The organism is Pseudomonas sp. FG13, from assembly GCF_057809755.1.
In genome coordinates, this window is the sequence record NZ_JBMDKO010000007.1 from 55640 (window position 1) to 111352 (window position 55713).

Genomic DNA, 55713 nt, shown 5'->3' on the forward strand with positions numbered 1-55713 from the left:
ACGGCAGGGCGCCGAACGCCAGGCGGGCCGGGGCCAGGTAATCCACCAGTTGTTCGGCGCTGGCCAGGTTCAATTGCAGGGTGCCGGTCAGCCAGTCGAGGGCCGGCTGCAGATTGCCGGGGGTGGCGCCGAGCAGTTGATCGAGCTGTGCTTGCAGTCGGGCCACGGCCAGGGACAGTTCGGCGCTGCGCCCCGGGGCCTCGCCGAGCCAGAACGGAATGGTTGGCGGCTGGCCCTGGGCGTCCTCGACCCGCACGCGGCCGGTCTCGACGCGAATGATGCGGTAGGAGGTATTGCCGAGCTGGAACACGTCGCCGGCGATGCTTTCCACCGCGAAGTCTTCGTTGACGCTGCCGATGTTCAGGCCCTGAGGTTCGAGCAGCACGCTGTAGTCGGCGTTGTCCGGAATGGTGCCGCCGCTGGTCACGGCGGTCAGTTTGCTGCCCCGGCGCCCGCGCAGGGTACGGGTGACTGCGTCACGGTGCAGGTAGGCGCTGCGCACGCCCTGGCGACCGTTGAGGCCTTCGGCGAGCATCTGCAACAGCGACTGATAATGCCCTTCGTCCAATTCGGCGTAGGGCGCAGCACGGCGAAAGGTGTCCAGCAGCGCCTGTTCCTGCCATTCCTGGCAGCTGACCTCGGCGACGATCTGCTGAGCCAGCACGTCCAGCGGTGCTTTGGGGATGTGCAGGATGTCAAGTTCACCCCGGCGTACGCAATCGAGCAGGGCGGCGCACTCGATCAGGTCGTCGCGGGTGGTGGCGAACAGCCGTCCCTTGGGCGTGCCGCCGACCTGGTGGCCGGAGCGGCCAACCCGTTGCAGGAACGCCGAAATCGAGCGGGGCGAGGCGATCTGGCAGACCAGGTCGACGTCGCCGATGTCGATGCCCAACTCCAGGGACGCGGTGGCGATCAGCACCTGCAATTCGCCGCGTTTGAGCCGCTGCTCGGCGTCGAGGCGAAATTCTTTCGCCAGGCTGCCATGGTGGGCGGCTACGGCGTCCTTGCCCAGGCGCTCGCTCAAATGGCGGCTCAGGCGTTCGGCCAGGCGCCGGGTATTGACGAACACCAGGGTGGTGCGGTGTGCCCGGGCGAGCTCGGCGAGGCGGTTGTAGACCAGTTCCCACACATCATTGGCCATCACCGCCGAGAGCGGCACTGGCGGCACCTCGATGTCCAGGTCGCGGGGACGGGCATGGCCGATGTCGACGATTTCGCACGAGCGACCTTCGCCCACCAGAAAGCGTGACATTGCTTCGATGGGTTTTTGCGTTGCGGACAGGCCGATGCGCACCAGCGGCTCGCTGCACAGCGCTTGCAGGCGTTCCAGGCTCAGGGCCAGGTGGCTGCCGCGCTTGCTGGCGGCGATGGCATGGATTTCATCGACGATCACCGTGCGGGTACTGGCGAGCATCTGCCGGCCGGAATCGGAGCCGAGCAGCACGTAGAGCGATTCGGGCGTGGTCACCAGAATGTGCGGCGCGGTCTTGCGCATCGCCGTGCGTTCTTTCTGCGGTGTGTCGCCAGTGCGTACGGCGGTGGTGATTTGCAGGGCTGGCAGGCCCATCTGCCGCAATTGTTCGGTGATGCCGGCCAGCGGGGTTTGCAGGTTGATCCGGATATCGTTGCTCAGGGCCTTGAGCGGCGAGACGTAGACCACCAGGGTCTGGTCCGGCAGGCCGCCCTGTTCCAGGCCCCGGTGCACCAGCTCGTCAAGCACGGCGAGAAACGCCGTGAGGGTCTTGCCCGAACCGGTGGGCGCGGCCACGAGGGTCGAACGACGCTGGCCGATCAACGGCCACGCCCGGGCCTGGGCGGCCGTGACCGCCGGGAAGGTCTGGCCGAACCAGGCACGGACGGCGGGGTGAAAGCCTGCCATGGCGTGGTCGGCTGCAAGGGGCAGATTCATAGGGGCAGTTATGCGGGTGGGATGGGGAAGATGCAAGTACTGGCTGATATCTCCGTTGCCTGCAGGCCCCATCGCGAGCAGGCTCGCTCCCACAGGATGGAGCACCACAGAGCCATTGTGGGAGCGAGCCTGCTCGCGATGGGGCCCTGAAGCGCGGCGCAAAATCCCTGATCTGCACTTTACGGATGACGGTTGCGCACTAAACCCGCAAAATGCAACGATTCCGGCAACGCCTGCGGGCGTTGTCGATCAAATTCTTGTGCCAACAGACTGGGCCTGCGAACTTTATGCGAATGCGCCTTATGTTACTGGGCGGCGGAAATGCCCTTGGGCAGGCGCTGATTCGCCTCGGTGCGGAAGAAGACATCGGTTTTCTCGCCCCCCGCCCCCCCGAAGATGGCTGGGATGCCGCGAGCCTGACGCAGCTGCTCGACGACACCCGTCCGGACGCCTTGATCAACCTGGCGTACTACTTCGACTGGTTTCAGGCCGAGGTCGTCAGCGAGCAGCGCCTGGCCAGCCAGGAGCGCGCGGTCGAGCGCCTGGCCGAATTGTGCCAGCACCACAATATCGTCTTGCTGCAACCGTCGAGCTATCGCGTGTTCGACGGCTCCCGTGCCACCGCCTACAGCGAAAAAGACGAGCCCGTGCCCCTGGGCCTGCGGGGTCAGGCCTTGTGGCGGATCGAGCAGAGTGTGCGCGCCACGTGCCCGCAACATGTCCTGCTGCGCTTCGGCTGGCTGCTGGACGACAGCGCCGACGGCATCCTCGGGCGTTTTCTCGCCCGGGCCGAACAGCCCGAGGAGCTGTTGCTGGCCGATGACCGTCGAGGCAACCCGACGCCGGTGGACGACGCTGCCCGGGTGATCATCTCCGTGCTCAAACAACTCGACTGCGCCGCGCCGCTGTGGGGCACTTACCATTACGCCGGACATGAGGCGACCACGCCGCTGGCGCTGGGTCAGGCGATCCTCACCGAAGCCCGCGCCCTGCATCCGCTGGCAATCGAGTCGCCCACGCCCCAGGCCCACGCCGCACGACCGGATGCCGCGGAAGAACCGCAGCATGCGGTACTGGCCTGCAAGAAAATTCTGCACACTTTCGGGATCAAGCCCCGCGCCTGGCGCGCCGCACTCCCGGGCTTACTGGATAGGTTTTATCGCCATGGCTGACGGCCCTGTTTTAATCACCGGCGGTGCGGGTTTCATTGGTTCACACCTGACCGACGCCTTGCTCGCCAAGGGGCATTCGGTGCGCATCCTGGATGACCTGTCCACTGGCAAGCGCAGCAACCTGCCGCTGGACAATCCCGCTGTCGAACTGATCGAAGGCGACGTCGCCGACGCCGCCCTGGTGGCGCGGGCCATGGTCGGCTGCAGCGCCGTGGCGCACCTGGCCGCAGTGGCTTCGGTGCAAGCCTCGGTAGACGACCCGGTGCGTACTCACCAGAGCAATTTCATCGGCACCCTGAATGTCTGCGAAGCCATGCGCCAGGCCGGCGTGAAACGGGTGCTGTTCGCCTCAAGCGCAGCGGTCTATGGCAACAACGGCGAAGGCCAGTCCATCGACGAAGAGACCCCCAAGGCCCCGCTAACGCCCTATGCCTCGGACAAACTGGCCAGCGAGTTCTACTTCGACTTCTACCGCCGCCAGCACGCGCTGGAGCCGGTGGTGTTCCGCTTCTTCAACATCTACGGCCCGCGCCAGGATCCGTCATCGCCGTATTCCGGGGTCATCAGCATCTTCAGCGAGCGGGCACAGAAAGGCTTGCCGATCACCGTGTTCGGCGATGGCGAGCAGACCCGGGATTTCGTCTACGTCGAAGACCTGGTGGATTTGCTGGTGCAGGCCATCGAGAAGCCTGAGGTGGAAGTCGGGGCGGTGAACGTCGGCTGGAACCAGGCCACGACCCTCAAGCAAATGCTTCAGGCCCTGGCCACGGTTGTCGGTGACCTGCCTCCGGTCAGCTACGGCCCGGCGCGTTCGGGGGACATCCGCCATTCCCGGGCCGATAACCATCGGCTGTTGCAACGCTTCAGCTTCCCGCAACAGACGCCGATGAGTGTGGGGCTGGCGCGGCTGTTGGGTCGCTGAGTTTCCAATCGGCACAAAAAACTGTGGGAGCGAGCCTGCTCGCGATAGCGGCATGACAGTCACTGAAGAGGTGAATGTCAGGCCGCCATCGCGAGCAGGCTCGCTCCCACAGGGGCATCTTATGTTCTGGTTCGGTTAGAACTTGTAACCCAACCCCACCATGTAGATCCACGGATCCACATCGACATTCACCTTGGCCCGGGTGCCACCGGCCACGGCGTTGTTGTCGACATACGCCGTGGTGTCGATGTCGATGTAACGGATCTGGCCGTTGATCATGATGTTGTCGGTCAGCATGTAGTCAGCGCCCACTTGCCACGCCATGCCCCAACTGTTGCTCGCCCGGAAGTTGCTGAAGCCGTTGGCGCTGGCTTCGCTGCCGACATGTTCGTCGTAGATCCAGGTGTAGTTGATGCCGGCGCCGACATACGGTTGGAATGCCGATTTGGCCTCGAGTGGGTAGTAGACCAGGCTCAGGGTCGGTGGCAGGTGCTTGAGGGTGCCGAGCTTGCCGTTGGCCGCGCCCAGGGCGGTGCCCTTGATCTTTACGTCGTGCTCGAACGGCGAGGCTGCCAACAGCTCGATGCCCAGGTGGTCGGTCATCATGTAGGCAAAGTTCAAGCCCAGTTGCGTGTCGCTGCTCATGGTCGCTTTGCCACCTAGATCGGCACCGGCTAGGGGGCCACGGTCGACCTTGACGCTGGAACTGTCGGCTTCCGGATTGACGGTGATGGCGCCGGCGCGAACGATGATATCGCCGGCCGTATGGGCCTGGGCGAGAGGGGCTGTGAGCGCGAGGGCGACGAGGGAAGCGCTGAGCAAGGACTTGTGCATGGGGGCTCCAGAGGACATTTCAAAAGGATGTCCCATGGTACGGAGGCGTCTGGTTCCGTCTTTTGACTCAGCTCAATGAAAGTGTGATGAGCCCTTTGAGGGCCTCATCGCGAGCAGGCCCGCTCTTACACTGATCGTGAGAACACCAACGATCCCATGTGGGAGCGAGCCTGCTCGCGATAGCTATTTCACAGACAATGCATGACCACCGGATTCACTCCGGCAGCTCATACACATAAATCTTCTCAGCCTCCATCTGATACCCGGCATCGGCCAGTTCGCTGGTGGACGGCTTGACCTGCATCGGCCCTTCGACCCAGTACGGTTGATACAGCTCATCGAGCTTCACCCCGACTTCGCTCTTCACATGCACGATCTGGTTCGAAGGCGGTGGCGGCACATGGATACAGGCACCGAAATACGGCACCAGCAAGAAGTCCGTGGTGCGGCCTTCCTCGCTCACTTCCAACGGCACGATGTAGCCCGGCAAACGAATCTGCTGGCCATCGAGCGCCTTGACCACCGGTGCGTTGGGCAGGTCCTGTTTGGCGGCTGGGGCGGATTCGGCGGACAGTGCGGTGCCCATCTGTGACAGGTCATGCAGCGGGGTCATGTTCGGCACTTCCGGCGGCGCGTCGGGCGGGATCATTTCCGACCAGGCCAGGTCCCTCGGCTCGGCCGCCCACAGTGGCAGGGCGACCATCATCAACAGCGCAAACAGGGCGCGGGGCATCTTCAATGTCCTCATAAACGGATCGACAAGCCGTCGGCCAACGATTGGCGATAGGCGCGCCAGGCCGGCACGCTGCCCATCAGCAGGGCGGCGACCAGGATGCCAGCCATGAGCGTCCATTCATATTCGCTTGGCCAGCTCAACGGCAGGTACAAGCCATAGGCCGACTGTACGTAACCCTGGGCGCCGCCGATGCCGATGTACAGCAAGGCCAGCCCGGCGGCGACCCCGGTCAATGCCAGGGCAAAGGCTTCCAGCACCAGCAGGCTCGCGATGTGCCACGGCCGCGCGCCCACCGAGCGCAAGATCGCCATCTCCCGACGACGCTCGTTGAGACTGGTTAGGATCGCCGTGAGCATGCCGATCAACCCGGTCAGGACGACGAACAGCGAAATCACGAACAAGGCTTTTTCCGCCGTGCCCATCAGGCTCCACAACTCTTGCAGGGCCACGCCGGGCAGGATCGCCAGCAATGGCTCGCCCCGGAACTCATTGATTTCGCGCTGCAAGGCAAAGGTGGAGATCTTGCTGTTGAGGCCGAGCATGAACGCGGTGATGGCCTGGGGCGTGAGGTCCATATTGCGGGCCTGGTCGGCGCTTATGCGACCGTTGCCCTGGGCCGGCACGCCGTTCTTCCAATCGATGTGGATCGCTTCCATGCCGCCGAGGCTGATGTGCAGTGTGCGGTCCACCGGGGTGCCGGTGCGCTTGAGAATGCCGACCACGGTGAAGGGCTTGTCGTCATGCTTGACCAGGCTGATGGCCGCTACGCCGTGGGCCAGCACCAGTTTGTCGCCGAGCTTGTAATGCAGCGCCTCGGCCACTTCGGCACCGAGCACCACTTCAAACGGGTCGCTGGCGAAAGCCCGGCCGTCGGCCAGTTCCAGGTGTTGCTGGCGGCCGTACTGGTAATGCTCGAAATAGGCCTCGGTGGTGCCCATTACTCGGTAGCCGCGATGGGAATCACCGAGCGACATGGGGATTGCCCACTTCACTTTCGGGTTGCTGGCGAAATGTTCGAAGCTGTCCCAGCGAATGTTGTTGGTGGCGTTGCCGATGCGAAACACCGAGTACAGCAACAGGTTCACCGAGCCGGAACGGGCGCCGACGATCAGGTCGGTGCCGCTGATGGTGCTGGCAAAACTGGCTTTTGCCTCGGTGCGCACCCGCTCCACCGCCAGCAGCAGGCAGACCGACAGGGCGATGGCGAAGGCAGTGAGGATCGCAGTGAAACGGCGGTTTGCCAGGCTGGCCATGGCTAGACGGAACAAATACATCTCAGACCTCGAGTGGCTTGGCGGCACGATTGAGATTGGCCAGCGAGAGGTTGCGGTCGAACAGCGGCGCCAAGCTCTGGTCATGGCTGACGAACAGCAGGCTTGAGCCGGCCTCGCGGCATTCGGCGAACAGCAGCCGCAGGAAGTTTTCCCGGGCGTCGTAGTCCAGGGCCGAGGTCGGTTCGTCTGCGATCACCAGTTCCGGCTGGCCGATCAACGCCCGGGCGGCGGCGACCCGTTGCTGCTGGCCGATGGACAGCGAGTCGGCGCGGCGCCCCAGCAGGTTCGGGTCGGTCAGCCCCAGGTGGGTCAGCAGCGTGGCGGCGGCCTGATCGATGCTGCCGTGGCGCTGGATGGCTCGCTGGGCCCGCAGCCTGGAAAAATGGCAGGGCAGCTCGACGTTCTCGCGCACCGAGAGAAACGGCAGCAGGTTGAATTGCTGGAAGATGTAGCCGGTGTGGTCCACGCGAAAGCGGTCGCGGCTGCCGGCACCCAGTTCGGTGAGCGGCTGGCCGAGCAGGTGGATGCTGCCGCGATCCGGCGTCTGCACCCCGCCCAGCAGCCCTAGCAAGGTGGTTTTACCACTGCCACTGGGCCCTTTGAGGAACAGGGTTTCGCCGGCTTCGAGGCGAAAGGCCGGGATGTCCAGCAGTGGCGGATGCCCGGGCCAGCTGAAGACCAGGTCGGACAGTTCGATGAGTGCTTGGGTCATGGTGGCTGATATCAGGATGATGGAAGCCCCTGTGGAGTACCTGTGGGAGCAAAGCTTGTCCACGATGGGCTTGTCACATTCAACGTCGATGTCGACGGTCGGACCGCTATCGCGGGCAAGCTTTGCTCCCACAGGCTTCCACCGCAGGGCGTGCAGTGTATTCAGAACTTCAGCGATGGCGCCTTGGCCGTCACTTCCACGCCTTGCTGGCCGCTCGGGCTGATCAGTTGTACCTGAATTTTCTGGGTGGCCGGGAAGGTTTTGAACAGCGTCGCCAGGTCGAGGTTCTTCAAGGCACCGGGTGTGGCGCAGGTGAACTGGTAGTGGGCGTGGATTTCGCTGTGCTCGTGGTGGTGCTCGTCACCGTCGGTGTCTTCGTCTTCGTCATGCTGTTCATGATCCGGTTCATCACCGAACAACGGGCTTTCCAGTTCCTGCTGGGCCAGGGTGCATTGGGCGGCGGCCGGCAGGTTGAACAGTGCCAGGGGCTTCTCAAGACGCGCCCGGGCCGCTTCGACCTTGGCCTTGTCGGCATCGCTGGTGGCTTCGTGTTCAAAGCCGACCAGGTTCATGGCCGGGCTCTCCAGCTCGAGCTCCAGGGTCTGGCCGTCGAGCGCAGCGTTCAGGCGGCCAACGCCGTGTTCATGGGCACCCAGGCTGCCGTGCTCATGATCATGGTCGTGCTCGACCGCCGCGTGAGCAACGGCCAATGGCAGCAGGGCGAACGGCAAAGCAAGAAGCAGACGACGCATGACGAGTCTCCAGACAAAGTGAATATTTTGTTATGTAATCTTATAACGAATCTGCGCAGAGTTTGACCGTCTGCTTGGCGTCGCGCAAGGCCCGTGGGAGCATGGGAACATTAAATCTTCAGGAGCACGGTGATGTTGCGCATACGCGGAACCGTCGGCGATTGGCCGGTGGACTTGTCGATCGAAATGGACGAGGGCGATTGGGCGCAGCTCGGCGCGCAGTTGCAGGTGGTCAAGCCGGAGGGCGCGGCGATGGCGGCGGCCAAACCGGCGAATCAGGACGATGCGCTGTGGCAGATCGCCAGGGAGTTGCTGCGCAAGGCCGGGCAGTTGAGTGGCCCGGACCTGCTGGAACAACTGGAAGGCCTTACGGGCAGTGCTCCGGCGGGCAAGCGCCTGTTGGTGCGCTTGCGCCACAGCGCCGAGGTCAAGGTGCTGAGCGGCGGTGATACGCCGCTCTACAGTTGGGTGGGGGCTGAGGCTTAGTACAACGCGGCAAACAGCTTGCGGCGATAGGTCGTCACCAACGGATGATCGTTGCCCAACAGTTCGAACACTTGCAGCAGCGTCTTGTGCGGCAGACCCTCGCTGTAGCCCCGGTTACGGCTGAACAGCTTGAGCAGTGCGTCGAGAGCCGGCTCATATTGCTGGCGCGCCAGTTGCTGGATCGCCAGTTGATACACCGCTTCATCGTCCTGTGGGTCTTTTGCCAGGCGGGCCTTGAGGTCGGCGGCGTCTGGCAGATGCTTGGCCAGGCCGAGGAACTGGATCTGCGCCTTGGCCCCGGCCAGTGCGGCCTTGTGCTCGTCGCTTTTCACCGAGTCCAGCACGGTCTGCGCTTCGCCCAGCTCGCCGCGTTCAGCCAGGCAACGGGCAAACAGGATCAGCGCCTTGGCGTTGGTGTTGTCTTCACCCAGCAGCACGGTGAGTAGGGCTTCGACATCGGCGAAACGCCCGTCGTCGAACAACGCCTGGGCCTGCTCGAGCGGATCGGCCGCGGCGGGAGGCGGCATCTGCACATGGGGTTCGAGCATCGCCCGCACCGCCGATTCCGGCTGGGCCCCGGCGAAACCGTCGACGGGCTGGCCGTCCTTGAACAGCACCACCGTCGGCAGGCTGCGGATGCCGAAGCGGGCGACGATGTCCTGCTCGATGTCGCAGTTGACCTTGGCCAGCAGCAACTCGCCCTGATAGCTCTCGGCAATACCTTGCAACATCGGCATCAGCGCCTTGCACGGCGCACACCACTCGGCCCAGAAATCCACCAGCACCGGTTTGTGGAAAGAGTTCGCGATCACCGACTGGTCGAAATCGGCGGTGGTGGCGTCGAAGATGTAGGGAGTGTCCTGGGTCATGGGAATCTCTTAGAACGCTTGAATGAGGCAACTATACGCGGGGTCTTGGGGTGCCTGGTAGGTCGCTATCGCGAGCGGGCTCGCTCCCACGGTTTGATCGCGTGCTATCTGAAAAAAACTCGATCACCTGTGGGAGCGAGCCTGCTCGCGATGCCTTTCAGGGCGAACGCCGCGCGTGATACAGGCTCACATGCCGAAACTCCTCGGGCTCGGCCAGGTCCGGCAGGGTCATGGCTTCGAGCAGTTCGATACGTCGGTACAGTGGATGCTGGAAATCCCGTACCCGGGAGTCGGCCACCAGGGCCTCGCGGCCGCGGCTGAGGAACTGGTCCAGCAGTGGCAGGTTGGCCCGGTCGTAGAGCACATCGGCGACCAGGATCAGGTCGAAGCGATCCGCTTCGGCGAAGAAATCCGTCGAATAAGTCAGCGCCACGTCATTGAGCAGGGCATTGGCCCGGCATGCCGCGATGGCCAATGGATCCAGGTCGCACGCCACCACTTCCAGCGCCCCGGCCTTGATCGCCGCGATGCCCGCCACGCCGGAGCCGGCACCGAAGTCCAGCACCCGCTTGCCCTCGACCCACTGCGGTCGCTCGGCCAGGTAGCGCGCCATCGCCAGGCCGCTGGCCCAACAGAAGCTCCAGTAAGGCGGTTCATGGAGGATGCGCCGGGTTTCCTCCGGGCTGAAGGCGCGGTCCATGTTATCGCCGTCGATCAACCACAGCTTCAAATCAGTGCCGGGTAACGGGCAGTCCACCAGGTGCGCGTCCCCCAGCAACTCGCTCAGCGCGTGTTGCAGGTCCTGCGGTGCATTCATGGCGCTTTGACTAACTGCAAGGCGCCCAACGCCTGGGTGGTTGGTTGCGCGATGCGCTGCTCCGGCAGGTGCAGGATCAATTGGCCCGACTGGCTGGCACGGCCACGCAGTTCCACGCGGGCGCCGACCGGGAAGGCATCGGGATTGAAACGCAGGCGGAAGGGCAGGGCGCGGTTGGTACCAATCAGGCTGGAGCTGGCGAGCAATTGCTGTGGACGGCCCTTGTCGTCGATCACCAGCAGCGCCAGTTCGACCTCGGCCCCGGTCGGTACGCCTTCGAGGGTGCCGCTCAGTTCCCGCTGGTACGCTGGCAATGGTCCCAACTCGGCGGCTTGCCGGGCTTTATCCTGGGCCTGTTTCGGTGCGGGCGCCGGTGCGGGCGCGGCGGGCTTGGGAGCGTCACTGCTGCACGCCATCAACAGGCTGAAAAGACTGAGCAAAACGAGCGATCGTAGCGGCATGTGCGGCTCCAACAGGGGTGAATTCCATGGATCTGACGGTAAGCCCGTCTGTATACCGTAAACCCTATGGCTTGTCTTGCCAGTGGGATGCGCTACCATGGCCCTCCCATTTTTTGTTGCCTGCCACCATGCACTGTCCCTTCTGCGGTGCCAACGACACCAAAGTCATCGACTCGCGACTGGTCGCCGAGGGCGAACAGGTCCGCCGTCGGCGCGAATGCCTGGCCTGCGGCGAACGTTTCACCACGTTCGAGACCGCTGAACTGGTGTTGCCGCGCCTGATCAAAACCGACGGCAGCCGCCAGCCGTTCGACGAAGAAAAACTGCGTGCCGGCATGCAGCGAGCCCTGGAAAAACGCCCGGTGAGCGTCGAGCGCCTGGAAGCGGCGCTGGTGCACATCAAGCACAAGCTGCGGGCGACCGGCGAGCGGGAGGTCAAATCCCTGGTGGTTGGCGAGCTGGTGATGGCCGAGCTGCAGAAGCTCGACGAAGTCGCCTACATCCGTTTTGCCTCGGTGTACCGGCGCTTCCAGGACCTGAACGAGTTCCGCGAGGAAATCGACCGCCTGGCCCGCGAACCGGTGAAAGAATGACCGTCCCGGCGCAACAGGCCGTCCTCGACGCCCATTACATGGCCCGCGCCCTGGAACTGGCGCGGCGCGGTCACTACACCACCCATCCCAATCCGCGAGTGGGTTGCGTGATCGTGCGTGACGGGCAGATCGTTGGCGAAGGCTGGCACATCCGCGCCGGTGAACCCCATGCCGAAGTCCATGCCTTGCGCGCCGCCGGTGAACTGGCCCGGGGCGCCACCGCCTACGTGACCCTCGAACCCTGCAGTCACCACGGCCGTACGCCGCCTTGTGCCGATGCGCTGGTCAACGCCGGTGTTGCCCGGGTCGTGGCGGCGATGCAGGACCCGAACCCGGAAGTCGCCGGTCGCGGTTTGCAACGGCTGGCCCAGGCCGGTATCGCCACCGAAAGCGGCGTACTGGAAGGCGAGGCCCGTCAGCTCAACCAGGGTTTTCTCAAGCGCATGGAGCACGGCTTGCCATTCGTGCGGGTCAAGCTCGCGATGAGCCTCGATGGCCGCACCGCCATGGAAAGCGGCGAAAGCCAGTGGATCACCGGCCCGGCGGCACGTTCAGCGGTGCAACGGCTGCGAGCCCAGGCCAGCGTGGTACTGACCGGCGCCGACACGGTGCTGGCGGACAATGCCCGGCTGACCGTACGCGCCGATGAGCTCGGGCTGGATGCCGATCAGACAGCATTGGTCATGAGTCGTCCGCCGCTGCGGGTACTGGTGGACGGTCGCTTGCGGGTGCCGCTGGATGCCCCCTTCTTCAAGGCTGGCCCGGCGCTGGTCGCCACGTGCATGGCGGTGGAAGAACAGTACGCCAACGGTCCCGAATGCATGATCGTGGCAGGCGATGATGGCCAGGTCGACCTGCGGCGCCTGCTGGTGGAGCTGGCGGCTCGTGGCGTCAATGAGGTGCTGGTGGAAGCCGGCCCACGCCTGGCGGGGGCATTCGCCCGGCAAGGCTTGGTGGACGAATTCCAGATTTTTATCGCCGGCAAGTTCCTGGGATCTTCGGCGCGACCCTTGCTGGATTGGCCGCTGGCGCACATGAAAGATGCCCCGGCGCTGAAAATCACCGAAATCCGCGCCGTGGGCGATGACTGGCGAGTCATCGCCGTTCCCGTTCCGCCGGCCAGCGTATAATTCCCGGCCTTCGCTCAAGCGGCGGCCTGTTCTCGAGGAGGACTCCATGTTTACCGGCATTATCGAATCCATCGGCAGTATCCGTGCACTCACCCCCAAGGGCGGCGACGTGCGGGTTCACGTCGAAACCGGCAAGCTCGACCTGAGCGACGTCAAACTGGGCGACAGCATCGCCGTGAACGGTGTCTGCCTGACTGCCGTCGAACTGCCCGGCAATGGTTTCCTGGCGGACGTCAGCCGCGAAACCCTCGACTGCACCGCCATGAACGACCTCAAGAGCGGCAGTCCGGTCAATCTGGAGAAAGCCCTCACGCCCACCACCCGGTTGGGCGGGCATCTGGTCAGCGGCCATGTCGACGGCGTCGGCGAAGTGGTTTCGCGCACCGATAACGCCCGGGCCGTGGAGTTTCGCATCCGTGCGCCGAAGGCGCTGGCCAAGTACATCGCGCACAAGGGCTCGATCACCGTCGACGGCACCAGCCTGACGGTCAACGCGGTGGATGGCGCCGAATTCCTGTTGACGATCATCCCGCACACCTTGAGCGAAACCATCATGGCTTCGTACCGGCCTGGGCGCCGGGTCAACCTGGAAGTCGACCTGCTGGCCCGTTACCTGGAGCGCTTGCTGCTCGGTGACAAGGCCGCAGAGCCGACGTCCGGCAGTAACATCACCGAAAGCTTTCTGGCCGCCAACGGCTACCTCAAATCCTGACCCAAGGGGGTGCCGCGTGGCGCTCAATAGCATCGAAGAGCTGGTTGAAGACATCCGCCAAGGCAAGATGGTCATCCTCATGGATGACGAAGACCGCGAGAACGAAGGCGACCTGATCATGGCCGCCGAATGCTGCAAGGCCGAACACATCAACTTCATGGCCAAGCACGCCCGTGGCCTGATCTGCATGCCGATGAGCCGCGAGCGTTGCGAGCTGCTGAAGCTGCCGCTGATGGCTCCGCGCAACGGTTCCGGCTTCGGCACCAAGTTCACCGTGTCCATCGAGGCCGCCGAGGGCGTGACCACCGGCATTTCCGCCGCTGACCGCGCACGCACCGTGCAAGCCGCCGCCGCGAAGGACGCCAAGGCCGAAGACATCGTCAGCCCTGGCCATATCTTCCCGCTGATGGCCCAGGCCGGCGGTACCTTGGCCCGCGCCGGCCACACCGAGGCAGCGTGCGACCTGGCGCGCATGGCCGGTTTCGAGCCCAGCGGCGTGATCTGCGAAGTGATGAACGACGACGGCACCATGTCCCGTCGCGCGGAACTGGAGGCCTTCGCCGCCGAACACGACATCAAGATCGGCACCATCGCCGACCTCATCCATTACCGGATGATCCACGAACGTACCGTTCAGCGGATTGCCGAGCAGCCGCTGGACAGCGAGCTGGGCCATTTCAACCTGGTGACCTACCGCGATTCGGTGGAAGGCGACGTGCACATGGCACTGACCCTGGGCACCGTCTGCGCCGAAGAGCCGACCCTGGTCCGCGTGCATAACATGGACCCGCTGCGGGACCTGCTGATGGTCAAGCAACCCGGCCGCTGGAGCCTGCGGGCCGCGATGGCCGCGGTGGCGGAGGCCGGCAGCGGCGTGGTGCTGCTGCTCGGACACCCCCTCGATGGCGATGTGCTGCTGGCGCATATCCGCGAAACCGGCGAGCAATTGCCGGTGAAGAAGACCACCACTTACAGTACGGTCGGCGCCGGTTCGCAGATCCTGCGTGACCTGGGCGTACGTAAAATGCGCCTGATGAGCGCACCGATGAAATTTAATGCGATATCCGGTTTCGATCTGGAAGTTGTAGAATACGTGCCCTCCGAATAATGACCTCGTTCAGTTAAGGAGGTCTTCCCCCTGTGGGAGTGAGCCTGCTCGCGAAAGCGGTGCATCAGGCGACATTAATGTCTCTGAGCTGACGTCATCGCGAGCAGGACCGCTCCCACAAGGGGTGCAGTTTCCTGAAATGAACGGCTGGCCCTGTAATTCGTGGCTAAATATCACCGAGGAGCGCGCACCGAGCGCGTTCCGGCTCTTTAAGAGAATTGACGAATGACCCTGAAGACCATCGAAGGTACCTTCATCGCCCCCAAAGGCCGCTACGCTCTGGTAGTGGGCCGTTTCAACAGCTTCGTGGTCGAGAGCCTGGTTGGCGGTGCGGTCGATGCCCTGGTTCGCCATGGCGTGAGCGAAAGCGACATCACCATCATCCGTGCCCCTGGCGCCTTCGAAATTCCGCTGGTTGCGCAGAAAGTCGCTCAAAAAGGCGAATATGCAGCAATCATCGCCCTGGGCGCGGTCATTCGTGGCGGTACTCCGCATTTCGAGTACGTGGCTGGCGAGTGCACCAAGGGCCTGGCCCAGGTGTCCATGGAGTTCGGCGTGCCGGTGGCTTTCGGCGTGCTGACCGTTGATTCCATCGAACAAGCCATCGAACGTTCCGGCACCAAGGCCGGTAACAAAGGCGCCGAAGCCGCCCTGTCCGCCCTGGAAATGGTCAGTCTGCTGGCGCAGTTGGAGGCCAAGTGATTAGCGACGAAAGCGATCGTTTCAACCCGCGCGATCCCAAGCCTGCCGATGCCGGCAAGCCTTCGAAAAGCGTCAAGCGTCGCGAAGCCCGTCAGCTTGCGACCCAGGCGCTGTATCAATGGCACATGGCCAAGCAGTCGCTGAACGAGATCGAAGCGCAGTTTCGGGTCGATAACGATTTCAGCGATGTTGACGGCGCGTATTTCCGCGAGATCCTCCACGGAGTTCCGGCGCACAAGACCGAAATCGACAAGGCCCTGGCACCTTGCCTGGACCTGACCATCGAAGAGCTGGACCCGGTTGAACTGGCGGTGTTGCGCCTGTCCACCTGGGAACTGATGCAGCGCGTCGACGTACCGTACCGCGTAGTGATCAACGAAGGGATCGAGCTGGCGAAGGTCTTCGGTTCCACCGACGGACACAAATTCGTCAACGGTGTGCTCGACAAGCTCGCCCCGCGTTTGCGGGAAGCTGAAGTGAAGGCGTTCAAGCGCTGAATGGGTGAGTTTGAGCTGATCCGCAGCTATTTCGCCGCGGCGCCTTGTGCGCAGGGCGGCGACGGCGTTGCGCTGGGGATCGGCGACGATTGTGCCTTGCTGGCGGTTCTTCCCGGGGAGCAGTTGGCAGTGTCCACCGACACGCTCGTGGCCGGTGTGCATTTTCCAGATCCTTGCGATCCATTCCTGCTCGGCCAGCGCTCGCTGGCCGTGGCGGTCAGCGATCTCGCCGCCATGGGCGCCAGGCCCCTTGCCTTTACCCTCGCCCTGACCTTGCCGACGGTGACCGCCGATTGGTTGCAGGCCTATGCCCGTGGTTTGAACCAGATGGCCCAGGCTTGTGGCGTTGCGCTGGTGGGTGGTGACACCACTCGCGGGCCGCTGAGCCTGACCATGACCGTGTTCGGTCGCGTGCCGTCCGGCCAGGCGTTGACCCGGAGCGGCGCGCAGCCTGGCGATCTGCTGTGTGTCGGTGGCGAACTGGGCAATGCTGCCGGTGCATTGCCGCTCGTGCTTGGCCAGCGTCACACTGAGCCGGCCGTCGCCGAGCCGTTGCTGGCGCATTATTGGTCACCGCGTCCGCAGACCCGCCTGGGGCTGGCGCTACGGGGCAGGGCCAGTGCGGCCATGGATATTTCCGATGGTCTGCTGGCCGATTGCGGGCATATCGCATTGGCGTCCGGCGTGGCCATCCAGGTTGAACGGGACCGGCTACCGTTGTCCAACGCTTTGCTGGCCTTCCTCGGCCGAACGGACGCGGAGCAGGCCGCGCTGAGCGGGGGTGACGATTATGTGCTGCTGTTCAGCTTGCCACCGGTCCGATTATCGGCGTTGCAGGCCGAAGGCTGGCCAATCCACGTGATCGGCAGTGTCATGGCAGGGCAGGGTGTCATGCTGGTGGACGCCGATGGAAGCGACATCACCCCGCAAATCCGGGGTTATCAACATTTTCGGGAGACACCGTGACAGATCATCCCAACCAGGTTCCAGCCGAATTCGTCCCCCCCTCGGTCTGGCGTAATCCCTGGCATTTCCTGGCATTTGGCTTCGGTTCGGGTACTTTGCCCAAGGCGCCAGGTACATGGGGCTCGCTGGTTGCGCTACCCTTCATACCGTTGTGGCAGATGTTGCCGGACTGGGGCTACTGGCTGATGCTCGGCATCACCATGCTGTTCGGCTTCTGGTTGTGTGGCAAGGTGGCGGACGACCTGCGTGTGCACGATCATGAAGGGATCGTCTGGGATGAAATGGTCGGGATGTGGATTACCCTGTGGCTGGTGCCGGAAGGCTGGTACTGGCTCTTGGCGGGTTTCCTGATGTTCCGCTTCTTCGATATTCTCAAGCCATGGCCGATCCGGTGGATCGACCGGCATGTCCACGGAGGCGTCGGTATCATGCTCGACGACATCCTGGCCGGGGTGTTTGCCTGGCTGGCAATGCAAGGACTGGTGTGGTGTCTTTCCTGAGGGATCCAGGCATGGGCGTAAGCCGAGCGCTGTTGCTGTTGCTGTGTCTAGGGACTTGCCTCGGCGTTCTGGCGGCCGAGCCAACACCGTTACCTGGCAAGATCCGCGCAGCCAGTGAAGAGTGGAGCGACTATACCGGCGCTGATGGCCGGGGCATGGCTTGGGACATCTTGCGCGAGGTGTTCGAACCTGAAGGTGTGAAGCTGGAGATCCGCAGCGTCCCCTACACCCGTTCGATCGGCTTGGTGCAGCGCGGCGAGGCCGATGCACAGGTCGGTGCCTATCGCGATGAAACCGAAGGGCTGCTCTATCCCCAATGGCACTACGACGTCGATCATATCTATGCCTTGGGACTGGCCTCCAAGCCGTCACCCACACTGGAGACGGTCGGCAATTATCGGCTGGTGTGGATGCGCGGGTACGAATACAACGCCTATCTGCCCAACATCCGCCGTTTCAACGAAATCCACCGGGCGGTGGGTATCCTGCCGATGCTGCTGCATGATCGGGCCGATTATTACATCGACGCCTTGATGGAGATCCAGGGCGTGCTCGCCAAGGCCGACAATCCCCAGCAGTTCAAGCTCTCGCCGTTGATCAACCTGCCGCTGTACCTGGGCTTCGCCAACACCGAAAACGGACGGGCGCTGCGTGCGCTGTTCGACCGGCGTATGGAGGTTTTGGTGAAAAGTGGTCGGTTGAAACCGATTTTCGAGCGCTGGAAACAACCTTATCCTTTCGACGAGCACGGTAAGCCACCGAAGCCGTAATCAATCTCTTCGATAGTAATAGTCGACAATTCAGCCTAAGCGTCTGCCGGGACCTGCTGTTACAATGCCCTCCTCTGCGAATCTCCAGTACTAGATCAGGAGCACACCGGTGCCTGTCGTTTTTGTTGCCGCTTCCAAGCTGCCAACGCCCTTTGCGCAATTCACCATGCATGGTTTTCTGGATGAGGCCACCGGCCGCGAGCACGTTGTGCTGAGCCTGGGTGATATTGCCGACGGCGTTCCGGTACTGGGCCGCTTGCACTCCGAATGCCTGACGGGGGATGCCCTGTTCAGCCAGCGCTGCGACTGCGGCTCGCAACTCGAAGCCGCCTTGCAGGCCATTGCCCGCGAAGGTCGAGGCGTGTTGCTGTACTTGCGCCAGGAAGGGCGTGGCATTGGCCTGTTGAACAAGATCCGTGCCTATGAATTGCAGGATGGCGGTGCCGATACCGTGGAAGCCAACGAGCGCCTCGGTTTTGCCGCCGACCTGCGTGACTACAGCATCTGCCTGCCCATGCTCGAACACCTGGGCGTCAAGTCCCTGCGGTTGATGACCAATAACCCGCGCAAGGTCAAGGCGTTGACCGACATGGGCATCGTCGTGGCGGAGCGGGTGCCGCTGCACACCGGCCATAATCCTCACAACAAGCTCTACCTGGCGACCAAGGCCAGCAAGCTCGACCACATGATGGGCAACGAGCACCAGGGCGAGGTCGACCGGGCGTGACGCGGGGTCAGGTCCGGCGGCGATTGTCCATCAGTTGGTGGAAATACCTGGCGTTGGCGTTGCTGCCGCTGTTCGTGATCAATCTGGTCTTCGGCCAGGGCGAAGCGATCCTGCCGGTGTTGGCGATGCCGCTGTTCATCGCCGGCGTGGCCTCGATGTTCGTCAGCCTGCGATTCTTTGGCGCATACAAACACGCTTTGATCGCCACCCAGAATGCCCTCGATACCCCCGAAGAGCCCCAGGCCTGGATCACGTTGGCTGCCAGTCGGCGTGCTGCGTTCCTGGTCGCCGGGCTGCCGGCCTGGATCGGTGCCCTGGCGGTGTTCGTGGGCCTGGAAGCCGTGCCGCTGATGTTGCTGGCCTTGTCTTCCACGGTGCTGTTCTACCTGTATCGCCTTCCGCGTCAGCTCGGCTGATAGACCGCGGCGTCCCTATCGCGAGCAGGCTCGCTCCCACAATTGAATGATGGTGTCTGTTCGGGCGCGGTCCCTTGTGGGAGCGAGCCTGCTCGCGATGGCGGTGTATCAGTCCAAACAGTCGTCGACTGACAGATCGCATCGCGAGCAAGCTCGCTCCCACAGGGTAGGTAGGTTACAGGCCCAGCAACTGCAGCCGCCGGCGCACGGATGCTTCGATCCCAGCCTCGTCCAGCCCGCACTCGGCCAGCATTTGCGCAGGCTTGGCGTGTTCGACGTAGATGTCCGGCAGGCCCAGGTGCAGCACGGGCTTGAGGATGTTCTCCCGGGCCAGGAACTCACTGACCGCCGCGCCGGCGCCGCCCATGATGGCGTTTTCCTCGATGGTCACCAGCAGCTCATGGCTGGCGGCCATTTCGCGGAGCAGGGCTTCGTCCAGCGGTTTGACGAAGCGCATGTCCACGACAGTGGCGTCCAGGGTCTGTGCGACTTTCAAGGCCTCGGCCAGTTGCACGCCGAACACCAACAGGGCGGTCTGCTTGCCCTGGCGGCGGATCACACCCTTGCCGATCTCAATCGGCTCGAGGGTGGTCTCGATGGTCGCGTTCGGTCCGCTGCCACGGGGATAGCGCACCGCCGCTGGGCCATTGAACAAGTGGCCCGTGGTGAGCATCTTGCGCAGCTCGTTCTCGTCGCTCGGGGTCATCACCAGCATGCCGGGGATGCAGCGCAGGTACGAAAGGTCGAAGCTGCCGGCGTGAGTCGGGCCGTCTTCGCCCACCAGGCCGGCGCGGTCGATGGCGAACAGCACATCGAGATTCTGCACCGCGACGTCATGGACCAGCTGGTCGTAACCGCGTTGCAGGAAGGTCGAATAGATCGCCACCACTGGTTTTGCCCCTTCGCACGCCATGCCGGCGGCAAAGGTCACGGCGTGCTGCTCGGCAATCGCTACGTCGAAATAGCGTTGCGGGTAGCGTTCGCTGAAGGCCACCAGGTCCGAGCCTTCCTTCATGGCGGGGGTGATGCCCACCAGTCGCGAGTCCTTGGCGGCCATGTCGCACAGCCATTGGCCGAATACGGCGGAGTACTTGGGGCCACCGGCCTTTTTCGGGGCGGAGGCCGGGGCATCCAGCGGTTCGAGCTTGGTGATGGCGTGGTAACCGATAGGGTCGACTTCCGCCGGGGCGAAGCCCTTGCCCTTCTTGGTCACCACATGCAGGAACTGTGGTCCCTTGAGGTCGCGCATGTTGCGCAGCGTGGCGATCAGCGTCGGCAGGTCATGACCGTCGATCGGGCCGATGTAGTTCCAGCCCAGTTCTTCGAACAGCGTGCCGGGGACCAGCATGCCCTTGGCATATTCCTCGGTGCGGCGAGCGATTTCCCAGGCGCCGGGCAGGCGCGACAGGACCTTCTTGCTGCCTTCGCGCATGCTGGCGTAGGTGCGGCTGGAAAGGATCTTCGCCAGGTAGTTGGACAAGCCGCCGACATTGCGCGAGATCGACATGTCGTTGTCGTTGAGGATCACCAGCATGTTGGCGTTGACTTCCGGCGCGTGGTTCAGCGCCTCGAAAGCCATGCCCGCCGTCAGGGCGCCATCGCCGATCACGGCAATGGCCTTGCGGTCGCTGTTCTGCAGCCGGGAGGCAATGGCCATGCCCAGGGCAGCGCTGATGGAGGTGCTGGAGTGACCGACGCCAAAGGTGTCGTATTCGCTTTCGGAGCGCCGTGGGAATGCCGCGATGCCGTCCTTCTGGCGCAGCGTGCCCATGCGCTCGCGGCGACCGGTGAGGATCTTGTGCGGGTAGGCCTGATGGCCGACGTCCCACACCAGCCGGTCGTCCGGAGTGTCGAATACGTAATGCAGCGCGATGGTCAGCTCGATGACGCCCAGGCCGGCACCGAAGTGCCCACCGGTCTGGCCGACCGTATAGAGCAGTTCCAGGCGCAACTCATCGGCCAGGGTTTCCAGCTCGGCTTCACCCAGCCGACGCAAGCCGTCCGGCGTGTTGGCGCGGTCCAGCAGGGGCGTGGTCGGGCGTTTGCGGGGAATCTCTTGAAACGTCGTGGGCATCAGGCGAATCGTTATAGGTATAGAAAGAGGCGGCAGTTTACCTTATGCATCGCAAGCTGCCCACGCGTTGGCCGGAACTTGGCCGATACGCAGTCTGAAAGGTTGACCCCGTATCAGCTGCGTCGTTCGACGATATAGCGCGCCAAGTCGCGCAGCGGTTCGGCCGCCGCGTCAAACAGCCGCAACGCTTCCAGGGCCTGGTCGCGCAATTCCAGGGCGTAGGCCTTGGCGGCGTCAAGGCCTAGCAGGGCCGGGTAGGTCGGCTTGTCGCGGGCGATGTCCGCACCCTGGCGCTTGCCCAGGGTCTGGGTATCGCTTTCGACATCGAGGATATCGTCCTGTACCTGGAACGCCAGGCCGATGGCCCGGGCGTATGCCTGCAAGGCGTGCAACTGTTCTGGGGTGGCCCGGCCGCTGGCGAGGGCGCCGAGCTTGACGCTGGCTTCGATCAGGGCACCGGTCTTGTGCCGGTGCATGTATTCCAGCGCACCCTGATCCAGCTTCAGGCCGACCGAACCCAGGTCGATGGCCTGGCCGCCGACCATGCCGGCGGGGCCTGCCGCCAGTGCCAGGGTGCTGACCATATCCAGGCGGACCTGTGCCGGGCAATCGCTCAGGGACGGATCGAGCAGGGCGCTGAAGGCCAGGCTCTGCAAGCCGTCACCGGCCAGGATCGCGCAGGCTTCGTCGAATTGCTTGTGGGTGGTCGGCTGGCCGCGACGCAGGTCGTCGTCATCCATGGCCGGCAGGTCGTCGTGCACCAGGGAATAAGCGTGGATCAGTTCCACCGCACATGCCGCGCCGTTGGCCTGTTCGGCCACACCGCCCAAGGCTTCGCATGCGGCATAAGCCAGCAGGGGCCGCACACGCTTGCCGCCGTTCATCACGCTATAGCGCATGGCTTCGTACAGGCGCGCCAGCTCGGGGCTCGGCGCGGTAAACAAAGTGCTCAACGCAGCATTGACCCGGGCCTGGCTGCTGGCCTGATAGGCGCCGATCATTCAGGCTGTTCCGCGTCGAAAGGTTCTTCGGTCAGCTCGCCATCGCGCTCGAGCAGCAACTGCACCTTCTGCTCGGCCTGGGCCAGCGCCGCCTGGCAGTCGCGAGTCAGGCCGATACCTTGTTCGAAGGCAGTCAGCGAGTCTTCCAGCGACAATTCGCCGTTCTCCAGCCGTTCGACCAGCGTTTGCAGGTCGGCCAGGGATTGTTCGAAGTCCAATGCAGCTTTTTTGCGGGCCATGGCGGCTATTCCGGTTGACTGTTAAACCGGCGCGACACTAGCAGACATGGGGTTTTGGGGCAAATCAGGGCGGGTTACAGGTGGCGTGTTCGTTTGTGGCGCCCCTTTGCAGCATCTGCTCGCTATAAACGCAATCTCATGCCGCTGGATAATTGATCCGGTACCGAGTGCTGCGTCCACCTCCCGGTAAGCGCTCCAGACAGCCTTTTTCCAGCAACTCCGTCAGATGTCGGGTTGCCGTTGCCTTGGAAACCTTGGCTACGGCCTGGTACTGCGCGGCGCTGATACCCTGCTCAAAACCTTTTTCACCACCATCGAGCAACCGGTTAAGCACTTTGGTCTGTTCTGGCGTGAGTCCTGAGGCGCGATGAACCTGCCAGAACCGCGCCTTGCCCAGCACGCTTTCGATCTGCGCCATGGCTTTGTGCAAGCTGCGCGACAGGGTCTGCAGAAACCAGCTAAGCCAATCGGTGATATCCAGCGTGGCTTTCTGACTGCTTTCGAGTGCTCGGTAATAGCCTGCGCGGTCGTCAAGAATGCTCACGGACATGGCGTAAAAACGGATCGCCTGGGCTTCGCCCTGGGCCAGTGCGAGATCGGTGAGGGTGCGGGTCAGGCGACCTTTGCCGTCGTCGAACGGATGCAGGGTAACAAACCAGAAGTGGGCGATACCGGCCCGCAACAAAGGATCGAGTCCGGGTTGATGGCGGCTGGCCTCAAACCAGTCGAGGAACGTTTGCAATTGCCGTTCGAGACCTTGGCGAGGCGGTGCCTCGAAATGAACGGTAGGGCGGTCCAACCTGCCCGAGACCACTTGCATCGGCTCGTCCCCCCGCAGCGAACCTACGCGGATGTGCTGGTGGAAAAGTTCCTCCGCCTGCTCAGGGCACAGCCACTCATGCCATTCAAGTAGCCGCTCGACCGTCAGGGGCTGGCTGAAATGCCGGGTCGCATCCAGCAGAAGGTTTGCCAGACCCTCGCTGCGTGGGCTGACGGGGTTATCGCCGGCCCGCTCCAGGCCCAGGCGTCGGGCCAGGGACGACCGCACCGAGCCCACATTCAATTGCTCCCCTTCAATGGCCGAAGAGGTCACGATGTTCTGCAACAACGCGTCAAGTTCGTTCTGGGCGTTGAGCGCCTTAGTGACAGCGCCGGTCATTCCGAGCAATTGACCTTGGGTTTGTACGCATTCCCGTAGCAGAGGCGTTAACGCTTCAGGCTGCCAGTGAAAGTTGGGCCAGTCGGGCTGTTGCCAGATCCAATAGGGTTCCATGAGTCTCTCCATTCCTGGGATGAGCCGAATAATAATGCTATTCGGCTCATTTTGTGAGCCGAATAAATTCACTAATCGGCTCACGCTCTCCTCAAGACGTGATTTCCCACACAGAATCACGCGTTCCCCGATTGTGAATAACGCGCCGAATCGCTAACCTTCGCGCCATCTACAGCCCCCGTATGGCGGGCCCCTGACGAAACCTGAAAAAAGATAATCAATGCGCCGAGGAAGGGCGCCGGGTTGCGTTGTGCATGGCAGGAGGCATACATGCGTTTTCTTTCATTGCTGATCGCGCTGACGGTCGCACCGCTGGTGTGGGCCGAGCCTACGGCCGAGATGTCGGAGCCGGTGGGCGGCTGGCGTTACAGCGGCTTGCTCGATCGCACTGAAAACCCGCAGGTGGCCTATCCCACGCCGCCCATCGACCGGGGCGTGCAGCGCAATCGCACGATGATCGAGGGCCGGCTCAAGGCCATGGGCACCGCCCGTCCGCCCCACAGCCTGGCGGTCAATGGCAATCCACTGAATCTCTATACCGACGACGAAGGCCGTTTCGCCCGGCCGTATGCGTTCGGCGCCGGCTCCAACAGCGTCGAGGTCCGCAGCTCCGAAGGCAAGTCCCTCAAGCGTGTGCAGTTCTACGAGGCCAACAACCTGCGGACCCCGGCGCAGATCCGCGTGGTGTTGGGCTGGGACGATCCCAAGGCCGAACTCGACCTGCACATCATCACCCCCGACGGCCAGCACGCCTTCTTCGGCCAGCCGGCGCTGAGCAATGGCGGCGGCCTCGACCCGGACGGTGTCGATGGCCCCGGCCCCGAAATGTTCACCATGACGGCGCCGATGCACGGCACCTACCTGGTCTACGTGAACTATTGGGGCAACTACGGCGACGGCGGCTATAACTTCGACGAAACCAGCAACCAGAACGAGGTGATCACCTCGCAGATCAATCTGGTGCTCAACGAAAACACCGTCAATGAGAAACGCGAAACCTTTGTCGTGCCATTGCGCGCCATCGGCGATCTTTTGCTGGTCAAGACTTTCAACTACTAATTCCGCTCCACGGATGAACAGGCCCTTGTGAATATGAGCGACAACACTGCTTCCCCGACCGTGCCGACACCTGTCGCTAAACCTGCGCGCCGCTGGCCGGCGTTGCTGATCGGGCTGTGCCTGGTGGCCGGTGTCGCCGCCGGGTTGGGCTGGTTCATGCACAAGCCCAAGGCACCGCCCACGGCGCTGGCATTGGAAAAGCTCGGCCTGAGTCGTCCCGACGGGCTGCTCGAAGCCCATTCCCTGAGCCAGTTGCCCAAGGACCTGTTGGCGGTGCCGTTCCTCAAGGCCACGCTCACCGAGGATTTCGTCTTCTATTACCAGGCCCATGCCGACCGCCTGGGGCTGATCGGCAGCCTGCGCCGGATCATCTACGAGCATGACCTGAAGCTGCAGGACAGCCTGATCGAAGAGCTTTTCGACCAGCCGGCCGATGTGGCGCTGTGGCGCGGCGCGGATGGCCGGCTCAAGGATTTCCTGCTGGTGATGGACCGCGGCGGGTTGGCCAAGGTGCTGGAACCGCTGGCGAAAGTCGCCCTGGACGATACGCAGTTGAGCAAGCTCAGCGACCTGAAGGTCGGCGGCGATGACGTCGCGCTCTACCAGCTCAGCTACAACGCCAGCAAATCCCTGGTCTTCGCCTCCCATGGCGACAAGCTGGTGGTGCTGTCCGACCCGACCAAGCTCTATGACCCGGCCAATGGGGCGTCCGAAGAGCACGGCAGCGTTTCGACCACCGCACTGGCTGCGCTGCTCAATGGCGACAAACTCTTCACCGAAGCCTTCGGCCTGCCGCCCAAGGCGCCTGAGGTCAAGCAACGTATCTCGGTCAATGCCAGCGTGCTTGCCATGGGCTACCAGCGTTTCATCCCGAACTTCGCCGGGTTGCGTTTCGACATGGACGACAAGGGCTGGCACAGCTTCCTGGCCATGGACGAACTGGAGAACCAGCCGGATTTCGACTTCAAGCCGATCTGGCAAGCCATGCCCATGGGCGCGAGTGCCTGCGTGGCCTTGCCATTGGCCGCTGAACAACAGAAACCGCTGCTGGTGAAACTCGGTGCCGAGGAGAAAGCCGCCCAAGCCATGGTCGACCATATGGCCGGCGCGGCGGGCCTGTGCTGGTACGCCGATTCGCGGCTGTACACGCCGCTGCTGGTGGCCAGCCTGAACGAAGACGACGGCAAGATCGACGCCGACCTGGGCAACCTGTTCGGGTCGATGGTGGGCGCCTATGAAAACAATGTGGCCGAGCACGCGTTCCCGGTTGTCGAGAAGCAGGAAGGCTCGATGCATCATTGGCAGCGCCAGGTGAGCTCCAATTTCGGCCCGTACCTGGCCAAGGACTCGCTGCAACCCGATGCCATCACCGGCAAGGCGTTCATGCGGGTCAGCCTGGCGCGCCACGGTTCGACCCTGCTGTTCTCCCTCGACGACAAACTGGTGGACAAGGCCCTCGGTACCCTCGACAAGCGCTTCCCGCCGATGGCCGACGTGGTGCCCAAGGACCTGCTGATGCCGTTCTACTTCGGCCCGGACTCCATGGCCCAACTGATGCAGCGTGAAACCCTGGACAGCTTGCCCCAGGACATGGAACCGGTGTTTTACAACGCCGCGCAGACCTACCTGATTCCAAAACTGCGCACCCTCGGCGGTTATGGCAAATACGCGTTGACCCTGCCGGCAGGCAGCGAGCCGGACGGCCACTGGCAGTGGTTGCCGCTGGAATGGAAAGCACTGTGACCGGACTGATCCGCACGCTCGGGCTGATGGCACTGTTCCTGGGAGGGCAGGCGTTCGCCATGGAAGCGCCGTCGCTGGATGTGCAGCAATCCCAGGTGTTCCGTGCCTGGTTCGTGCGCATCGCCGAGGAGCAACTGAGCCGGGGCCCGAGTCCGCGTTGGTATCAGCAGGACTGTGCCGGGCTGGTGCGTTTTGCCGCCAACGAAGCGCTGAAGGTCCACAACGAAAAATGGCTGCGCAGCAACGGCCTGTCCAATCGCTACCTGCCGCCGGAGCTTGAGCTGAGCGACGAGCAGCGGCGCCTGGCCCAGCAATGGCAGCAGGGCGGCGGCAAGGTCGGGCCCTACGTCAACGCCATCAAGTTGATTCAATTCAACAGTCGCCTGGTGGGCCGTGACGTGGCCCAGGCCCGTCCCGGCGACCTGATGTTCTTCGATCAGGGCGATGACCAGCACCTGATGATCTGGATGGGTCGCTACATCGCCTATCACACCGGCACCACAACCCCTACCGACAACGGCATGCGCTCCGCAAGCCTGCAACAACTCATGAACTGGAAGGACACCCGATGGATACCCGACGCAGCCAACCCCAACTTCATCGGCGTCTATCGACTCAACTTTCTCTCCCAATGACCGGTGCCCGCATGCTGCGCTTGTGTTCGAAACTGTCCCTGCTGTTTGCCTTGTTGCTGGCCTCCTTCGTTCACGCCGAAGACACGGTGGAACCAAGCGGCTACACGCCGGTGTCCGGTGAAAGCTTCTTCCTGCTGGCCGACAGCAGTTTTGCCAGCGATGAGCAGGCCATGGTCCGCCTCGAGGCACCGGGCCGCGACTATCGCCGGTTCCGCATGGAGCCTTACGGTGGCGCCGATATCCGAGTCTATCGCATCGAAAAGCCCCTGGACTTCCTCAAGCGCCAGAAGAACCTGCACCGCGTCGTCAGCGACGGCCAGTTCAAGGGTGAAGGGCTTTCGAACACCCTCGCGTACCTGTGGGACAACTGGTACCGCAAGTCCCGGCGGGTCATGCAGCGGGCGTTCTCCTACGAGTCCCGCCAACAGGTCACCGAAGAAGTACCGGAGCTGAAGATCGGTGACGCTCTGGTCGCACCGACGCCTTACGAGGCTCCGGCCCAGTTCGCCCTGATCCCTGGCCTGCCGCTGGTCAGCCAATTCCGTTATCCGCTGTGGCAGGCCAAGCCGATCCAGCCGCCGGCAGGCGTCAATTTGGCCGGTTCGTCCAGCGAGTTCGTCAACGTCGCGCCGGGCAACGTCTACGTCCCGCTCGGCCAGCTCAAACCAGGCCTGTACCTGGTGGAAGCACTGGTCGGCAAGTACCGGGCGACCACCATGGTCTTCGTCTCGAACACCGTGGCGGTGAGCAAGATTTCCGGCGACGAGCTGCTGGTCTGGGCCGCCCGCAAACATGAAGGCAGCTCGGTGCCCAAGGTCAATGTGCTGTGGACCGACGGCCTGGGCGTGATGAACAGCGGTGCTACCGATGAAAGCGGCCTGCTGCGCCTCAAACACGTCAGCCCGGAGCGTTCGTTCGTGATTGGCGAGGATGAGGAGGGTGGGGTATTCGTCTCCGAGAACTTCTACTACGACAGCGAAATCTACGACACCAAGCTCTACGCCTTCACCGACCGACCGCTGTATCGCCCGGGGGATTGGGTCTCGCTGAAGATCGTCGGCCGTGAGTTCAAGAATGCCCGCGACTCGGTGCAACCGACGGCGGCCGACGTCAACGTCAGCGTGCTGGATGCCACGGGCACCGCGCTGCAGACCCTGGCCCTGAAACTGGACTCCAAGGCCGGTACCCAAGGCCGTTTCCAACTGCCGGAAAACGCTGTGGCCGGTGGCTATGAACTGCGCTTCAGCTACAAGGACCAGCTCTATAGCAGCGCCTTCCGCGTGGCTGAATACATCAAGCCGCATTTCGAGATCGCCTTGAACCTGGCCAAGCAGGAATACCGCACCGGCGAGCTGGTCAAGGGCAACCTCGTGCTGCTGTACCCGGACGGCAAGCCCGTGGTCGATGCCGCGGTGAGCCTGAGCCTGCGGGCCCAGCAACTGTCGATGGTAGACAACGAACTGCAATACCTGGGGCAATTCCCGGTGGAGTTGACCAGCAGTGAAGTGACCACCGACGGCCAGGGCGTCGCGACGCTCGAACTGCCGGCCGCCGACAAGCCGAGCCGCTACACGCTTACCGTGTTTGCCAGCGATGGCGCGGCGTATCGGGTCAAGACCACCAAGGAAATCCTCATTGACCGCGGTGCCGCGAATTTCCGCCTGAGCGCTCGCCAGCGTTTCAGTGCGGCCGGCGAGAAGGTCGCGTTCAGCTACGTCAACGAAGGCGGCAGCGAACAGAGCAAGGCCGTGACGCCGGCCGGCTACGCCTGGGTACGCCTGGAAGACCAGAGCACTGGCGAGGGCAAGCTGACGGCCAAGGACAAGGGCTTCACCGTGGCCTTTGACCGTCCCGGTACCTACAACCTCACCCTCAAGGACGACCACGGCCGGGTCATCGGCGCCGCGGCTCATGCGGTGACCGGCGAAGGCGTCAAGGCCGTGCCGGGCACCGTCGAGATCGTCCTCGACAAGCCGGAATACAAGGCTGGTGACGAAGCACTGGCACTGATCACCTTCCCGGAGCCGGTCAGCGATGCGCTGCTGTCCCTGGAACGGGACAAGGTCGAGGCCACGGCGCTGCTGTCCAAGGGCGGCGACTGGCTGAAAATGGAAAGCCTCAGCCCGACCCAATACCGTGCTCGCATCCCGGTGAAAGACAACTTTGCGCCGAACATGACGTTCTCGGTCCTGTACACCAAGGGTGGCCAATACAGCTTCCAGAACGCCGGCATCAAGGTGGTTACGCCGCAGATCGACGTCGCTGTCGTCACCGACAAGGCCACCTACCGGCCTGGCGACACAGTGACCGTGGACCTGAGCACCCAGTTCGCCGGCAAGGCGATTCCGGCGCACCTGACCGTCAGTGTCGTGGATGAAATGATCTACGCCCTGCAACCGGAAGTGGCGCCGACCATCGATCAGTTCTTCTATCACCCGCGCCGCAACAACGTGCGCACCAGCGCCAGCCTGTCGTTCATCAGCTACGACGTGGCATTGCCGGGCAGTCCGGGTGCGCCGGGCAAGGCCAACCGCAGCGAACGCGGAGTCAAGGTGCTGGAGCGGCCGCGTCGTGAAGATGTGGACACGGCTGCCTGGCAGCCGGAGCTGGTCACCGATGCCAGCGGCAAGGCCCGCTTCACCTTCAAGATGCCGGACTCGCTGACCCGCTGGCGCATCACCGCCAAGGCCATCTCCGACGACGGCCAGGTCGGTCAGAAAAAGCAATTCATCGCTTCGGAAAAACCGCTGTACCTGAAGTGGAGCGGCCCGACCCGGTTCCGCACCGGCGACAAGCCGCAACTGGGCCTGTTCGCGTTCAGCCAGTCGGATAAACCGTTGAAGGCGGAACTGCTGATCCGTTACGCCGGTGCCGAGCAACGTGTGGTGGCGGACCTGAAGAAAGGTATCAACTACGTGGCGCTGCCAGCCATGGAGTTGAGCAGCGGTGACCTGAGTGTTCAATTGCAGTTGAGCGGTGAAACCCAGGACGCCCTGGCCGTTCACCTGAACGCCGTCGGCAATGGCTGGCAGGTTACCCAAAGCCAACGCCTCGATGTTGCCGTCGGCGACACGCCACTGACCTTGCCGGCCGACGCCAGCGATGTCCGCCTGCGCCTGGACGACAGCCCGCAAGCGCTGTTCCGTTCCGCCCTGGACGACCTGTTGAGTTACCCCTACGGTGGCGTCGAGCAGACCGCCAGTAGCCTGCTGCCGTTGAGCATCGCGTACCCGACCCTGGCGTCGGACTCGCAGACCCGCGACCGCTTGCGCCTGATCATGCAGAACAGTCGCCTGCGCCTGGTGCAGATGGCCGGCCCATCGGCGAGCTTCACCTGGTGGGGCCAGGACGGCGAGCCGGATGCTTTCCTGACCGCCTATGCCTATTACGCCGACTGGCACGCCAGCAAGGCGCTGGACATCAGCCTGCCGCCGGAACACTGGCAGCGTGTACTTGAGGTCTACGCCAAGCAGGCCGGTGACACGCCGCTGTTGCAGCGCGCATTGATCCTGTCGTTCGCCAAGCAGATGCAACTGCCGGTGAACACCTTGCTCAGCGGTCTGATGGACGATCTGGCGAAGGCCGGTGCAGGCAGCGCCGGGAGCGTGATGGACAACGGTGACGACAGCCTGGTCATGAACGCACCGGATTCGGCCCTGGGGCTGGCCAGTGCTCGGGTACTGACCGCAGCCCTCGCCAAGCAGGCGAAAGTGCCGCTGCCGGATGCTTTCAACCGTCAACTGGCCGCCGCGCAACAGCAACTGGACGTCAGCGTCGAGCCGTTTGCCCAGGCCCTGGTGCTGTCGTTGCAAACCTTCGATCAGGCCCGAGCCGCCGCGTTGCTGGAACGACTGCTGCCACAACAGTCCACCCTGGAACGGGCCCTGGCCCTGACCTGGTTGCAGCGCAGCATCGAGCAGGCGTCGCCGGCCGTGGCGCTGGCTCCTGGCGAAGGTTGGAAAGCCCGCCAAGGCGCCACCGGGGAAACCTACTGGCAGTGGCTGGGCGCGCAGTTGCCGACCACGCTGACCCTCAGCGGTGCGCAGCAGCGTCCGTTGCAAGCGGCGCTGAGCTTCCAGAGCCAGCAACCACCAGTGGCACCGATGGCAGTGTCCATCACCCGTCGGTTGTCGCGCCTGGTACCGGGTGGCGATGCCTTTACCTTCACGCTTGAGGCCGTGGGCAACAAGCCGTTGTCCAGCGACAGCCTCTACCTGGATGAAGTGATCATCAACAGTAAGGCCACCGTACCGCTGCGCTACGGCATGCTCGAAGTACCGCTGCCGCCGGGCGCCGACGTGGAACGCACTACCTGGGGCATCCAGTTGCAGGGCAAAGCCGACAGCGAACCGACGTCGCTGGAAAAGGCGCGCTTCGAGCCGGGCCAGATGGCTTATGCGGTGCCGGTGGATGCCCTGAGTGGCGAACTGCGCCTGCGTCATCTGGTGCGTTTCTCCCAGAAAGGGCAGTTCAACCTGCCACCGGTGCGCTTCACTCAGGTCTACGCACCACAGAACCAGGCCTGGGAAAAGAAACCAGCGCTCGGCCAGGTCACGGTCAACTGACATGCGCCTGCGGTGGGTGGGTTGGTTGTTGTGCTTGATACCTGCGTTGGCGACAGCGCAGGACGAACCCTTGCGCCTGGCCTTCGATGGCCAGTTGCTGCGGGTGAGCCAGACCCAGGTGCTCGATCGCCAGCCATTGCCCGATTCCCTGCAGACCCCGCTGGGCAGTCTGTGGAAGTTGTTCGTCTACGCGTGGCTGGTGGACACCGATGCCCACGAGCCGGCCTATGAGTGCCGCGGTGAGTCGAAAGAAGAGGTTTACTGCTGCAGCGCCGGGAAAAGCATCGGTCGCGATCAGGCACTGGTGAAGTCCTGCGGCTTGTATTTCGAACCGCAGCGGCTCGGGTTGTCGGCCGCCAGTTGGCGCGACTACTGGCAGATCCGTCAGGCGCCCGAGTGGCTGCTGGACCTGCCGGCCCTGCAACCGCAAAAACAGGTTCCCGTCGCGCAATTACTCAAGGCATTGGCGACGCTGCCGGCTCAGGACCAGGCCCGCCGGGTGCTGCTGGACGTGGCCCTCAACGCGGCGGATGGTCGCCTCGTCGGGCAACTGGGCAGCCGTTTGCGAGTCAAGACCTGGAGCTGGCTGGGTGACCAGGGACCTTCGTCACGCCAGGGCGGTTTCGCCGGTTGGCTGGCCGACGGCACGCCCGTATGGGCCGGTGGACGCGGCACCAGCCAGCAGGTCCTGAAGGTGTTCGGTGATGGACTGGCCACGGCGCTGCCGACCCAGTGGCCGGCCGAAACCGGGCGTTGCGTGGAAGTGGGGTTGTTTGCCCGTTATCCGTTGCAGCGGGTCATGTCGGGCAACCAGCCAGCCTCGCCGGGTCAGTTGCGGGGCGATTACCGTGTCGAGTTCACCAATGGCAATCAGCTGGATATCCACAGCGATGGCGAGCTGTTCCTCACGCCCGGCAAGCTGGTGGCGCGCCTGGATCGGGAGGAGTATGTCGCCCGAGTCCTGCAACGGGAGGCCAAGGCCGAGCCCGCCGAGGCGGCCAAGGCCCTGGCCGTGGCGATCCGCACCTACCTGCTGCAAAACGCCCAACGCAACGGCGATTGTCTGAGCATCGACGACAGCAGCCATCGCCAGCGCGTCGCGCCACGCCCGGCGGCACCGGAAACCCGCGCTGTCGCGGCCTGGACCAGCGATCTGGTCCTGGCCGGCACCGACGTCACCTATCACTCCGACCAATCCGGCCCGGACAAATTGTCCTGGCTGCAAGCCGTAGAACAAGCCAACGCCGGCCAACGCTACGACGCCATTCTGTTGCATGCCTATCCGCGTGCCAGCCTCAGCCGCTGGGACAATCCGGTGGCGTCCTGCGAAGCACTGCCGGCCGCCCAGGACTGGTTGCTCAAGCAGCGTCGAGGCTGGCGTTCCAGGCTGGAAAGCGAAGTGGGCTACAACGAAATCAGCTCATTCGCGGTGTGCCGCGTCGCTTTCGGCCGGCCTTACGTCGACCGCGAACGCCAGCGCATCTACGTCCGTGGCGTGCTGTCGCTGCAGGACCGTCTCGACCTGACTCACGAATATTTGCACCTGGCCTTTGAAGCTCATCCCAACGGCCAGGACGAAGACTATATCGAAGGGCTCGCCCGTCACCTCTTGCTGGAATAGACCATGACACTCCGTTACCCACAGGTCTTGCTGTTGCTCTGCGCCATGACCGCGTTGCCCCTGGCCATTGCCGCCGATGAGATCAAACTCGACACTCCGATTGGTGGGTGGCGCAGCGGGGCGCCGGGCGGCGAAGGTGAAAACTTCAGCCAGACCGTCAATTACCCGGCCTCGTCGGTCAATACGCCCCAGGGCCAGGCCAACACCGCGCGCATCACCGGCCAGATCAAGGCCATGCCCAAGGACAGCAATGACCCGGGCAAGCTCATCGTCAACGGTGTGGCCTTGCCGTTGAAACTTAATGAGGAAGGTCGCTTCGACCGGCCGTTCTCGTTCCCCAACGGCAGCAACAGCGTCGAGGTGCGCAGCCCCGATGGCCAGCACCGTCACCGCACCCAGTTCCTCAACACCAGCGGCGGCGCCACACCGGCCAAGCTGCGGGTGCTGCTGACCTGGGACAGTGACGGCACCGACCTGGACCTGCACGTCATCACCCCGGACGGCGCTCACATCTGGTACGGCGACCGCGTCGCCCCCAACGGCGCGGTCCTCGACGTCGACGTCACCACCGGCTACGGCCCGGAAATCTTCGCCATGCCCGCACCGATCAAGGGGCAATACCAGGTCTACCTGAACTACTACGGCGGCGGCTATCGCAGCGTTTCGGATGATGAGGAAGGCGACGGGGAAAGCAGCGGCGGCCAGGACGCGGTGCAAGCCCTGACCACGGCGCAAGTCACCGTGATCACCGAGGAAGGCACCCCGAGCGAGAAGATGGAAACGTTCGTCGTGCCGATGCGGGCGGTGGGGGAGCTGACGTTGGTGAAGAGCTTTAGCTATCCGTGAAAAGGAATTGTCCGACAGCGGTTGGACAATTCAATAGGCTACTCGGAGAGCGCTTATCAATCGGATGAGATGCGCTCCTGCGCATCTTGATAAACTGCTTCACGCTCGCGTTTTCCTATCGCAACAACGAGCACCACAACTTCCTGATCAATAACTTGGTAGATCAGGCGATACCGGCGCTTCGCAATTTCAACTTGTAGCAGTCGGGAAGTTGTCTAAGTCGATTGGCTTCGATGCGAGGGTTTTCAAGTACCTCGATCAGTTTCTTTTTGAACTGTTGTCGCAGTGTATCGCCTAGCTTGTTCCATTCTTTTAATGCACGTCGATCAAACTCGAGGCTATAGGTCATCCAGGCTGACCTTCACTCGTTGAGGGTTGGAAAGACGCTCCGTTACCACCGCAATGAGTGCTTCGTCTTCTTCACTGAGCAGAGCTGCTTTAAAAGGCAGCTTGCCTCGCTCTGCTACGTACTGAAGTGTCTGACGCAGCAACTCGGAAGGTGTGACGCCGAGCTTCTCCAGCTCGGCGAATGATCGCTGCTTCAGGTCGTCGTCGATGCGAATGTTGATAGAAGCCATGGGGTGGTACTTGTAATGACGTTTGACGTTACGTTAACAATTGCCTCTTGTATTCGGCAACCTCGATTTGCTGATCGGGTGTCTTTCAGACGAAGAGGAGGTCTGACGGGTGCCGCCGCTTGTCGCCTCCCCTGAATTCTCCTCCTGACTTCCAGTCGATTTCAAAGAGCCCATTCATAAAACAGGGCAAGCCCACCCTCGCGACAGGAGGCCACCCATGCGCGTCCATCACCTGAACTGCGGTTGCATGTGCCCGGTGGGTGGGGCTTTGTTCGATGGCTATAGCGGGGGGCTGACGGCGTGTCTGGTGTGTCATTGCCTGTTGATTGAAACCGACACCAACGGCCTGATCCTGGTGGACACCGGGTTCGGCCAACGGGATATCCAGACGCCGGAGCGGCTGAGCCGATTCTTTCGTGTCTTCAACAACATCAAGTTCGAACATCGCCTCACGGCCCTGGAACAGGTACGGCGCCTGGGTTTCGACGCCCACGATGTGCGCCATATCCTACTGACCCATCTGGATTTCGATCATGCCGGCGGGCTGCAGGATTTCCCCCAGGCCCGGGTACATGTGATGCGCGATGAAATGGCGGTGGCCCGCTCTGCAAACACCTGGATCAGTCGGCGTCGGTTCCAGGCCCGCCAGTGGCAGGGTGTGGACAGTTGGGAGTTCTACACCACCGAAGGCGACACCTGGTTTGGCTTCGATTCGGTGCGGGCACTGATCGGTGCGGAAGAGGAGGACATTTTCCTGGTGCCGCTACGGGGCCACACCGCCGGTCACGCCGGAATCGCCCTGCGCACCCCGGACGGCTGGATGCTGCACGCCGGCGACGCGTATTTCTTTCATGATGAAGTCCATCAGCCCGAACCCCATTGCCCACCGGGCCTGAAGTTCTACCAGTACATGATGGACACCCATCGCCCGGCGCGCCTGCATAACCAGGGGCGTTTGCGGGAACTGGCACTGTCCCGCAACCATCAGCCCGTGGACATTTTCTGCAGTCACGATGCCCGGGAATGGGAGCGCGCCCTGGCCCGGGCGCGCAAGGTCCGGGGCGATTGCACCGCTATGCCATCCGCCACCGGCAAACAGTCAAGCTGACGCTTCTCGGCGTGCAGAGCGCTCGTTTCCCCTTGCCCACTTCAAGTGGGCTTTTTTTTCAGGTCCACCAGTACCGCACCAGATGGAAGAAGATCGGCGCGGCGAAGCACACCGAGTCCAACCGATCGAGCATGCCGCCATGACCTTCGATCATGTGCCCCCAATCCTTGACGCCCCGGTCGCGCTTGATCGCCGACATGACGATACCGCCGGCAAAGCCCAGCAGGTTGATCAGCAAGGCGATGAGGAACGACTGCCAAGGATTGAACGGTGTGATCCACCACAGCGCGCCGCCGATCAGCGAGGCCAGGAAAATACCGCCGGCAAAGCCCTCGACGGTTTTCGACGGCGACAGGTTCGGCGCGATCTTGTGTTTGCCGAACAGCTTGCCGCACACGTACTGCAGCACATCCGACAGTTGCACCACAATCACCAGGTAAGCGATCAACAGCAGGTTGCGTCCTTCAAAACCGGCGATATCCAGGGTCAGCAAGGCTGGCACGAAGGAGATGCAGAACACCGCGATCATCAATCCCCACTGCACCTTGGACGCACGCTCCAGGAAGTGCGTACTGTCGCCTCCCAGGGACGCCAGGATCGGCAGCAGCAGGAACACATAGACCGGGATAAAGATCGAAAACAGCCCGTACCAGTCGTAGTAGATCAGCAGATACTGCAGCGGCAGCGCCAGGTAGAACGCGGCCACCAGCGCCGGATAATCGCTGCGTCGGGTCGGTGTGAGGGTCAGGAATTCCCGCAGGGCATAGAACGACACCGCATAGAACAGCAGGATCACCGCCGCATTGCCGAGCCAGAACGCGACGCCGATCACCAGCACCATGATCCACCAGGCGTTGATTCGCGCGTTGAGGTTGTCGATGACCGAGTTCGGCGTACCTTTGGTCTTCAGCTTGAGAATGAAACCGATCAGCGAGGCCAGCACCAGAATCGCGCCAATCCCGCCAAACAACATCAGGGTATATCGATCCATCAGACGTGCTCCGGGGCCAGTGCCAGCAGTGCGGCGCGGCTGCGTTCAAGGAAATGCTCTTTGCTTTCACCGTCTTCGATGCGAAGCGGTGCGCCGAAACTGGTGGTGCACAGCAGCGGCAGGGGCAGCACGCGACCCTTGGGCATGACACGGTTGAGGTTGGCGATCCACACCGGAATCACCTCGACCTCGGGGTGGCTCTTCATCAAGTGATAGATCCCGCTCTTGAACGGCAACAAGCCTTCGTCGGGGTTGCGCGTGCCTTCGGGAAAAATGATCAGCGAGTCGCCATTTTCCAGGGCTTCGAGCATCGGTTGCAGAGGGTTGTAGGACGGGTCCTTGCGCTCCCGATCCACCAGCACGCCGTTGAACACCCGGTTGATGATGTAGCGACGCACCGGGCTCTTTTGCCAATAATCGGAACCCGCCACGGGCCGGGTGAGCTTGCGCAGCGCCGGCGGCAGTGAGGCCCAGAGCAGCACGAAATCACCGTGGCTGCTGTGGTTGGCGAAATAGATCCGCTGCACCGGCTGCGGCGCGCTGCCGAGCCACAGGCTGCGGGCGCCCGTGACCATGCGGGCCGCGGAGGTGATGAGGTTGGCAACGACGGGTTCGAGCATGAGGATTCCTTATCCTGTAAAAGCTAACCAAGGGCTGGCCAGGATGAAGCCCAGCGTCAAGACAATTTGTGCGGCCAATAACAGCGACTGCGTGCGCAGCAACCGCAAGGCGCCGTGGCTGCGTTCGCTCCAGGGGCGGCCAGCGCGTTCGACCGGCTGAAGGCCTAGCGTGCTCAAGGCCTGATCCAGTGCCTGGGTGCGTTCGGCCAATGGCTGGATACCGTCAGCCACGCGCTGGAACAGATCGGCATCGAACGCCACGCGCAACGCCCAGTATTTTTGCAACACGCCGAGGCTGAACAGCGTGATGCTGAACAGCAGCAACCAGGGGTCGACGCTGCCCACCAGCCATTGCCCCAACCCCAGCAGCGCCGCCAGCAGGGTCAGACCGGTGGAAAACTGGTCCAGCGAATGGCCTCGACGCAACAGGCTCGCCACGGCGTGCAGTTGCATATCACTGTTCATGGCGATGGCCTTTGCGCAGTGGCTCCAGCGCCTGACGGTGCGCCTGATGCAAAACGATATGGGGGCGGACGCGCTGGAGCTGCACAATCGCGGCATCGACACTGGCCGCCCGGTCACTGTGCAACAGCCAGGCGATCATGGCGGTAGCGCTGCGCGAATAACCCAAGGCGCAACAGACCAGCACCGGCCCTCGCTGGCGCAGTTGTTCAATGGCCAGCGCGGCCTCCAGGCATTGCTCGGCGGTCGGTGCCGTGAGGTCGAGCACCGGCAGCGAGCGATAGGCAATCCCGGTGCTGTCCATGGACATTTCGGCACAGAGGTCGAGCACCCCGGTAAACGCACTGTCCTTCAACTCCAGTGGCGTGGGAATGCGACCCAGCCAGACGTTGTCGGTCACGTGATCCGGCTGCGGATGGTTGCGCGTCCACCAGCGGGAATTGATCCAGGCGGCGGCGAGATACGGCGCCAACAACCAGCGTACCGCTGGGCTCAGTTGGCCATCGGCCCGCTTCTGGAAGCCGCCGGCATCGAACAGCAGATAATTGAGCGCCACAAACAGTACCGCCACCGCCGGCCAGATCAGCCAGAGCCACGCGCCGCCGAAGGCAAACGCCGGAATGAACAACGCCGCCGCACCCACGCCGTAGCGCAGGGCCAGTTGCAGGCGGCTGCGGTCCGACGTCAGCCGAGCGCTTTGCAGTGGACTCGGCCGGTCCAGCGGCCACAGCCAGACGCACAGCCAACCGGCCAATGCGCCGGTCGGTACGTCGACAAAGTGGTGCTGGTAAGTTGTCAGCACCGACACGCCAATCAACGCGAACCAGCCGTGCATCACCCAGCGCCATATGCCTCGCAAGTGCCGCTCATAGCAAACCCAGAGAATCACCAGCAAAGCGATGTGCAACGACGGTGCCTGGTTGAATGGCTTGTCAAAACCGGCCAGCACCTCGAACAGCCAACCGAACACCCCATCCATTTCCGGCCGGGGGAAGGTGAAGCGTAGCGGCCAGATCAGAAAGCAACTGACCGCAATGGCCTGGGCCGTGAGCAGGCGCAGGGCGTGGCGCTTGAGTTCGGTGCGGCTGGTGGGCAGCAACAGTGACAGGCCGTAAAGCAGGTCGATCGACCAGTAAGGCACGATAGTCCAGGCCAGGAACGGCATGTGGCTTTCCCAGCCGAACACCAGGCTGCCGACGTCGTTGCGCTGGGCCGTCACCCAGGTGGCGAAACCGTAGGTGCTGAAGAACAACGGCGCGAGCAACAGCAGCCAGTACACCGCCGGTTTGAGCAGGGCAGGTTCGCGGGGCGGTGCGATGACGGCACTCATCACTGCACGCGCTGCGCCAGCGAAACGCTGAAGATGCCCCACTCATCGACTCGCAGGGTGATCTTGCGAAAGCCCGCCGCTTCGACCAATTGATCCATTTCGGCCTGGCTGCGCCGACGCATCACCCAGGCCTGGCCGGCACGGTGGCTGGTGAGGGCGCGGGCAATCAGTTCCAGTTGCGGGTGCCATGGCTGGCCGGTGTAGACCAGGTAACCGCCAGGCTCCACCGCTTCAGCCAGGCCGGCGAGCGAGCCGCCGACCATCTGGTTATCGGCAAACAATTCGTACAGGCCAGACACTACGGCGAGGGTCGGCTTGGGCTCCAGCGCCGCGAGATCCTGGCGGTCGAAGGCGTCGCCTTTGACGAACCGGGCGATGTCACCCAAGCCTTTTTCGACGATCAGCGCGCTGCCGTCGCGCACGTTGATATCGCTGTAGTCGCGCAGCAGGATCGACTCAGGCAACGGGCTGACGCCTTGCAGCGCCTCGAGAATGTAACGGCCATGACCGGCGGCGATGTCGACGATGCGCACCTCGCGATTCTCTTCGCGCAACTTGCCCATCGCCAGGCGCAGCAACTCCTCGACGTTCAGCTTGCGCTGGCGAATGCCGCGCCAGCCGATGGAGTTCAGGTAGTTCTGGTCGATCATCTTGCCAATCGGCGAGGTGCCGGTGGGGCGGTTGCGGTAGACATAGTCCAGGGTGCTGCCGGAATCGAAACCGGTGTCGAAACCCAACTTCACCCCGGCCGACAGCTTGCTGCCGAAGCGCATGCTGGCGCGGGTCATGCGCCAGTACAGGTCGCGCAACGAATTGTGGGGCAGGGGTGTTGCCAGGGCTTCGGACTCGGCGCAGGTCGCACCGATGCGGTCCGCATCCAGCAAGGAAGGGCGGTCCAGCGGGCGGGCGAAATTCTGCAGGATGAAACGGCGTGCACTGGCGACGGCCGGCGCGCGGTTCTTCTCGCCCAGGGTGTCGTGGAAGAACCCCGGCAGGATGTGTTTTTCCTTGTGCAGACTGCCCAGCCGCTCGAAGAATTGTTCCTGGGGTTTGCGATGCACCACAAAGTCGGAACCGGAGATCAACAGCTGCGTCGGCACCTGGATCGCCTGGGCATCGGCGACCACGCGGTCGGCGGCTTCGTACAGGCCCAGCAGCACGTTCACCGAAATCGCCTTGGTGATCAGCGGGTCGCTGTCATAGGACGCCACCCGTTCCGGGTCATGGCTGAGGAACTTGGCCTTGACGTAGCTGTTGACGAAGAAGTTGCCGCGAAACTTGCGCATCAGCGCCAGGCCCGGGCGGGCGAACGGCACGTACAGCTTGACCTTGAACGCCGGCGACGCCAGCACCAGGGAGCGAATGCGCGGCGCGTAATCGTGAACCCAGGTAGACGCGATCACCGCGCCGACGCTTTGCGCCACCACGGCGATGTTCTGCTCGTCGATCTGATGCATCGCGCCGATGTGGTCGCAGAAGGTCTGCACGTCCCGCGCGCTGGTGGCGAAACTCGGGCTGTCACCGCGTTCACCGGGAGACTGGCCGTGGCCGCGGGCGTCCCAGGCAAAGAACTCGAAACCGGGCAGGTCCAGCTCATCCACCAGATGCGCGATGCGCCCGGAGTGCTCATGACCTCGGTGAAACAACAACACGGCCTTACGGGGTTCGCCCGGGTCCACGGCCACGGCCGGCCAGTGCCGGTAGAACAACTCCACGCCATCATGGGTGGTGAATGTCCGGTCTTGAGCTTCGCGCATTGCAAGTTCCTTTATGCTGAGGGAGCGTTTTCCTTCACTTGGTCCAGGCCATGACGGACCCGGTTGACCAAGGTATAAACCAGCAGGGCGGCAACCACCGCCATCACACCATCGACCCACAGCGCCCCGAGCCAACCCAAGGCAATACCGGTCGCCAACACGCCGCATACAAAGGCCCGGTCACTCTTGCCCATGGGCCCGTCATAGCGCCGCGAAGCCCCGACCATCGCCCCCAGCACACCCGCGTATTCGCTGAACAACGCCAACAGCGTGACCAACAACACGAGCAACAGACTGGCATCGGGAATCAGGGCAAAGGGGAGGATCAGGGCCGCGTCGGCGATGATATCGCATAGCTCATTCAGGTAGGCCCCCAGATGCGATTGCTGCCCGAACTCCCGCGCCAGCATGCCGTCCACGGCATTCAAGGCCATGCGCAGGAACATCCAGACCGGCACCAGTACAAACACCCACGGATGACTGGCGAACCAGGCGATCACCACACCCACCAGCACGGAAATGATGCCTGCGAGCAGGGTGACCTGGTTGGCGGTGACACCCTTGTCGTAGAGCCGTTGGACGGCGGGACGCAGCAGGTTCTGGAAGGCGGGCTTGAGTTGGTAGATGGAGGGCATCGGGGCGAGATCTCGGGCCGGTTGCGGGCATAAAGGATTCAGCAGCGAGATTACGATAGGTTGAGGGTTTGCTGGTGGTTATTTGTTGGGAATGAGCTTCGGTCTACATCTCGCGCTGAATCCTCCTGGGATGGAAACACCATTCAAATGTGGGAGCGAGCCTGCTCGCGATAGCATCGCCAGAGGTTCTGGCTTGTAGGCCTGTACTTGCCCATTCGTGGGGCGCCTTAGTGATGCCGATGGATCGTATGTTGGAACTCTATTCTTAATTTTGATAGGTAATGAAATGGCTCGCGATAGAGAGTCTGAGGGCTTCAGCGATCTGTTGACTGATGCGCCGCTTCCTCGAGCAGGTTCGCACAGAGGGCCTCATTCTTTCTTTTGAAGCGCCCGCCCATGCGCCGTAAGCCGATATTTTTGTAAGCGACTGCGCGGCTTATCGGGGATGGTCATTTCGATCAGGCCACCTTCCAAGGCCGGACGGATATAGGCATCGCGGAAGTGTTTCTCGTCCTTGAGGCCCAGTAAGGACTGAATTTCGCTACGTGTGAGTTCGCCTTGGATAGTCTTTAGAAGCTTCGCGACTTCGGGGGTGACTTCGGGGGTGACTTCGGGGGTGACTTCGGGGGTAGCAGGTTTCCATTCCGATTCTGGTCGCCAAGCCAGGGCGCTGAACTGGTTACCTATCACATCGTCGATCAGCTCAATGCGTGGCCATTCTCGAAGCGCGCGCGGAATACCGCTGCCCAAGCCTCGATAAGGAAGTATTTGAGCTGCGTGCTCCGTCAATGTTGGATTGCGCCGGTTGGTTTTGCCTTGGTGGATCGCCTCAACGCTCAGGCTGTCGGGTAGGTGGCCGGGGCTAGCAATCTCCACCCGATCGGCAAAAACCATAATTCGGATCGAGGCGCTGGTGAAGTAGTCGCGATGGATCAATGCGTTGACCAGCAGCTCCTCCAGCGCCGGTTCGGGAATCTCCAACTCACCCAGTGTATTGAAACCACGACCACGCTGTACGTGATGGAGATTGCGACGGATAAAGGCGAAGCTGCCTTTGAATTGTTCCAGTAACGTACCGCCAATATCCTCACTGTCCAAATAACGATTATCGGCCAAGCTTGTACCGGGAAACGCCACGGCCTTCACCTGGAAGGCCGGTCGCCAACGCTGCGGCTGTCGGCCAAATAGCATCAGGCCGGCCAGGGTCAATTCACGTCCGTCACCTAATCCCAGGTTCTGCAGTAACTGCTCTGTCGACAGCCCATCCAATTCACTGTTTTGTCCATAACGGCGGTTAAAGTAGGTGTCGAAGGCCTTGACGTCCAAGTCGGTGACAGATGTACCTGCTACAGGCACCACATCGGCATAAACCAAACCAGCCCTCTGAAATAGGCGTTGCAGCTCTTCACGTGCTGTTACATGGCGCTTATCGGAGCCACTCTTGATCCATACCCGCCCCTGCAGATCCATGTACGGTTTGTTCAGCCCATCGGCCACTGACACCACCATGACCAACCCGGACGCTGTCTGCACGTTTTCGGTCAGAGGGTGAACGGGCGGTCGTATGTTCTGACTGGCGGCATTGCTGAGCAGTTGGTTCAAGCGTCGTATGGCGGATGCGTCCAACCCGCGAATGCTACCGTCGTCGTCCACGCCTATAAACAGTTCGCCACCACCACTATTGGCCAGGGCCGCGAGTTCGGCTGCCACACCGTCGGCGTTGACCAGGTCGCGCTTGTACTGATGGCGACTATCTTCACCTCGCGCCAGTATCTGTAGAAGTTCGACTTCGGTCATGGAACGTTACTCTGAAATGACGTCTTCGGGTCTGCCGGCAGGTGCTGCATCATGCCCTGTTTCGGTTTGTGAGGAAAACCATCAAACCCGCCCAGCAACATCCGCTATCAATCCTCTGAACCACTGCTGTGCCGGATGAGACTCGCTGCGCCGGTGCCAGATCAGGTCGAACGCCATCCGAGGCAACGTCACCGGTGGTGGGAACATCACCAGCTTGTTGCTGCCCGCCGCGCCCATCGCCACCCGTTTCATCACCGTAGCGGTCAACCGGGTACGGGCGATCAGTGAGGGCACTGCGAACATCTGCGGCAGTGTCAGGGCCAGTTCGCGCTGCTTGCCCTGTTGGGCAAGGGCGTGATCCACCAAACCGTGCAAGTCCCCTTCAGGCGAAACCAGCACATGGCGAAGTTGCAGATAGGTCTTCAGGGTCATGGCGCGACGGGCCACCGGGTGGTCATGGGCGACGATGGTGACGAATTCGTCGGTGAGCACGGTCCGGTTCAATATCCGCGCCGCCGCCTGGGTCGGCGGCACGCCCACTGCTGCGTCGATCAAGCCGCTGTCCAGCATGTCGACCGCGTGATCTCGGTCGTTGAACGCGTACACGTTCACCGAAACCCCCGGCGCCTGCTCCGCGAGTGCCTGCAACAGCGCGGGCAGGAGCACATAGGCCGGGTAATCGGAGAGGCCGAGTTTGAACACCAGCGAAGCCTTGCCAGGCTCGAACTCGGGCCGCTCGACCAATGCAACTTGAAGCTGGTGCAGCGCCTGGGCAATCGGCACCGCCAGGTCCCGAGCTCGAGGCGTCGGCAAAAGCCCCTCGGCACTGCGGGCAAACAACCCATCACCAAGCAGCGTTCGCAGCCGCGATAACGCGGCACTCATCGCCGGCTGACTGACACCCACCCGAGCCGCCGCGCGGGTGACATTGCGCTCCGTCATCAGCGCGTCGAAGGCCACCAGCAGGTTCAGATCAATCCCATGAAAATCCATAAATCAAATAATCATTCATATCGGCTATTTGTTAGACGGATCATAGCCCTCAATCCCAAACTCTCGCTACCACCCCACTTCAATGGCGAGACCCCCAATGACCCTATCAACCACCCACCTTGCTGAACAGCTGCGCGCCGAGCGCCGGGCCGTCGAAACCTTCTACCGTGCATTCAGTGACCAACAGCCAGACCTCGTCGATGAAGTACTCACCCGTGACTGGGACGACATCCCGTTGGCTCCTGGTCAGGTACCTGGCCCGGAAGGCATCAAGGCCATTATCCGCAGCTTCGTCCAGGCGTTTCCGGATGTGCGGATCGTCGTCCACGACATGGTCCAGGAGCCCGGAAAAATGGGCGTGCGCGCCGAAATCACCGGCACCCATGCAGGCGAACTCTTCGGCATCGCCGCCACCGGCAAGCAGGTCAGTTTCCGCATTCATGAATTCCACACGTTCCGTGACGCGAAGCTGACCACGACATGGCACATGGAAGACTGGTTTGCCCTGTTCCTTCAACTCGGCCAGTTCCCTGCCCAGGCCTGAAAGGAGTTTTCCCATGAAGAGCGCTTTGATTAATGAGTTCGGCAGCCCGGATGTGATCGTCGAGGGCGAAGCGAGGTTGCGAAACCCACAACCCAACGAAGTGGTCGTGCGCATTGAGGCCGCCAGCGTCAATCCGCTGGACGTCAAGATACTCGCCGGTTACATGCAGCCGATCTTCCCGGTGGCATTCCCCTATGCTCCAGGGACCGATTTCAGCGGTGTGATTGAGTCCGTCGGCGAGCAGGTGAGCGTCCTCAAGACCGGGGATCGAGTGGTCGGACGAACCTCCCCCGAGCATGGCGGTGCGTTCGCCACCCATCTGGTCATCGCCGCTTCCGAACTGTGTGTCATTCCCGCGCCGATGAGTTTCGAACAGGCCGCTGCATTGCCGACCGCGTATGGCACGGCCAAGCAGGCGCTTTTTGATATTGGCAAGTTGCAGCGCGGCCAACGTGTGCTGATCCACGCCGGTGCCGGCGGCGTCGGCAGCATGGCAGTCCAGCTGGCCCATCTCGCCGGCTGCCATGTGATCGCAACGGCCTCGGCGAAGAACCTCGAACTGCTGAAAAGCTTGGGCGCCGATGAAGTCATCGACTACCGAACCCAGACCCTGGACAGTGTGCGCGAAATCGACCTGGTGCTCGACACCCTGGGCGGCGAAACGCTGGAGGAATCCTGGCAGGTGCTGCGTCCGGGCGGACGCATATCTACCCTGGTGGAATTCAATATCGAGGGTCGGGACGGTCACGCGGGTGAGTTCGTCTTCTTCGCCAGTGCCGTGTCTTTCCTTCCCGAGGCGATCCGACAGTTCAGTGCGGGGCAATTGCAGATCATCATCGACTCCACCTTCACGCTGGCGGAAACCCGGGCGGCGGTGGAAAAGGTCGCCACTGGGCATGCTCGAGGGAAGGTGGTTATTCGCCCTGGGGGCTGATCGTTAATCCAATACCCAACTTCTAACCGTCGATTAGTTGCCGCTGCAGGTCAAAAAAAGCACCAAGTTTCGAGGCAGCTCGATTGAGCATGCCTCTTCTAAAGCTTCAATTTGAAGTTTATCTAATTGATAGTCATACAAATATTCGTCCTCTTTTGCCCAATTCATTATTTTAGCTAGGTCCTTGGTTTCGAGAGGAAGTTCGATTTCGTATGACGCAAAGTCCTCTCCGTCAACTACACCCATTATTGTATGTTTCATGGTTCTACCGTCCTAGTTGGGTTAGCTGGTTTGGTCTGAAGTCCAGTAACGTGATCAAATTCACCCAGGTGCTTGCCTCGCTTGTTATATTTTTCTAACGCGCCATGTTGAAAGTCCCATTCATATATTGTTCTGTCAGGGTCTTTCCAGCGAGGGCGCAACCCTCCGCCTTTCATACGCGTTTTGGGCTGCGCCCATTTTGCATCCGGAAAAGCAGGTAGGGAGCCCGGTTTTTGATGGTAGTCATGATGTGCGGTGCTCAAGACCACATAAACCGGCCGAACCCCCGTCCCCACCGGAAACACCAGAATGAAATCCCGATACTCCGGCGGATAAATCGGATCGACGATGATGCTGTCGGCCATCGGTGTGGGCGGGTAGATCCAGATGGGAGGGGCCTGCGGTGCCGCTTCCAGGGCGGGGATACCCAGGGTGTCGGACGGATCGACGGCTGGCGTCCAGATCAGCTCGATGCCGTCACCCAAGTCGGCGATGTAGTGGTCGGCGCGAGGGACCAGGTGGACGACGTCGACCATTTCCCAATCGCGGTTCTGGCCGGTATAGAAGCCATAGCCCTTGAGGCTGCCATCGGCCTGTTGCTCTATTTGCAGGCGCATGCGGCTGCGGGCCTGCTTCAAGTTGTGTAGCTGTTCTTCGGAGTAAAGGGCGCTATCACCCAGGCTGGAAGGCCAGAGCAAGGCAACCATGCCGGTCAACAGCCCCGTGACGACGGTGCCGCCCACCGTTGCCGCGGTTGCTTCAAGTGCGGTGCCGCCGAGAGCAAGCCTGCCCAATGACGCGGTTACCGCGCCGGCGCCCATCTGCTTGAGGGGCACAGTCCCCGATCCATCGGTATGCCTGCCGCCGAGCCAAACCAGATCGCCGTACTGCTTGACCAAGTCAGCCGGCACATAGCCGTTGGGGTTGCGGTAATCAATGACGCCGTCGGGTAACTTGCAGCTCTTGGCGAACACACTGCCGGTGACGGGCAGTGGCGTTCTATCGACCGTGGCCCAGCGTTCCTTTTCGTAGGCGGCCTGCCGGGCAAGCATGGTTTCATACTTCAGTTGCCCGGCTTCACGCTCGGCCAGCTCGCTGGGTGTCATGTCCCGATAGGTGACGTAATGCCCGTCGCCGCCGGGCGGGTTCTTGACTTGGGGGATGTCTTTTTGGCGTGTCACGGAGGGGCAGGTCTCGTCCAGTCGATGCGGGAGAGACGCTAACCCAAGGGCTCAGGCTGGGGCTGTAGGCGCTTTCTGTATTGGTTGTGCCTTTTTCCTCAGGCTCCGCAGGACACTGGAGCGCGTGAACGAAGAAGGCGCGTTGCAGCCAATAACTTCGCACTCAGCCATTAAAAAAAGCAGACCTTTGGCACCGATAACATCGTTTCTCGGGTGCTTTGCTTTTCCCTATATTGGCTGCCAGATCGGTGAATGACTCAGCGTTCACCCCCTAAGTGCGAGTAGCCTCAATGAATAACAAACCTGACAGCGCAGGGCTTGATAACGCAGGAGCGGGAACCCGGGCGGTCTGGGGTGGCGAGCAAGTCAGGCATCCCTACAACGCCACACAAACCCCCATCGTGGTCAGCGCCGCGTACGGCTATGACGACATCGACGTCTGGTACGACGTCGCCTTGGGCAAGGCCCCGGGTTTTATCTACAGCCGCATGAGCAACCCCACCGTCGAGACCCTCGAAGCCAAGATCCGTGAACTGGAAATGTCCGAGTCCGCCGTGGCGTTCAGCACCGGCATGGCGGCGATCAGCAGTGTGCTCTACACCTTTCTGGCCCAGGGCGATCGGGTGGTGTCCACCAAGGACAGCTACGGCGGCACCAACAAGATTTTCGAAGAGTTCCTGCCGCGCATGGGGGTGGAGGCGACCTTGTGCGAGACTTTCGATCACGATGAGATCGAACGGGAAATCGCCAAGGGCTGCCAGGTGGTGTACCTGGAAACCCCGACCAACCCGACCCTGAAAATCCTCGATATCCAGCGTCTGGTGGCGGCGGCCAAGCGGGTCGGCGCCGTGGTGGTGGCGGATAACACCTTCGCCACGCCGCTCAATCAGAACCCCCTGGCATTGGGCGTGGACGTGGTGATCCACAGCGCGACCAAGTTCCTCAGTGGCCATGGCGATGTGCTCGGCGGCCTGGTCTGTGGCAGCGAATCCCTGATGGCCAAGGTACGGCATTACCGGGAAATCAACGGTGCGGCACTGGACCCGTTCTCAGCCTTCATGATCATTCGTGGCATGAAAACCCTGGTGCTGCGCATGCGTCAGCAGCAAGCCAGCGCGCGTGCCCTGGCGGAGTTCCTGTGCACCGAGCCGCTGGTGGAATCAGTCAACTATCCCGGCTTGCCCAGCCATCCGAACCACGCCGTGGCGTGTGCGCAAATGGCCGGCTTTGGCGCCATCGTCAGTTTCGTCCTGGTCGGAGGCATGGACACCGTCACGGCGCTCTTGCCCCGTCTGCGCTTCGCCCACTGCGCGGGCAACCTGGGTGCGGTGGAAACCATCTATGGCCCGGCGCGCACCACCAGCCATGTCGAAAACACCCTGGAGGAACGGCTGGCCCTGGGCATCTCCGAGGGGCTGGTGCGGGTCTCGGTGGGCATTGAAGACACCGACGATTTGCTCGACGACTTGAAGCAGGCGTTCGCTTTTGTCCGGGCTGCGCGGGAACAGCGGACGCAAACGAATTCGCACGCTTCAACCCTGGAAGTGTGCACCGAAACCAGCCGTTGAACTGTCAGCGTCAGACCCTTGCGACAAGGCGGTCACGGGGGTGTTCATGAATAGGAAAATAATAAAACCGGATGACGACCCGTGTTGTCTCTGTGCTGTCACTGCGCGCAGAGGTCGGGGCGTGTCCTCACGACTTTCATGAGAACAACCATGTCCATAAAACAAGAACAACTCAGTACGCAGGTCGGCTTCAAGCAGGAAATGCAAACACGCCATATCGTCATGCTGGCATTGGGTGGCGTGATTGGCACCGGGCTTTTCCTCACGTCCGGCTACACCGTGAATCAAGCCGGCCCGTTGGGTGCGGTGATCGCTTACATCATCGGCGCCTTGATGGTGTACATGGTGATGATGTGTCTCGGTGAACTGGCGGTGCAGATGCCGGAAACCGGTTCATTCAGCACCTACGCCACGCGCTTTCTCGGCCCGGGCACCGGTTATACCGTGGCGTGGTTGTACTGGCTGACCTGGACCGTGGCCATCGGTTCTGAATTCACCGCCGCCGGTATCCTGATGGCGCGCTGGTTTCCAGACACACCGGTGTGGATCTGGAGCGCGCTGTTCGCCTGTGTGGTGTTCCTGAGCAACGTGGTCTCGGTGCGCTTGTTCGCCGAAACCGAGTTCTGGTTGTCCCTGGTCAAGGTCGCGACCGTGGTGGCGTTCCTGCTGATCGGCGGCGGCGCGATTCTCGGCCTGCTGCACATCGATCAGGCCCACAGCATCGGCTTGAGCAACTTCACCCGCGAAGGGCTTTTTCCCACCGGCTTCATGCCGATTGCCATGACGCTGCTGGCGGTTTCGTTTGCCTTCTCCGGCACGGAGTTGATCGGTATCGCCGCCGGTGAAACCAAGGATCCCCAGCGCAATGTACCCCGCGCCATCCGCACCACCGTGCTGCGCCTGGCGATCTTCTTCGTCGGGACCATCTTCGTCCTGTCGACCTTGTTGCCTCGCGAACAGGCCGGCATCGTCGAGAGCCCCTTCGTCACCGTGTTCACTTACATCGGCATTCCGTACTCCGCCGACATCATGAACTTCGTGATCATCAGCGCCTTGCTGTCGGCCGCCAACTCCGGCTTGTACGCCGCCTCACGGATGCTCTGGACCCTGAGCGACCAAGGGCACCTGCCCAAGCAGTTCTCGGCACTGACCCGCATGGGCACGCCTCTCAACGCGATCATCGTCAGCATGGCCGGCGGCGCCGCCTCGTTGCTCAGCAGCGTCTTTGCCGCCGACACCATCTACCTGGCGCTGGTGTCGATCTCCGGGTTGGCCGTGGTGGTGGTGTGGATGAGCATCGCCGCCAGCCAGATCGCTTTCCGTCGTCACTACGTTGCCAATGGCGGTGATGTGCGCCACCTCAAGTTCCGCGTCCGCGGCTATCCGTGGGTGCCGCTGGGGGCACTGGCCTCCTGCGGGTTGGCGTGTGTCGGGATTGCTTTCGATCCGGAACAGCGGGTGGCGTTGTACTTCGGCTTGCCATTCATCGCCTGGTGCTATTTCGTGTACTTCATTACCCGCAAAAGCCGCGAGCAACGCTTGCTGGTGAACCCGTTGGCACAGCCGTCCGATGCAATCTAGACGGTGCCGGGGGGAGGGCGTCAATGAGGCAGGATCATGAAGCAGAAACCGTTACCCCCGTTGAACTGGCTGCGGGCATTCGAAGTGTCGGCCCGCTGCCTGAACTTCACCCACGCCGCCGAGGAGTTGTGCTTGACCCAAGGCGCGGTGAGCCAGCAGATCCGTCAGCTGGAAAGCCACCTGGGGGTGGCGCTGTTCAAACGCCTGCCCCGTGGCTTGGGGCTGACCGAGGAAGGCCAGTCCTACCTGCCGGTGGTGCAGGATGCGATCACACGCCTGGCGGTGGGGACCAACGAGATTTTCGGCCAGCACAAGCGCCGGCCGATCAAGGTCCGCGGCAGCCTGGCGTTCTTCGTGCACTGGCTGGCGCCGAAACTGGTGGACTTCCGCCAGGCCCATCCCCAGGTCGACATCCGCTACATCAGCAACATCTGGGTCAAGGAACTGGATGGCGAGGACGACCTGGAAATTCGCTGGGGCCATGGTCAGTGGTCGGGCCTGGTGTCGCAGCGGCTGACCTGGGACACCTTGTTCCCCGTCTGCTCTCCGGCGCTGATGGCGCGTTCGCCACTGCAGGAACCGGCGGACGTGGCGAAGCATCCGCTGTTGCATGTGCTGGGGTACGAAGAAGGCTGGGGGTACTGGCTGAACATGGTCGGTGCCGACCACGTCGATTCGTCGACGGGCATGCAGTTCGACACGCTGGTCTGCACCTTGCGCATGGCCGAACTGGGGCAGGGGATCGCCCTGGCCCGGTCGTCGATGGTCGCTGACCTGCTTGAGGAGGGACGCCTGGTCGAACCCTTCAGCCAGCGCATCGAAGCCAGCGAGTCGTTCTACCTGGTACGCGGTTCCGGGACCGAACAGCACCCCGACGCCGTCATGTTCGCCACCTGGCTGGTCGAGCAGGCACATCGTTTCAAATGAATGGCCGGAGCCAACCATGCGCTATGTAAGTACCCGAAACTCGGTCGTGCAGGTCGATTTCGAAAAGGTCGTGTTATCGGGCGTGGCCCCGGACGGCGGGCTGTTCGTGCCGCTGGAGTTGCCGCTGTTCGAACCCCAGGAGATTGCCAACTGGTCGACCTTGTCCTATGACGAGCTGGCTTATCGAGTAATGAGCCCGTTCGTGGGCGAGACAATTCCCGAGGCAGACCTCAAGCGCATGCTCAAGGAGGCTGGCAGCCAATTCAGCCATCGCTCCCTGGCGCCTCTGCATCAGGTGGATCGCAACGAATGGGTCCTGGAACTGTTCCATGGCCCGACCCGCTCCTCGAAGGATTTTGCCGCCCAGCTCCAGGCTCGGCTGGTGCAATATTTCCTGCGCAAACGCGATCGCCGCGCCGTGGTGATCGGCGCCACCAATGGCGATACCGGGCTGGCGGCCATCGAAGCTTTCAAGCATTGCGAGGAAACCGTGGTGGTCGTGGTCTACCCGGAAGCGGGCGTACCCCAGGACCAACTCCGGCACCTCCAGGCGGTGGCGCATCCCCGGGTCCACCAGTTCGCCGTCAATGGCAGCTTCGACGAGTGCCAGACCCTGGTCAGCCGGTTGTTCCGGCAGTGGCCGTGCACCGGGCACGAAGCGATCAGTTTCAACTCCAGCAACTGGGTGGGGGTGCTGGCGCAGCTGGTGTTCTATTTCCACGCCGTACTGCAACTGGGCGGCGGCCAGCGGCCCATCGGTTTCAGTGTGCCGGCGGCGAGTTTTGCCGAGGTCTATGCCGGCTACATTGCGCAGAAGATGGGCTTGCCGATCACCCAGATGATCGTGGCGACCAACCAGAACGACGCGCTGCACCAGTTGTTCTTGAAGAATCACTACTCCCGGTTGCGCGCCAACAGGACCTTGTCACCGGCCATGGACCTGTCGATCTTTTCCAACCTGGAGCGCTTTCTCTGGGAGCTCTACGGGCATGACGACCAGGCTGTGAGTGCGCTGATGGAACACTTCGAAAGCAGCGGCGAGATGACCATCGCCAACGAGTTCTGGCTGCAGGCGCGGATGATCATCGATTCCTACGCCGTCAGCGATGAACAGACCCTGGAAGAAATCACCTCGCTGTACCGCGACACCGGCTACGTCATCGACCCCCACACCGCCACCGGCGTGCTTGCGGCCAGGTTATACCGGCGAAGCCTGGTGGCGCCGATGGTGACCCTGGGGGAAATCTCACCGGTCAAATCGGCGGCGTTGCTTGGCGAGCTGGGGATCAGCGTTTCGCCACTGCATCACCCGCTCGCGGAACACGGCCCGGTGCAGATCCATCGGATCCAGCCGGACGACCTCGACACCCTCCATCAACTGCTCGGCACGCTGTAAGGAGGCCCCGTGAAGCGAATTCTCGACCCGCTCGACGAACGCATCATCGCCGAACTGCGCCTCAACGCCCGGGCCGCCCATGCCGAGCTGGCGGCGAAGGTCAACCTGTCGCGCAATGCCGTGCGCCAACGCATCGAACGCCTCGAACGCGACGGGGCGATCCAGGGCTATACGGTGCGAACGGGGGAGGGGCTTTCGGCAGCGTCGAACATCAATGCGGTGATTTTCGTCTACCGCTACGACCGCATGCGCGGCGCGGAAGTGTTGCAGGCGCTGCAAGCCATGCCGGAAGTGCTTCAGTGCGACGTGATGAGTGGCGAATTCGATCTGATGCTGCGGGTCGGCGCGGCGAGCCCGGAGCGAGTGCACAGGGTCTGGAAGAACATCTCGGCGTTGCCGGGGGTGGAGAACACTGTCACCTCATTCGTACTGTCGTCAGTGATCTGAAGCTCGACACACAACCCCTGTGGGAGCGAGCCTGCTCGCGATAGCGGTAGACCAGCCGACTTCGATGTTGACTGACCTGACGCTATCGCGAGCAGGCTTGCTCCCACAGGGTTATGTGTCTGTTGATCGTTCCCACGCTCGCTGTCGTGCAATGCCGTGCGCCAGCGCATCGAACGCCTCGAACGCGACGGGGCGATCCTGGGTTATACGGCGCCGCGGCGAGCCCGGAGCGGGTGCACAGGGTCTGGAAGAACATCTCGGCGTTGCCGGGGGTGGAGAACACTGTCACCTCATTCGTACTGTCGTCAGTGATCTGAAGCTCGACACACAACCCCTGTGGGAGCGAGCCTGCTCGCGATAGCGGTAGACCAGCCGACTTCGATGTTGACTGACCTGACGCTATCGCGAGCAGGCTTGCTCCCACAGGGTTATGTGTCTGTTGATCGTTCCCACGCTCGCTGTCGTGCAATGCCGTGCGCCAGCGCATCGAACGCCTCGAACGCGACGGGGCGATCCTGGGTTATACGGCGCCGCGGCGAGCCCGGAGCGGGTGCACAGGGTCTGGAAGAACATCTCGGCGTTGCCGGGGGTGGAGAACACTGTCACCTCATTCGTACTGTCGTCAGTAATCTGAAACCTGACACACAACCCCTGTGGGAGCGAGCCTGCTCGCGATAGCGGTAGACCAGCCGACTTCGATGTTGACTGACCTGACGCTATCGCGAGCAGGCTTGCTCCCACAGGGTTATGTGTCTGTTGATCGTTCCCACGCTCCCGCGTGGGAATGCCGCCAGGGACGCTCCGCGTTCCGCGCCTGATCGACCCAGACAAACCCCTGGTCAAAACGCCCATGAAATAGAGCAAATTGGCATATTTCACTGCCCGGCCCACCCCCCTAACCTAGATCCAACAACCTCATCACCCGGATCAAGGGACACAACAAAAATGACTGAATACAAACTGGCGCTGGTCGGCTTCGGCGGTGTGAACCGGGCATTGGCGCAATTGATCGCCGAGCGTAACGACCGCTGGAAAACCGAACTGGGTTTCACCCTGAAGATCGTCGGCGTGACCGACCTGTTTCTTGGCTCGGTCATGGGTCGCGACGGCCTGGACGCTGCGCTGCTGGCCAAACTGCCCGCCACCAAGGGCGCCTTCGCACAATGGCCGGGTGGCAATGCCGAAGCCCTCAATGAGGCCGTGATCAAGGAGAGCGGCGCGGACATCATCGCCGAAGCCACCTTCACCAATCCGGTGGACGGCGAGCCCGCTACGTCGTTCTGCCGCTGGGCCCTGGAAGGCGGCAAGCACGTCGTCACCACCAACAAGGGACCGATTGCCCTGCATGGCGCCGAGCTGAAAGCACTGGCCCGCCGCAACAACGTCGCCTTTGAATACGAAGGCTCGGTGATGAGCGGCACGCCGGTCATTCGCGTCGCCAAGCAGTTGCTGGCCGGCAGTGCGATGACGGGTTTCGAGGGCATCCTCAACGGCACCTCCAATTTCGTCCTCACCTGCATGGAAAACGGACTGGGGTTTGCCGAAGCGGTCAGCAAGGCACAAGCGCTGGGCTATGCCGAAGCCGATCCGACTGCGGATGTCGAAGGGCACGACGTGCGCCTCAAAGTGGTGATCCTGGCGAACGAACTGCTCGACGCCAAGCTGAAGGTCAGCGATGTCAGCTGCAAAGGGATTTCCTCCCTTGACCTCGGCGACATCGAAAAAGCCCGCCAGGACGGCGCCCGCTGGAAACTCATCGGCGCCGCCAGCCGACACGCCAACGGCTCGATCAGCGCCAGCGTCGAACCGCGCCTGTTGAGCAACGATCATCCGCTCGCCGGCGTGAGCGGCGCCACCAACGCCGTGTCGTTCACCTCCGAACTGCTCGGCGCCGTGACGGTGTCCGGCCCTGGGGCCGGGCGCACGGAAACAGCGTTTGCGCTGCTCTCGGACATCATCGCCATCCACCAGTCTGCCGTGCGCAACCAGGAGTAACCCATGAACGTATCTCGACTGGCCCTGGCCGTGACGCAAGCGCAAATCGACGTCCTCAACCCCTTTGACGGCAGCGTCGTCGGCACCGTGGCGGACGTCTGCGCCTCCCAGGTCCCGCAGTTGCTGGCGACCGGCCGCAGCGGCGCGCACACCTGCGCCGCGCTACCCCGTCATCGCCGCGCCAGCATCCTCGAACAGGCGGCATCGAACATCCAGCGCGACGCCCAGGCGTTTGCCCGGCTGATTGTCGACGAGGCCGGCAAGACCCTCAAACAGGCGGAAAAGGAAGTCAAACGCTGCGTCAACACCCTCAAGTTGTCCGCCGAAGAAGCCCGGCGCAACGCCGGAGAAGTGGTGCCGTTCGACGCCTATGACGGCGCCGAATCGCGCCAGGGCTGGTTCTCCCGCGAGCCCCTGGGCCTGATCGTTGCCATCACCCCCTACAACGACCCGCTGAACCTGGTGGCCCACAAACTCGGCCCGGCCA

At 62.5% G+C, this 55713-nt stretch carries 54 protein-coding genes and 3 pseudogenes (2 of these 57 only partly in view); 32 read left to right on the forward strand and 25 right to left on the reverse strand.

Annotation, left to right across the window (positions count from 1 at the left end; translation table 11 throughout):
* A protein-coding gene (locus ACODTO_RS08990) for an Lhr family helicase (RefSeq protein ID WP_489106303.1) crosses the window boundary here: on the reverse strand, window positions 1–1909 show its 5' end (the start). It extends 2405 nt beyond the left edge of the window; 1909 of the gene's 4314 nt are visible here — the first part of the coding sequence; it begins with the start codon at window positions 1907–1909; its stop codon lies beyond the left edge, outside the window.
* Between the two features lie 287 nt (window positions 1910–2196).
* On the opposite strand from ACODTO_RS08990, the gene ACODTO_RS08995 reads away from it, so the two are divergent.
* Both ACODTO_RS08995 and ACODTO_RS09000 read left to right on the forward strand, forming a co-directional pair.
* The gene (locus ACODTO_RS08995) at window positions 2197–3081 is read left to right on the forward strand and encodes a sugar nucleotide-binding protein (protein WP_024778348.1); all 885 of its coding nucleotides are present in this window, start codon (window positions 2197–2199) and stop codon (window positions 3079–3081) included.
* Complete coding sequence (locus ACODTO_RS09000) at window positions 3074–4003, forward strand: NAD-dependent epimerase/dehydratase family protein (protein ID WP_139650172.1); 930 nt, start codon at window positions 3074–3076, stop codon at window positions 4001–4003. The genes ACODTO_RS08995 and ACODTO_RS09000 overlap by 8 nt, the downstream gene beginning before the upstream one ends.
* A gap of 135 nt (window positions 4004–4138) precedes the next feature.
* Here ACODTO_RS09000 and ACODTO_RS09005 read toward each other — a convergent pair whose 3' ends face one another.
* From ACODTO_RS09005 to ACODTO_RS09025, 5 genes are all read right to left on the reverse strand, one after another.
* Window positions 4139–4837 carry an OmpW/AlkL family protein gene (locus ACODTO_RS09005; RefSeq protein WP_139650174.1) on the reverse strand — a complete coding sequence of 233 codons (699 nt, stop codon included), beginning with the start codon at window positions 4835–4837 and terminating at the stop codon, window positions 4139–4141.
* A gap of 214 nt (window positions 4838–5051) precedes the next feature.
* Window positions 5052–5570 carry a DUF3299 domain-containing protein gene (locus tag ACODTO_RS09010; protein ID WP_175363218.1) on the reverse strand — a complete coding sequence of 173 codons (519 nt, stop codon included), beginning with the start codon at window positions 5568–5570 and terminating at the stop codon, window positions 5052–5054.
* A gap of 11 nt (window positions 5571–5581) precedes the next feature.
* Entirely contained in the window at window positions 5582–6847 is a 1266-nt protein-coding gene (locus ACODTO_RS09015; protein ID WP_175386437.1) for an ABC transporter permease, read from the reverse strand.
* 1 nt (window position 6848) lies between these two features.
* Complete coding sequence (locus ACODTO_RS09020) at window positions 6849–7559, reverse strand: ABC transporter ATP-binding protein (protein WP_489106304.1); 711 nt, start codon at window positions 7557–7559, stop codon at window positions 6849–6851.
* Between the two features lie 161 nt (window positions 7560–7720).
* On the reverse strand, window positions 7721–8311 hold the full coding sequence (locus ACODTO_RS09025; protein ID WP_139650182.1) for a DUF2796 domain-containing protein: 591 nt from the start codon (window positions 8309–8311) through the stop codon (window positions 7721–7723).
* 132 nt (window positions 8312–8443) lie between these two features.
* Here ACODTO_RS09025 and ACODTO_RS09030 point away from each other — a divergent pair, with 132 nt between their 5' ends.
* Window positions 8444–8797, forward strand: coding sequence for a hypothetical protein (locus ACODTO_RS09030; RefSeq protein WP_464709805.1), 354 nt, complete (start codon window positions 8444–8446; stop codon window positions 8795–8797).
* On the opposite strand, the gene trxA is transcribed toward ACODTO_RS09030, so the two are convergent.
* From trxA to ACODTO_RS09045, 3 genes are all read right to left on the reverse strand, one after another.
* On the reverse strand, window positions 8794–9666 hold the full coding sequence (trxA, locus tag ACODTO_RS09035) for a thioredoxin (protein ID WP_139650186.1): 873 nt from the start codon (window positions 9664–9666) through the stop codon (window positions 8794–8796). The two genes, ACODTO_RS09030 and trxA, sit on opposite strands and share 4 nt — an antisense overlap.
* A gap of 157 nt (window positions 9667–9823) precedes the next feature.
* Window positions 9824–10483, reverse strand: a complete 660-nt coding sequence (locus tag ACODTO_RS09040) for a class I SAM-dependent methyltransferase (RefSeq protein ID WP_175363215.1) — start codon at window positions 10481–10483, stop codon at window positions 9824–9826.
* The gene (locus tag ACODTO_RS09045) at window positions 10480–10944 is read right to left on the reverse strand and encodes a hypothetical protein (RefSeq protein ID WP_139650190.1); all 465 of its coding nucleotides are present in this window, start codon (window positions 10942–10944) and stop codon (window positions 10480–10482) included. The genes ACODTO_RS09040 and ACODTO_RS09045 overlap by 4 nt, the downstream gene beginning before the upstream one ends.
* A 128-nt stretch (window positions 10945–11072) precedes the next feature.
* On the opposite strand from ACODTO_RS09045, the gene nrdR reads away from it, so the two are divergent.
* The 11 genes from nrdR (at window position 11073) to ACODTO_RS09100 (ending at window position 19065) form a co-directional block, all read left to right on the forward strand.
* Window positions 11073–11537 carry a transcriptional regulator NrdR gene (gene nrdR, locus ACODTO_RS09050; RefSeq protein WP_013694316.1) on the forward strand — a complete coding sequence of 155 codons (465 nt, stop codon included), beginning with the start codon at window positions 11073–11075 and terminating at the stop codon, window positions 11535–11537.
* A complete protein-coding gene (gene ribD, locus ACODTO_RS09055) occupies window positions 11534–12667 on the forward strand; it encodes a bifunctional diaminohydroxyphosphoribosylaminopyrimidine deaminase/5-amino-6-(5-phosphoribosylamino)uracil reductase RibD (RefSeq protein WP_489106305.1) in 1134 nt (377 codons plus the stop codon). The genes nrdR and ribD overlap by 4 nt, the downstream gene beginning before the upstream one ends.
* A gap of 46 nt (window positions 12668–12713) precedes the next feature.
* Complete coding sequence (locus ACODTO_RS09060) at window positions 12714–13379, forward strand: riboflavin synthase (RefSeq protein ID WP_489106306.1); 666 nt, start codon at window positions 12714–12716, stop codon at window positions 13377–13379.
* A gap of 16 nt (window positions 13380–13395) precedes the next feature.
* Window positions 13396–14487, forward strand: a complete 1092-nt coding sequence (gene ribBA, locus ACODTO_RS09065; RefSeq protein WP_024778362.1) for a bifunctional 3,4-dihydroxy-2-butanone-4-phosphate synthase/GTP cyclohydrolase II — start codon at window positions 13396–13398, stop codon at window positions 14485–14487.
* 225 nt (window positions 14488–14712) lie between these two features.
* The gene (ribH, locus tag ACODTO_RS09070; RefSeq protein ID WP_003206025.1) at window positions 14713–15189 is read left to right on the forward strand and encodes a 6,7-dimethyl-8-ribityllumazine synthase; all 477 of its coding nucleotides are present in this window, start codon (window positions 14713–14715) and stop codon (window positions 15187–15189) included.
* Window positions 15186–15686 (forward strand): transcription antitermination factor NusB, encoded by a 501-nt coding sequence (nusB, locus tag ACODTO_RS09075; RefSeq protein ID WP_024778364.1) that lies wholly within the window; start codon window positions 15186–15188, stop codon window positions 15684–15686. Before ribH ends, nusB begins: the two co-directional genes overlap by 4 nt.
* Window positions 15687–16652: a thiamine-phosphate kinase gene (gene thiL / locus ACODTO_RS09080; protein ID WP_489106307.1), complete on the forward strand. Its 966-nt coding sequence runs from the start codon at window positions 15687–15689 to the stop codon at window positions 16650–16652.
* Window positions 16649–17152: a phosphatidylglycerophosphatase A family protein gene (locus tag ACODTO_RS09085; protein WP_489106308.1), complete on the forward strand. Its 504-nt coding sequence runs from the start codon at window positions 16649–16651 to the stop codon at window positions 17150–17152. The genes thiL and ACODTO_RS09085 overlap by 4 nt, the downstream gene beginning before the upstream one ends.
* A gap of 11 nt (window positions 17153–17163) precedes the next feature.
* Complete coding sequence (locus tag ACODTO_RS09090; RefSeq protein WP_489106309.1) at window positions 17164–17922, forward strand: substrate-binding periplasmic protein; 759 nt, start codon at window positions 17164–17166, stop codon at window positions 17920–17922.
* A gap of 109 nt (window positions 17923–18031) precedes the next feature.
* Entirely contained in the window at window positions 18032–18649 is a 618-nt protein-coding gene (gene ribA, locus ACODTO_RS09095; protein WP_175386442.1) for a GTP cyclohydrolase II, read from the forward strand.
* Window positions 18646–19065 (forward strand): MFS transporter, encoded by a 420-nt coding sequence (locus tag ACODTO_RS09100; protein ID WP_139650207.1) that lies wholly within the window; start codon window positions 18646–18648, stop codon window positions 19063–19065. The genes ribA and ACODTO_RS09100 overlap by 4 nt, the downstream gene beginning before the upstream one ends.
* Before the next feature lie 175 nt (window positions 19066–19240).
* Here ACODTO_RS09100 and dxs read toward each other — a convergent pair whose 3' ends face one another.
* The 4 genes from dxs to ACODTO_RS09120 all read right to left on the reverse strand — a co-directional run bounded on the left by dxs (window position 19241) and on the right by ACODTO_RS09120 (window position 23652).
* A complete protein-coding gene (gene dxs, locus ACODTO_RS09105) occupies window positions 19241–21139 on the reverse strand; it encodes a 1-deoxy-D-xylulose-5-phosphate synthase (RefSeq protein WP_139650209.1) in 1899 nt (632 codons plus the stop codon).
* A 113-nt stretch (window positions 21140–21252) separates the two neighbouring features.
* Window positions 21253–22140, reverse strand: a complete 888-nt coding sequence (gene ispA / locus ACODTO_RS09110) for a (2E,6E)-farnesyl diphosphate synthase (protein WP_139650210.1) — start codon at window positions 22138–22140, stop codon at window positions 21253–21255.
* Complete coding sequence (locus ACODTO_RS09115) at window positions 22137–22379, reverse strand: exodeoxyribonuclease VII small subunit (protein ID WP_003185917.1); 243 nt, start codon at window positions 22377–22379, stop codon at window positions 22137–22139. The genes ispA and ACODTO_RS09115 overlap by 4 nt, the downstream gene beginning before the upstream one ends.
* A 136-nt stretch (window positions 22380–22515) precedes the next feature.
* Entirely contained in the window at window positions 22516–23652 is a 1137-nt protein-coding gene (locus tag ACODTO_RS09120; protein WP_489106310.1) for a Fic family protein, read from the reverse strand.
* A gap of 270 nt (window positions 23653–23922) precedes the next feature.
* Between ACODTO_RS09120 and ACODTO_RS09125 the strand changes: the two genes are divergently transcribed.
* Genes ACODTO_RS09125 through ACODTO_RS09150 form a run of 6 tightly spaced genes read left to right on the forward strand, consistent with a single transcriptional unit; the run spans window position 23923 to window position 34121 of the window.
* Entirely contained in the window at window positions 23923–24711 is a 789-nt protein-coding gene (locus tag ACODTO_RS09125) for a YfaP family protein (protein WP_139650214.1), read from the forward strand.
* 33 nt (window positions 24712–24744) lie between these two features.
* The gene (locus ACODTO_RS09130) at window positions 24745–26454 is read left to right on the forward strand and encodes a DUF2138 domain-containing protein (RefSeq protein ID WP_175363212.1); all 1710 of its coding nucleotides are present in this window, start codon (window positions 24745–24747) and stop codon (window positions 26452–26454) included.
* Window positions 26455–26480: 26 nt separating this feature from the next.
* Window positions 26481–27089: a DUF1175 domain-containing protein gene (locus tag ACODTO_RS09135; RefSeq protein WP_241801658.1), complete on the forward strand. Its 609-nt coding sequence runs from the start codon at window positions 26481–26483 to the stop codon at window positions 27087–27089.
* Window positions 27086–31654 carry an alpha-2-macroglobulin family protein gene (locus ACODTO_RS09140; RefSeq protein ID WP_489106355.1) on the forward strand — a complete coding sequence of 1523 codons (4569 nt, stop codon included), beginning with the start codon at window positions 27086–27088 and terminating at the stop codon, window positions 31652–31654. Before ACODTO_RS09135 ends, ACODTO_RS09140 begins: the two co-directional genes overlap by 4 nt.
* Window position 31655: 1 nt before the next feature.
* Window positions 31656–33275 (forward strand): DUF2300 domain-containing protein, encoded by a 1620-nt coding sequence (locus ACODTO_RS09145; RefSeq protein WP_489106311.1) that lies wholly within the window; start codon window positions 31656–31658, stop codon window positions 33273–33275.
* A gap of 3 nt (window positions 33276–33278) precedes the next feature.
* Window positions 33279–34121, forward strand: a complete 843-nt coding sequence (locus ACODTO_RS09150) for a YfaP family protein (RefSeq protein WP_489106312.1) — start codon at window positions 33279–33281, stop codon at window positions 34119–34121.
* A gap of 56 nt (window positions 34122–34177) precedes the next feature.
* Here the strand turns inward: ACODTO_RS09150 and ACODTO_RS09155 are convergent.
* A pseudogene (locus ACODTO_RS09155) lies at window positions 34178–34470 on the reverse strand (type II toxin-antitoxin system RelE family toxin).
* Window positions 34460–34699, reverse strand: coding sequence for a type II toxin-antitoxin system RelB/DinJ family antitoxin (locus tag ACODTO_RS09160; RefSeq protein WP_047702740.1), 240 nt, complete (start codon window positions 34697–34699; stop codon window positions 34460–34462). The pseudogene ACODTO_RS09155 and the gene ACODTO_RS09160 overlap by 11 nt, the downstream one beginning before the upstream one ends.
* A 217-nt stretch (window positions 34700–34916) precedes the next feature.
* Here ACODTO_RS09160 and ACODTO_RS09165 point away from each other — a divergent pair, with 217 nt between their 5' ends.
* Window positions 34917–35807: an MBL fold metallo-hydrolase gene (locus ACODTO_RS09165; RefSeq protein ID WP_139650225.1), complete on the forward strand. Its 891-nt coding sequence runs from the start codon at window positions 34917–34919 to the stop codon at window positions 35805–35807.
* A 58-nt stretch (window positions 35808–35865) separates the two neighbouring features.
* On the opposite strand, the gene ACODTO_RS09170 is transcribed toward ACODTO_RS09165, so the two are convergent.
* The 8 genes from ACODTO_RS09170 to ACODTO_RS09205 all read right to left on the reverse strand — a co-directional run bounded on the left by ACODTO_RS09170 (window position 35866) and on the right by ACODTO_RS09205 (window position 44392).
* On the reverse strand, window positions 35866–36798 hold the full coding sequence (locus ACODTO_RS09170) for a phosphatidate cytidylyltransferase (protein WP_024778387.1): 933 nt from the start codon (window positions 36796–36798) through the stop codon (window positions 35866–35868).
* Window positions 36798–37418: a lysophospholipid acyltransferase family protein gene (locus ACODTO_RS09175; RefSeq protein ID WP_139650227.1), complete on the reverse strand. Its 621-nt coding sequence runs from the start codon at window positions 37416–37418 to the stop codon at window positions 36798–36800. Before ACODTO_RS09175 ends, ACODTO_RS09170 begins: the two co-directional genes overlap by 1 nt.
* Window positions 37419–37427: 9 nt before the next feature.
* Entirely contained in the window at window positions 37428–37883 is a 456-nt protein-coding gene (locus tag ACODTO_RS09180) for a hypothetical protein (RefSeq protein ID WP_489106313.1), read from the reverse strand.
* Window positions 37873–39210 carry a phosphatase PAP2/dual specificity phosphatase family protein gene (locus ACODTO_RS09185; protein ID WP_489106314.1) on the reverse strand — a complete coding sequence of 446 codons (1338 nt, stop codon included), beginning with the start codon at window positions 39208–39210 and terminating at the stop codon, window positions 37873–37875. The genes ACODTO_RS09180 and ACODTO_RS09185 overlap by 11 nt, the downstream gene beginning before the upstream one ends.
* A complete protein-coding gene (locus ACODTO_RS09190) occupies window positions 39210–40967 on the reverse strand; it encodes a bifunctional alpha/beta hydrolase/class I SAM-dependent methyltransferase (protein ID WP_175386461.1) in 1758 nt (585 codons plus the stop codon). Before ACODTO_RS09190 ends, ACODTO_RS09185 begins: the two co-directional genes overlap by 1 nt.
* An 11-nt stretch (window positions 40968–40978) precedes the next feature.
* Window positions 40979–41602 carry a CDP-alcohol phosphatidyltransferase family protein gene (locus ACODTO_RS09195; protein WP_175363206.1) on the reverse strand — a complete coding sequence of 208 codons (624 nt, stop codon included), beginning with the start codon at window positions 41600–41602 and terminating at the stop codon, window positions 40979–40981.
* A gap of 369 nt (window positions 41603–41971) precedes the next feature.
* Window positions 41972–43399, reverse strand: coding sequence for an RNA/DNA-binding domain-containing protein (locus tag ACODTO_RS09200; RefSeq protein ID WP_489106315.1), 1428 nt, complete (start codon window positions 43397–43399; stop codon window positions 41972–41974).
* 81 nt (window positions 43400–43480) lie between these two features.
* Window positions 43481–44392 (reverse strand): LysR family transcriptional regulator, encoded by a 912-nt coding sequence (locus ACODTO_RS09205; RefSeq protein ID WP_489106316.1) that lies wholly within the window; start codon window positions 44390–44392, stop codon window positions 43481–43483.
* A 97-nt stretch (window positions 44393–44489) separates the two neighbouring features.
* Between ACODTO_RS09205 and ACODTO_RS09210 the strand changes: the two genes are divergently transcribed.
* Complete coding sequence (locus ACODTO_RS09210) at window positions 44490–44936, forward strand: ester cyclase (protein WP_139649129.1); 447 nt, start codon at window positions 44490–44492, stop codon at window positions 44934–44936.
* A gap of 13 nt (window positions 44937–44949) precedes the next feature.
* Entirely contained in the window at window positions 44950–45870 is a 921-nt protein-coding gene (locus ACODTO_RS09215) for an NADP-dependent oxidoreductase (protein ID WP_489106317.1), read from the forward strand.
* Between the two features lie 33 nt (window positions 45871–45903).
* Here ACODTO_RS09215 and ACODTO_RS09220 read toward each other — a convergent pair whose 3' ends face one another.
* Complete coding sequence (locus ACODTO_RS09220; protein WP_489106318.1) at window positions 45904–46131, reverse strand: DUF7683 domain-containing protein; 228 nt, start codon at window positions 46129–46131, stop codon at window positions 45904–45906.
* A complete protein-coding gene (locus ACODTO_RS09225) occupies window positions 46128–47312 on the reverse strand; it encodes a colicin E3/pyocin S6 family cytotoxin (protein ID WP_489106319.1) in 1185 nt (394 codons plus the stop codon). The genes ACODTO_RS09220 and ACODTO_RS09225 overlap by 4 nt, the downstream gene beginning before the upstream one ends.
* A gap of 290 nt (window positions 47313–47602) precedes the next feature.
* Here ACODTO_RS09225 and ACODTO_RS09230 point away from each other — a divergent pair, with 290 nt between their 5' ends.
* The 9 genes and pseudogenes from ACODTO_RS09230 to ACODTO_RS09270 form a co-directional block, all read left to right on the forward strand.
* Window positions 47603–48880, forward strand: coding sequence for a cystathionine gamma-synthase family protein (locus ACODTO_RS09230; protein ID WP_139649137.1), 1278 nt, complete (start codon window positions 47603–47605; stop codon window positions 48878–48880).
* A gap of 150 nt (window positions 48881–49030) precedes the next feature.
* Complete coding sequence (locus tag ACODTO_RS09235) at window positions 49031–50461, forward strand: amino acid permease (RefSeq protein ID WP_489106320.1); 1431 nt, start codon at window positions 49031–49033, stop codon at window positions 50459–50461.
* A 36-nt stretch (window positions 50462–50497) separates the two neighbouring features.
* The gene (locus ACODTO_RS09240) at window positions 50498–51388 is read left to right on the forward strand and encodes a LysR substrate-binding domain-containing protein (protein WP_489106321.1); all 891 of its coding nucleotides are present in this window, start codon (window positions 50498–50500) and stop codon (window positions 51386–51388) included.
* Window positions 51389–51404: 16 nt separating this feature from the next.
* A complete protein-coding gene (gene thrC / locus ACODTO_RS09245; RefSeq protein ID WP_489106322.1) occupies window positions 51405–52784 on the forward strand; it encodes a threonine synthase in 1380 nt (459 codons plus the stop codon).
* Between the two features lie 9 nt (window positions 52785–52793).
* Window positions 52794–53231 carry an Lrp/AsnC family transcriptional regulator gene (locus tag ACODTO_RS09250; protein ID WP_024780781.1) on the forward strand — a complete coding sequence of 146 codons (438 nt, stop codon included), beginning with the start codon at window positions 52794–52796 and terminating at the stop codon, window positions 53229–53231.
* Window positions 53232–53369: 138 nt separating this feature from the next.
* Window positions 53370–53548, forward strand: a pseudogene (locus ACODTO_RS09255) (Lrp/AsnC family transcriptional regulator); the annotation flags it as partial.
* A 138-nt stretch (window positions 53549–53686) separates the two neighbouring features.
* Window positions 53687–53865, forward strand: a pseudogene (locus ACODTO_RS09260) (Lrp/AsnC family transcriptional regulator); the annotation flags it as partial.
* A 311-nt stretch (window positions 53866–54176) separates the two neighbouring features.
* Entirely contained in the window at window positions 54177–55226 is a 1050-nt protein-coding gene (locus tag ACODTO_RS09265; protein ID WP_489106323.1) for a homoserine dehydrogenase, read from the forward strand.
* A gap of 3 nt (window positions 55227–55229) precedes the next feature.
* Window positions 55230–55713, forward strand: the 5' portion of a protein-coding gene (locus ACODTO_RS09270) for an aldehyde dehydrogenase family protein (RefSeq protein ID WP_489106324.1). 929 nt of this gene lie beyond the right edge of the window; the window shows 484 of its 1413 coding nt (coding positions 1–484); the start codon lies at window positions 55230–55232; its stop codon lies beyond the right edge, outside the window.

What these genes read in the sequence shown, in the direction of transcription:
- ACODTO_RS08995 (WP_024778348.1), top strand. Translation starts at nt 2,197, where the DNA reads ATGCGAATGCGCCTTATGTTACTGGGCGGCGGAAATGCCCTTGGGCAG.
- ACODTO_RS09000 (WP_139650172.1), top strand. Translation starts at nt 3,074, where the DNA reads ATGGCTGACGGCCCTGTTTTAATCACCGGCGGTGCGGGTTTCATTGGT.
- ACODTO_RS09005 (WP_139650174.1), bottom strand. Translation starts at nt 4,837, where the DNA reads ATGCACAAGTCCTTGCTCAGCGCTTCCCTCGTCGCCCTCGCGCTCACA.
- ACODTO_RS09010 (WP_175363218.1), bottom strand. Translation starts at nt 5,570, where the DNA reads ATGCCCCGCGCCCTGTTTGCGCTGTTGATGATGGTCGCCCTGCCACTG.
- ACODTO_RS09015 (WP_175386437.1), bottom strand. Translation starts at nt 6,847, where the DNA reads ATGTATTTGTTCCGTCTAGCCATGGCCAGCCTGGCAAACCGCCGTTTC.
- ACODTO_RS09020 (WP_489106304.1), bottom strand. Translation starts at nt 7,559, where the DNA reads ATGACCCAAGCACTCATCGAACTGTCCGACCTGGTCTTCAGCTGGCCC.
- ACODTO_RS09025 (WP_139650182.1), bottom strand. Translation starts at nt 8,311, where the DNA reads ATGCGTCGTCTGCTTCTTGCTTTGCCGTTCGCCCTGCTGCCATTGGCC.
- ACODTO_RS09030 (WP_464709805.1), top strand. Translation starts at nt 8,444, where the DNA reads ATGTTGCGCATACGCGGAACCGTCGGCGATTGGCCGGTGGACTTGTCG.
- trxA (WP_139650186.1), bottom strand. Translation starts at nt 9,666, where the DNA reads ATGACCCAGGACACTCCCTACATCTTCGACGCCACCACCGCCGATTTC.
- ACODTO_RS09040 (WP_175363215.1), bottom strand. Translation starts at nt 10,483, where the DNA reads ATGAATGCACCGCAGGACCTGCAACACGCGCTGAGCGAGTTGCTGGGG.
- ACODTO_RS09045 (WP_139650190.1), bottom strand. Translation starts at nt 10,944, where the DNA reads ATGCCGCTACGATCGCTCGTTTTGCTCAGTCTTTTCAGCCTGTTGATG.
- nrdR (WP_013694316.1), top strand. Translation starts at nt 11,073, where the DNA reads ATGCACTGTCCCTTCTGCGGTGCCAACGACACCAAAGTCATCGACTCG.
- ribD (WP_489106305.1), top strand. Translation starts at nt 11,534, where the DNA reads ATGACCGTCCCGGCGCAACAGGCCGTCCTCGACGCCCATTACATGGCC.
- ACODTO_RS09060 (WP_489106306.1), top strand. Translation starts at nt 12,714, where the DNA reads ATGTTTACCGGCATTATCGAATCCATCGGCAGTATCCGTGCACTCACC.
- ribH (WP_003206025.1), top strand. Translation starts at nt 14,713, where the DNA reads ATGACCCTGAAGACCATCGAAGGTACCTTCATCGCCCCCAAAGGCCGC.
- thiL (WP_489106307.1), top strand. Translation starts at nt 15,687, where the DNA reads ATGGGTGAGTTTGAGCTGATCCGCAGCTATTTCGCCGCGGCGCCTTGT.
- ACODTO_RS09090 (WP_489106309.1), top strand. Translation starts at nt 17,164, where the DNA reads ATGGGCGTAAGCCGAGCGCTGTTGCTGTTGCTGTGTCTAGGGACTTGC.
- dxs (WP_139650209.1), bottom strand. Translation starts at nt 21,139, where the DNA reads ATGCCCACGACGTTTCAAGAGATTCCCCGCAAACGCCCGACCACGCCC.
- ispA (WP_139650210.1), bottom strand. Translation starts at nt 22,140, where the DNA reads ATGATCGGCGCCTATCAGGCCAGCAGCCAGGCCCGGGTCAATGCTGCG.
- ACODTO_RS09115 (WP_003185917.1), bottom strand. Translation starts at nt 22,379, where the DNA reads ATGGCCCGCAAAAAAGCTGCATTGGACTTCGAACAATCCCTGGCCGAC.
- ACODTO_RS09120 (WP_489106310.1), bottom strand. Translation starts at nt 23,652, where the DNA reads ATGGAACCCTATTGGATCTGGCAACAGCCCGACTGGCCCAACTTTCAC.
- ACODTO_RS09125 (WP_139650214.1), top strand. Translation starts at nt 23,923, where the DNA reads ATGCGTTTTCTTTCATTGCTGATCGCGCTGACGGTCGCACCGCTGGTG.
- ACODTO_RS09130 (WP_175363212.1), top strand. Translation starts at nt 24,745, where the DNA reads ATGAGCGACAACACTGCTTCCCCGACCGTGCCGACACCTGTCGCTAAA.
- ACODTO_RS09135 (WP_241801658.1), top strand. Translation starts at nt 26,481, where the DNA reads ATGGCACTGTTCCTGGGAGGGCAGGCGTTCGCCATGGAAGCGCCGTCG.
- ACODTO_RS09140 (WP_489106355.1), top strand. Translation starts at nt 27,086, where the DNA reads ATGACCGGTGCCCGCATGCTGCGCTTGTGTTCGAAACTGTCCCTGCTG.
- ACODTO_RS09145 (WP_489106311.1), top strand. Translation starts at nt 31,656, where the DNA reads ATGCGCCTGCGGTGGGTGGGTTGGTTGTTGTGCTTGATACCTGCGTTG.
- ACODTO_RS09150 (WP_489106312.1), top strand. Translation starts at nt 33,279, where the DNA reads ATGACACTCCGTTACCCACAGGTCTTGCTGTTGCTCTGCGCCATGACC.
- ACODTO_RS09160 (WP_047702740.1), bottom strand. Translation starts at nt 34,699, where the DNA reads ATGGCTTCTATCAACATTCGCATCGACGACGACCTGAAGCAGCGATCA.
- ACODTO_RS09165 (WP_139650225.1), top strand. Translation starts at nt 34,917, where the DNA reads ATGCGCGTCCATCACCTGAACTGCGGTTGCATGTGCCCGGTGGGTGGG.
- ACODTO_RS09170 (WP_024778387.1), bottom strand. Translation starts at nt 36,798, where the DNA reads ATGGATCGATATACCCTGATGTTGTTTGGCGGGATTGGCGCGATTCTG.
- ACODTO_RS09175 (WP_139650227.1), bottom strand. Translation starts at nt 37,418, where the DNA reads ATGCTCGAACCCGTCGTTGCCAACCTCATCACCTCCGCGGCCCGCATG.
- ACODTO_RS09180 (WP_489106313.1), bottom strand. Translation starts at nt 37,883, where the DNA reads ATGAACAGTGATATGCAACTGCACGCCGTGGCGAGCCTGTTGCGTCGA.
- ACODTO_RS09185 (WP_489106314.1), bottom strand. Translation starts at nt 39,210, where the DNA reads ATGAGTGCCGTCATCGCACCGCCCCGCGAACCTGCCCTGCTCAAACCG.
- ACODTO_RS09190 (WP_175386461.1), bottom strand. Translation starts at nt 40,967, where the DNA reads ATGCGCGAAGCTCAAGACCGGACATTCACCACCCATGATGGCGTGGAG.
- ACODTO_RS09195 (WP_175363206.1), bottom strand. Translation starts at nt 41,602, where the DNA reads ATGCCCTCCATCTACCAACTCAAGCCCGCCTTCCAGAACCTGCTGCGT.
- ACODTO_RS09200 (WP_489106315.1), bottom strand. Translation starts at nt 43,399, where the DNA reads ATGACCGAAGTCGAACTTCTACAGATACTGGCGCGAGGTGAAGATAGT.
- ACODTO_RS09205 (WP_489106316.1), bottom strand. Translation starts at nt 44,392, where the DNA reads ATGGATTTTCATGGGATTGATCTGAACCTGCTGGTGGCCTTCGACGCG.
- ACODTO_RS09210 (WP_139649129.1), top strand. Translation starts at nt 44,490, where the DNA reads ATGACCCTATCAACCACCCACCTTGCTGAACAGCTGCGCGCCGAGCGC.
- ACODTO_RS09215 (WP_489106317.1), top strand. Translation starts at nt 44,950, where the DNA reads ATGAAGAGCGCTTTGATTAATGAGTTCGGCAGCCCGGATGTGATCGTC.
- ACODTO_RS09220 (WP_489106318.1), bottom strand. Translation starts at nt 46,131, where the DNA reads ATGAAACATACAATAATGGGTGTAGTTGACGGAGAGGACTTTGCGTCA.
- ACODTO_RS09230 (WP_139649137.1), top strand. Translation starts at nt 47,603, where the DNA reads ATGAATAACAAACCTGACAGCGCAGGGCTTGATAACGCAGGAGCGGGA.
- ACODTO_RS09235 (WP_489106320.1), top strand. Translation starts at nt 49,031, where the DNA reads ATGTCCATAAAACAAGAACAACTCAGTACGCAGGTCGGCTTCAAGCAG.
- ACODTO_RS09240 (WP_489106321.1), top strand. Translation starts at nt 50,498, where the DNA reads ATGAAGCAGAAACCGTTACCCCCGTTGAACTGGCTGCGGGCATTCGAA.
- thrC (WP_489106322.1), top strand. Translation starts at nt 51,405, where the DNA reads ATGCGCTATGTAAGTACCCGAAACTCGGTCGTGCAGGTCGATTTCGAA.
- ACODTO_RS09265 (WP_489106323.1), top strand. Translation starts at nt 54,177, where the DNA reads ATGACTGAATACAAACTGGCGCTGGTCGGCTTCGGCGGTGTGAACCGG.